This is a genomic window from Anaerospora sp. (assembly GCF_032013335.1).
Taxonomy (GTDB): Bacteria; Bacillota; Negativicutes; order Sporomusales; family DSM-15969; genus Anaerospora.
Map to the genome: position 1 here is coordinate 124,445 of NZ_DALZUO010000004.1, position 52,957 is coordinate 177,401.

Below are 52,957 nucleotides of genomic sequence, written 5' to 3' on the forward strand. Positions count from 1 at the left end.
TGCGCTTTTGCTACTCGCGTCTTGAGTAATCCTGAGAATAGTCCCGGCTCACTTTCACTGGGTGGCAGATATTGGCTTAAATTGACTTCACCGATTTTTTTAGCATGAGCAATATCGCCCTCAATGGATGTCACTTCATACCGGATGTTTTTATCTGTAAGAAATTGATCACCTACTCTTACACTCCAGCCGGTTATATAAACAGTCACACCATTTTCATCGACTATCGTAAAATATTTGCCGTCATTTTGTTCTTGCGCACAAGCAGCGCCTGCAAAAAGACTGAACAAAACAGTTAATAAAAGAGCGACTACTATGCGCTTATTCATTTTTTTCACCTTTGCTTTTCGCAGCCTTTTCGAGCTCACTTTCGCTGTTAGAAGAGGTTTTTTGCTTGCGATTTTCTGCTAATTCTTCACTAAACTCGTATAAGCCTTCCGGGCGGTTAGGACCGAGCACTGGCCCGCCTTGCAGCTTTTCCCTTGTTTCGCCCACTAATTCGGCAATCATAACCGCAACAATACCGGCAATGATTACGACATCAAAAGCACCAGCTCCACCAATATCGGTTCGTCCGGGAATTCCGGCATTCATTAACGTGATCATATGAACAATATCACTGAGTACAATACCCAATACGCCACCAATAAAAGCACTGCGACGAGAACGTCCCGCCAAGTAGGCAATTAAGCCTGCAGATAATCCATAAAGCAGCTTAGGATCTAAAAACATGTTTTCCGGCTCATAAGGCAGATAACGCGAGCCCAGCCATACGGCTGCAGCTACCAAAACAGCCGCCAAAATTGCCCGGACACGTTCTGCTGTTTCATCGGCTTTAGCAATCAGCCAAAGTGACAACAGTACGGGTAATAGCGCACCGCCTACATTAATACTTACTTCCACCGGGCTGCTCATGAGCGGAATGTCAACAAAACTCCCCACAACAATAGCTGCAATGAAAAGCAAGGCTTGTTTGTCTGTTAATCGCATTCTGTCTAAAATACGCTGGGCAATACCAAAATAAACTAGTACACCTACTACTAATAAAACAATCATTCCCACCGGCATACTCATAAGATTGTCACCTCTTAAATTCGTTAGGTTGCTACCTTTCTTGGTTTATCTTGCCCTGAGAAACAAAAATAATGCAAAAAGCATGGTTATTCAACCATGCTTTTTGCGAGTCGCATATTGTGTTGTATCAATTCTTCGATTCATAAGCCATTCACGGCTTAAGCCGGTAATCTGGAAAGGCACCGTCAGTAAATCCTTCGTTTCTTTCGCACCAACTAACATCATGTAACGCCTGCCGGTGTGAAGAAATTCATCAAACCATTCAGCAGCATGTGCGACTCCGTGTTCACTAATAATACGTAAGATAGGAGCAGCCATCGCTACCGCGCTGCCACCAAAAGCCATGGATTTTATCATATCCAGCGGAGTACGAACTCCTCCTGATACAATCAGTTGGACAGATGGCGGAAGAATAGATAGTACTTCTAACGCACTTATCGTTGTTGGTATTCCCCAACTCAGCAATTCATCCGGCAGCTGTGCCTGACTGCGGGCTGCTTCAATTGCCAGAAAGTTAGTTCCGCCCATACCGCCTACATCAATTGCTCTAATCCCGGTATCAGCAAGATCTGCTGCAGCTTCCCTGGCGATACCACAACCAACTTCTTTGACAAATACCGGTACATGAACTTCACTGACAATCCGGGCAATATTATCCAGATAACCGCGAAAATCACGGTCTCCTTCTGCCATAATAATTTCCTGAGCAGCATTTAAATGAATTTGAATGGCATCAGCACCAATCATATCAACGGCAATGCGGGCTTGCTCACTGCTGGCATGGGCACCCAGATTAGCAATGATGATTCCATCAGGGTTTTCGCGCCTGACGATTTGATAGGATTCCCAAACCGTGCTGTTTTCTAACGCGGAATACTGAGAACCTACTGCCATTGCCGATCCGGTCAATTTAGCAAACTGAGCCAGCTTGCAGTTAACCGCAGTCACATCTACCGCCCCACCGGTAATTGCATTAATTATAACAGGGTGAGTAAGAGTCAAGTCAGCCAAGGAGGTGGCAAGCGTAATATCCTCCCAGGCAATATTAGGCAGACTATTGTGGATGAGCGTAATATCGGCAAAACCGGTCGTACCAGGTCCGTCAGCCAATTGTAATGTTTGATGTATATGGTCTAATTTCCGGGATTGACGCAACCCTTTCAGCTCCTTACTGTTTACGACCGAACAAGTGGCCAAGCTTATCTCCAATAGTAGTCCCACTGCCCGACTGTATCCCTAAATAGTCCTGGTATTCAGCCCGCTCTGCTTCTTCCAGCGCTTTTACCAGACTGAGTGAGATACGTTTATTGTCTTTATCTATTCCAAGTATCTTAACGTTAATTTCCTGACCAGCCTGGACAACTTCTTCAGCCGTGGCTACTCGTCGATCTGCCAGTTCTGATAAATGGACCAATCCCTCTACTCCATTTGCGAGTTTGACAAAGGCCCCAAATTTTGTTGTTTTAACTACCGTGCCGGCTACGATTTGTCCTTCTGAAAAGCTTTTAATCTGTTCCAGCCAGGGATCCTGCTGAATTTGTTTCAAGCTTAGCGATATTTTTTTCAGTTGAGGATCAAGTTTCAAAACAAACACTTCAATTTTATCATCAATCTGCAAAATTTCTGACGGTGTTTTCACACGCTGCCATGCCAAATCAGAAATATGAATTAAACCTTCAACGCCACCGATGTCAACAAAAGCGCCAAAATCGACTAGCCTGCGCACTACGCCCGGAACTACATCACCTACTTTGAGCTTAGCAAAAATCGCTTGTTCTTTCTTTTGCTGTTCCTCTTGCAGAACTTTGCGGTGCGACAGAACAACCCGCTGCTTCTGCTCATCCAGTTCTATTGGTATCACTGTCAGTGTCTGTCCAATAAAACTGGCCAGATCATCAACAAACCGCAAAGCCGCCTGCGATGCCGGTATAAAACCGCGAATGCCATTGATCGAAACAACTAGCCCACCTTTGACAACTTCAGTCACTTTACACTCAAGTGTAGTTTCCTCTTTTGCAGCTGCTTCCAGCTTACTCCAGGTAATGATTTTATCGGCTTGTACTTTAGACAGGCGTACGGTATCATCTGCACTTTCGGTATCCAAGACATAAACATCAATTTCCTGATCTTTAGTTACAATTTCAGCTGCATTGGCCGGTACCGGATAAGCTAATTCACTTAATGCAATTATCCCCTCCGCTTTATAGCCAATATCAACGTAAACTTCATCCTGACGGACACTAACTATCTTCCCCTTAATGATACTGCCTTTTGTAAGCTGATTGACGGAATCGGTTAATGACTGATTAAACTGCTCCATTCGATGAACAACCTCCTCTATAATCCACTCTGGTGTAGAAGCGCCGGCTGAAATACCAACATGCACGGCGTTGCTAAACCATTCCGGTTTTAATTCGTCTGCTGTTTCAATATGATATACCGGACAGCCTGATTGCCGGCAAACCTCGGCTAATCTAGCAGTATTAGCACTGTTTTTGCCGCCTATAATCACCATGCTATCCATTTTCACGGCTAGTGCCGCAGCAGCTTGCTGGCGCAGATCAGTTGCCGTACAAATTGTTCTTTTAACCTGCATATCTGTGCATTTTTGTTTGACGATTGCCAGTATTTGTTCGAACAGCTCACCGGAGAATGTCGTCTGTACAACAACACCCAGGCGCTGCTGAAAGGGGAGCCGCTCGGCATCGTCTATTGACTCAACAATCACTGCCTGTTCATGAGTCCAGGAAACAATACTCTTTACTTCCGGATGATCCCGTTCACCTATTATAATAACAGGATACCCTTCTTTCATTAGCTCATAAGCAGCTTGCTGCGCTTTTTTCACATGGGGGCAGGTAGCATCGACTACTGTCAGATTTTTAGCTTCGGCATCCTGATAAATTTGTGGACCCACACCGTGAGAGCGTATAATGACAGTACCTTCAGCTATTTCATCAAGGTCCTTAGCCGGAGATACCCCTTTTTTTGCTAATTCGCTAACCATTTGAGGGTTATGTATGATTGGTCCTAACGTATGTGCCTTCCCACCTGAGTCAATACACCTTTCTACTGTTTCAATGGCGCGTTTTACCCCGTAGCAAAAGCCCCGATGTTCAGCCAAATGTATTTGCATAACGGGCCTCCTATTTCTCAATATGGTATGCTATTCGCTGACAAGCTTGTAATTCCTCTTAAATTGCACTAAAAAGGAGAGAAGCTCTGTGCTTCTCTCCCTATTCTGCTCAACTATTAGCTTGGTATATTAGGTTTTGTATCATTATATACACATACATGCTGAATTTCAGTATTCATTCCCTCAGGCTTATCTTTTTTCAGCAATTGGTTCCACGCTCTAAACGAATCAAGCAGCGTAATGATGACAAGCACAATTAATACGATGCTAACAGTACCGTTAATATTGCCTAACATGTCACCCCGCCGGTAGAACATCCCCACATTGAGAATGCCGGCTGTAATTACAGTTACTGCCAGAAATGCAAGCGGAGCTGCTGTTACCCAAGCATACGATTTTTTAGGAGCTACTTTCAGGATAATCGTCGTACCTAATGCTAAGGCGATAACTGACAGTAATTGATTGGCGACTCCAAACAGCGGCCAAATACTTGCTACGTCACCGCTGTAAAGCAAATATCCCCAGGCAAACGTAACAAGAGCGCTGGTAAAGAGAATTCCCGGCCACCAATTGGTCTGTTTTAACGGTGCATAGACATAGGTACCCAGTATATCCTGAAGAATGTAGCGTGCAACGCGGGTACCGGCATCAATTGTAGTCAAGATGAACAATGCTTCAAACATAATGGCAAACTGGTACCAGTAGCTCATCAGATGAGACATCCCGCCAATACTGGAAAAGATATGCGCCATGCCAACAGCTAAAGAAACGGCACCGCCCGGACGATGGGCTACATCCATACCGACGAGGGCTGAAAGCTGATTCAATTCAACGATTGGCATATTAAGTTTGGCAAAAGCTGCTGCAGGAGTATTAATTGCGAAGAAATCACCAGGCAGCAGCACAACAGCTGATATTAAAGCCATGACAGCAACAAAACCTTCTGTAAGCATTCCGCCATAGGCGATAAGCCTGGCCTGGCTTTCCAGTTCCAGCATTTTCGGTGTGGTTCCTGAGCTAATCAGAGAATGAAAACCGGAAATAGCACCACAGGCAATGGTAATAAAGACATAGGGCCACCAGGGTCCTGGAATAATCGGTCCTCCATTCATAAACTGTGTCATGTTGGCATTAACTGCCGGCTGAACGATAACAATGCCCAGCGCTAATGCAAGGACAGTTCCAATTTTCATATAAGAACTGAGATAGTCACGGGGAGCCAGCAATAACCATACTGGTAAAACGGCAGCCATAAACCCGTATAGCGGAAGAGCAATCGATAATTGTTCTTTTGTTAGCGTAAATATGCCTGCAAAAGAAGAATTCGGAATGTAATTCCCGGTTATAACAGCAAGCATTACGAGGATAAACCCGACGATGGAGCCTGAGCGAATTGAGCCGGGAGAAATTTTAAACATATAAAGACCAATGACAATTGCAATAGGAATCGTCATGAATATAGTATACACACCCCACGAATTCTTAAAGAGTGCATTTACTACTACTATTGCCAAGCCGGCAAGAGCAACAATAATAATAAATAATATAGACAGCGATGTGGTAATGCCTGTTAATGTACCTACTTCCCGACGGGCAATGACCGCCAGGGACTGACCATTATGCCGAACGGACGCAAAAAGGATAATAAAATCATGTACGGCTCCGGCAAAAACAGAGCCAAGCAAAATCCACACAAAACCAGGTCCCCAGCCATACTGGGCAGCTAATACCGGACCGACCAGCGGGCCTGCTCCGGCTATTGCCGCAAAGTGATGGCCAAATAAAACCCATTTATTCGTCGGAACAAATTCCCGGCCATCTTCACAACGATAAGCAGGCGTAGTATATGAATCATTAAGTGCCAGCACTTTTGCCGCGATAAAAGCTGAATAATACCGGTAGGCCAATAAGAATACACAGACTGCAGTGATAAGCAACCAAATTGAATTCACTTCATCGTCCCCTTTCGGTGATAATCTACTTAGCACTAAATACCACGACTAACATTTCACCTCTCTTTTAATATTTTTCATACTATTCTCACTTTTCAGTATATCTTTTTTCACTTAGATAAACAATATGCAAAATAAAAAACAGCGGCATTTCCATACCGCTGTTGGTCTTATTTCCCAGTCTAATTATTTATAATGGCGTTGATTATCTTTTAATAACGCATCAATCTCTTGCATAATGAGATTACTTAACTCGGCAATGTCCTCTTTTGTTGCTTTTCCCTTGGCAACAGGTATTGGTTTAGCAAAATGAACTTCAAAACGGGGAAACCAACACGTTGCACTCAGCACTTTATTTGTGCCAATGATAGCTGTCGGAATAACGGGGGCTCCGGTTTTAATTGCAATCATCGCTAAGCCCTGTTCGGGTTCACCTAACATTCCGTTTTTGCTGCGCGTTCCTTCCGGAAATAAGCCTAATATATTTCCGCCCTCTAACAAATTTATTGCGGTGCGAATTGCGTTGCGATCTGCTGCACCCCGCTTAACCGGGAATGCACCCAACGTACTAATAATACTCTTAAGCACTGCATTTTTGAATAACTCTTCTTTTGCCATAAAATGCATCTGCCGGGGAATTGCAGTACCAATAAGCGGAGGATCCCAATTGCTAATATGATTTGCGGCAATGATTGCAGCTCCACCAACGGGAATATTTTCAATTCCAACAATTCGCCAGCGAAAAAAAACAATGAAAACGAATCGAAATAATGCCCGAACGACGTTATACACTTCTACCCCTCTCCTCACATAGTCTAAGAATCTCGTTAACAGCGCCCTCAATGGATAACTTCGTTGTATCTAGTAAAATTGCATCTTTGGCCTGTACAAGAGGTGCAACTGCTCTTTCTGAGTCAGTTTTATCACGGCTGGCAATCTCCTCCTGTAACGCATTTAAGTCAACAAGAACTCCCTTGTCTCCTAATTCACGCCATCTTCTTCTGGCACGCTCATCAATCGATGCTGTTAAAAATATTTTCAGGTCTGCATTAGGCAAAACATGAGTGCCAATATCACGTCCGTCCATAACGACTCCGCCACTCTGCGCCATCTGCCGCTGCAAGGTAAGCATAGCAGTTCGCACTACGACCAGTTTAGCTACTTCAGAAACTACCCGGGAAACTTCAGGAAGCCGAATCTCTTCCGTTATATCCACCTGGTTAGCAGTAACCTGCATCTTGCCGTTGACGTACCGCAGCCCAATTTGAATGGTAGATACTATTTTTTGAATAGCATCAGCATCGCCAAAGTCAACATCGTGCTGCATAACTTGCCAGGTTACAGCCCGGTACATCGCTCCCGTATCAATATATGTATAGCCTAACCGCTGGGCAACAATCTGGGCGACAGTACTTTTCCCTGCACCAGCTGGTCCGTCGATCGCAATAATTAATTTTTTCATTCGGTCCTCCGGTTCTTCTAATATCCTTCAGTTAGATCTGTCTGTTTGACACATTTGCCAAAAGCCGCAGCTCATCCATTAAAGATGCAAAGCGTTTTGGCGTCAGTGACTGCGGTCCATCGGACAAGGCTTTAGCCGGGCAGGGATGTACTTCTATTACTAGTCCATCAGCTCCAGCCGCAATTGCAGCCTTGGACATCGGTCCTACCAGACTCCATTGGCCTGTCCCATGACTCGGATCAACAATGACGGGCAAATGGCTTAACTCTTTTGCAAGGGCCATTGCATTCAAGTCCAGAGTATTACGCGTATAGGGTTCAAAAGTACGTATACCCCGTTCACACAAAACAATTTGCGAATTGCCGCCTGCCAGTACGTATTCTGCAGCTAATAACCATTCTTCAATCGTTGATGCAGGTCCTCTTTTCAGCAAAACCGGTTTATTACTTTGTGCCACTTCTTTAAGAAGTGCAAAGTTTTGCATATTACGGGCACCAATCTGCAATATGTCAACTGATTGGCAAAAGACCTCCACTAAACGTGGATCAGTTACTTCCGAAACAACAGGTATATCCAATTCCCTGCTAACCGCCTGCAATATGCCAAGACCCTCCCGTTCCAGCCCCTGAAAGCTGTAAGGTGAGGTACGCGGCTTATAAGTACCTGCTCTTAAGATACATGCTCCGGCTTTTTTGACTGCAGCAGCAGTTTCGTATAGTTGTTCATAGCTCTCAATTGCACAAGGACCAGCAATGATAGGAATAGATGTACTGCCAAAGGCTGCGTTGCGTACGGAAATAACGCTTGTTTGAGCGCGAAATTGACGGCTGACAAGTTTATATGGAGTTGTAATGAAAAGAACGCTCTCAACCCCTGGCAAACCGTTAAAATGCTGCCTATTCTGCTGCAGCTCCTCACCCTCTGCTGTAATGATCGTCCGGTCAAAACATTCGATGATATGCCCTTCTATGCCTAAGCACCGGAGTTCCTCGATCACTTGCTTGATTTGTTGGTCTGTCGCAGCATGCATGACAATGATCATATAAATCCTTTCAACCCTGGCAACCAGGCATACTAAAATATTCCGTATTATTTCTTATATTCCTTTGCCAGGTACAGTTTTTACTTAAACTTAATTTTTCCAATTGTACCGATATTGTTTTTTGTTTCAATAACTAAACCATCAACCGGCGCAGCCATGCTGCCGCCAGAGACAGTGACCACAAACTGAGCAGGAGCTTTAAGCTCAGCACAGTCAATTTCAACATAATCGCCATCATAAACCGTTAAATTAACCTCACCACGCGAGAAATCACTCATTTTCTCCCCGTTAATTGTGGCGAAAGCGCGTGCATCACCAGCAGGCTTAATCATTCTAACAATCAAATTGCGGCTTTCACGGAAACTTGGTATTTGCTTACTTACTACCGTACGTTCTGAGATAGTTAGTGAATTACTTGCATACAGATTAGAATCAAGAGATACTTTCTCTCCTTCCAGCCTGTCCACTCTAGACAGGTAGTGACGTGCCTCTTCTTTAAACATAGCCATTTGGGTTAACAGCAACGTACAAACGCCTAATAAAACGAAACGAATTAGCCACTTTTCTCCCCATTCCGATCCTTTATGCATGTATTCACCTTCTTACTTATTGTTTAATTATTTCATTCCGAAGTTGCCTTGCCTGCAGCATAGCCGGTAGAAAAAGCAGCTTGCAGATTATAACCGCCGGTATAACCGTCAATATCAATTACTTCACCAGCGAAATAAAGATTTTTGACAAGCTTCGACTCCATTGTAGCAGGATTAATTTCCTTTGTACTCACTCCGCCTGCCGTAACAATAGCCTCGCTGACCGGCCGGGTCCGTGTAATAGTAAAAGCGAAATGTTGCAGCTGCTTTAACAACCTGGCCCGTTCTACTTTAGTAATTTGATTAACAAATTTATCAGGATCAAGAAAGGCTAAATCAATGACAACAGGGATCATTTTGGCGGGCAGCAGTTCATTGAGGCTGTTTTTTATCTGCTTGCGGCTAAACTTCTCCCAATCTCTTTGTATCCGCTTATCGAGCACCTCTTCACTTAAAGCCGGTTTGAGATTGATTTCCAGCGTCACTTCTTTTTTGCCTGCATTAAGGGCTTCGGCCACTACTTTACTCAAAGACAAAATAATGGGCCCTGATAAGCCATAATGGGTAAATAGCATTTCGCCAAAATCATCAGCTTGCTTTTTACCATCAGCAATAACAGTCGCAGTTACATTTTTGAGGGATAGCCCTTGCAATTCTTTTATCCAGTCTTCAGCAACTTCCAAAGGAACTAAAGATGGTTTAAGCGGAGTAATAGCATGTCCCAATTCCTTGGCCATTTTATATCCGTCTCCGCTTGAGCCTGTCCCCGGGTAGGATGCTCCGCCGGTGGCTAAAATGACAGCATCAGCTGGATACTGCTTTTGATCGGTAGTCACGCCTGTTACTTGACCGTCTTCGACGAGGATTTTTCTAACTGTCTGGTTAGTAAGGACTTCTACCTTTTTTTCAGCCAGTGCATCAACAAAAGCATCAATAACATCTTTTGCCTTATCACTAACCGGAAACACTCGCCCGCCCCGTTCAACTTTCGTCTTAACTCCCCAATGCTCAATAAATTCAACCATATCGGTATTGCTAAATTCCCGAAACGCACTATGTAAAAACCGTCCATTGCCGGGCATATTTTTTATCAATTGCTGCACGTCACAAGCATTTGTAATATTGCAGCGTCCCTTACCGGTAATCAGTACTTTGCGGCCCAGTGACGACATTTTTTCCAGCAGTATTACATGCCCGCCAGTTTCGGCAGCTTTAACTGCGGCCATCATACCTGCTGCACCGCCGCCTACAATAATTATATTTTTCATTTCATCACCTAATATCCTCATATGAATTGCATCTTTGTTAGTGCCTTGCCAAAGTTAAATCTTAGCTTAGCCAGCGTATCTTTTTCCGCACTGCTGCGTTGGCGTCGCCTTACATATTCCCGATATGCGCGGACTCCTCCGCCTTGCATTGCAAAAAAATCTACACTGTCTAATTCTAATTCACAACTTTGTCAAGACACTAGTATTCGCAGAAAAAGCCCTCATCTCCGGTGAGAATAAGGGCTTACAAGAAAAAGTTATTTTTTTAGGGCAATATTTCGCAGGTTCTCAACTTCCGCCGGTTCTAAGTGGCGATAAGCACCTCGCCGCAACCCAATTAGAGTCAAAAATGCAAACTTAATACGCTTCAATTGACGCACAGGGTGACCAATGGCTTCAAACATCCGGCGAACTTGACGGTTGCGCCCTTCAAAAATGACAATCTCAACGGTTGTAAGATCTTTTTCTCGCTCATAATCAATCGTATTTACTCTAGCTGGCGCTGTAAGCCCATCTTCCAGCTTAATACCGGTACGCAGGCGGTCAAGCTTTTCTTCCGGTGGCTTGCCGAGCACTTTAGCACGATATGTCTTAGCTATTTCATGGCTGGGATGGGTGAGCGCATGGGTAAGCTCTCCATCATTTGTCATAATCAGCAAGCCTTCCGTATTGTAGTCCAAACGGCCTACAGGATAAATTCGCTCTCTAATATCCGGGAACAAACTGGCAACAGTCTTCCGGCCCTCAGGGTCGTGCAGCGTCGTTACAATACCCCGGGGCTTATTCAGGAGAATATATACCGGTTTTTCACTGCGAATGAGTTTATTATCTACGGCAACCTTATCCCGGGTTGGTTCAACTTTCGTGCCTAGCTCTGTTACTACAACACCATTTACTTTAACCCGGCCAGCTTTAATTAATTCTTCAGAGTCTCTCCGGGAAGCAATTCCCGCCTGACTAATAACTTTCTGTAAACGTTCCGGCATACTGAATCCCCTAACTTTCAATTAATCACAAATAAATTCGGTAAAGTCAGTCTGTACTTTACAAGTTTTAACCCGTTTATTATCGCGGGTAAGCTTTTCACAACTACCACAAATTCCTTCACCACAACACATCGTGGTATTATTCGTTGCAGCCATCGGCAAGTTTACATCCACTGCCTGCATAGCAGCAATAAGAGCATAGTGTTGATCATCCGGTCCGGCGCTCACTACTAAATCAGGGCGCCGCTCTTCACTGGCAAAAATCTGACGCAATAATGGCAAACCGGTTTGGCGAAGGGAAGGAATAGAAATTACTTCAATACCGAGTTCCCGCAGCTCTGCTTCGATAAAAGCACGGCCAACTTTCCCTGGAGCTACCAGCGCAGTTACTTGGTTGCCATTGCTCACCAATGTTCGAGCAATAGGCATCGCCGGTGGTTGACCTAGTCCTCCAGCAACTAATATTACCTTACTGGATTTGGTATTGTCAATCCAGGGCTGCCCAAAAATTCCATTTGCATAAGGACCACGGACAATAATCTGCGAGCAAGTATCATCTGTTAGCAGCCGCACCGATTTGGGCCCAATCGCTTCAATAACAACCTGGACAAGAGTATCTTCTACTCCCATTATGCCCACGGGGAAGTAATAAAACTCAGGATCTCCTGCTCTGCGCATAAAAATAAACGATCCTGCTTTTTTAAGCCCTTGCGCTAATTCAGGAGTAACGTTGAACTCTAAGTGATACGTATGCTTTCCTATCTCTTTTTTTAGGGTCAACGGACTTTCTATTTCAATACGTACTTTCGTTTCCTCGCCTGGCAAATCCTGCTTTTTAGAATTCCATTGTTTTTCGTACAATATACATGATCCGGTCCAATTGCAATTGCATACCTGCTCACCCTTCAAGTGGCTGCAAAATACGCAGTGGTTGGTTTCTGCCAGCATACACGGGCAATACTCCGTATTAATATCAATACACCGGGAAGCAAATTTGCGAATCATACTTATCCCTCCTAAACCAAACACCGGTTATAGATATCGGTTAAGCCGGCACTTGCTACCCGCTCATGAATTTCTGTCCGGTTAATCGAGTAAAGTGCCTGCTGTCTCATTCGTTCAAAATAAACTGATCCGGAAAAAGTGTACCGCAGCCGCACTCCTTCAATCGTATTCATTTGTTCATGTACATAAGTAATGAAATCGCCGGTAGTCAACGACCGCGGCAGTTTAAGATATTGCATATCCAAGCAATGACGTACAGCATTATGGCCGGCAAGCAGACCCGTTACAACAGCTTCTGTGTGTCCGACAAGAATAGCTGCTTTCTCACCAGCACAAAAAAGGTTATCAATTCCTTCCACCTTAAGTGAATCATCACAAGGTGCAATTCCTAAATATCTGACCGAATTACCAATGCCGCCTGCATAAGGATCTTCATAGCGTGCTCTTTCCAGGCCGGGAATCGCCCGCAGCTCTTCCATCGGCATAAATGGTTTCATTAGCTTTGCATGGCCCGTATCCAGAAGAACTATATTCGACTCATATTCAGCTAACGCATATTGAGAGCAGGCTTTTTTTCCTAACCCTCCTGTTTTAATTAGACTCTCAGGCACCGGAATGACTGCAACCCCGTTTTCTTCCAGTTCTTCCCGAAGTTCTTTTGACAAAGAATCTTTATTTAACTTACAAGATCCGCTCATTGCTCCAAAAGTACCATCAGCCTTCTGTCCCATTATTTCTTTGATATCTGATTTGGCGGTAACGCTGACGCGCGGCCCAAAAGACGGGCATCTAATCACACACATTGAGCAGCCATTCCCATACTTTATGCAATTGCCCATAGGTCCTGCTGAACCAGTGGTATCAATAAAGACATCTCCTTGAATGATTTCATCTCCATCGATTACAATTGCCTGCAGCTGCTTGCCAAACTTCACGGTATTAATCACTCTGGTTTGAAAGTGTACTTCAATATTATAATTCTGCAAAACCTTACGCACTAAAGGCTCCATGGTGGTTACATCGTACAAAGACGCATGCTGGTGTCCGGGAAAATTAACTCCCTTGTGCCGGGTGTTGGCATCCATTGCAACAAATAAGTCACCTCCACCCATTGCAATCGCTTCTTCAGCCGCAGTAAACCGTCCGTTATTACGGAAAATCCCACCAACAAGCCCGGTTCCCAACAATAGATCCGTTCGTTCCAACAACGTTACACCGGCACCAGCCTTTGCGGCAGCAATAGCAGCCGCGCAGCCCGCCCAGCCACCACCGATAACAACTACCTTAACCATGGACTTCCCCCCACTTCACCTTGTTTTACACTGTACAGTGTATTCGAAGGCCTCTTAAGTGCCACTACCCGCCAAAAAAATAAGGCTGGTAACTATTGTTACCGACCTTACCAGGAGAAAACATAATGACAAATATATACAGAAAGCAGAAAACCGGCTAAGTCGCCCAGCAGTCCCACCATGACGGAGTAGCGGGGATTGCGAATACCAACCGCTCCAAAATACACCGTTAGAATATAGAAAGTCGTATCTGTACTTCCCAGTACTGTAGAAGCAATTTTCCCTGTTATGGAATCGGGACCATATGTATGTAATAATTCCGTGGTCAACCCTAGTGCGCCTGTACCTGATAAAGGGCGCATAATAGCGAGCGGCACTAATTCCGGTGGAACGCCAATATAATTCAGTAGGGGCGCCAGACTATTCACAAAAACATCCATCGCACCGGAAATCCGGAACACATTGACGGCAACCATCATCGCCACTAAAAAAGGCATAATCCGGATAGCCGTATGAAAGCCTTCACTAGCCCCTTCCACAAAAGCCTCATAAACCTTAACTCTTCTCAAAAAACCGACTATCGGAATAAGTAAGATTAAGAGCGGCACGATCCAAACCGATATACTGCCCAGCACTTCCATCACTTAAGGCCGCCTCCTTGCCGGTCTTTTCGTCAGCAGCTGACAAATTCGATCAACCCCCAACGCTATCAAAGTTGCTAATAAACTGACCACAAGTGTAGTGCCAACGATCTCTGTAGGATTAGTTGAACCTGCTGCTGACCTTATTGCAATAATGGTTGCCGGCACCAGGGTAAATCCAGTTGTACATAATGCCAATAATGTACACATACCGGCAGACGCTGTGTCCCTGTCATTATTTAACTTCTTTAATTCTTGCATTGCTTTAATTCCAAAAGGGGTTACAGCATTACCTAAACCCAGCATATTTGCACTCACCGTCATGGTAATAGCACCGATAGCCGGATGGTTTTTAGGAACTGAAGGAAACAGACAGCGAATAATCGGACCAATCAGCCAAGAAAAAAAAGTAACGATACCTGATTTTTCAGCTATCTTTAAAATTCCCAGCCATAGACACATTACCCCTATTAGCTTAAAAGACAGCGCAACTGCTCCTTCGGCAGCACTAATTGCGCTTTGTGTAATTAATTCAATGCGCCCACTCCAGCCGCCATAACAAATACCGCTGACTAAAAAAAACAGCCAAATCATATTAATCACTGCCAACCCCCCCTAAGAAGGTATGATAACAGTCAGTAGGCTAGAACGGGAGAAGGCTGTGAATTGTTAATTCACAGCCTTCTTATGCAAAATTACGAATGACGAAGGTAAAAAAATTCCACACTGACCCCCATAAAAATCCAAAGAGTGATTTCTTTTCAACCTGAGCAGCCGCAACCAGGTCAACGGAGGAAAACTCCTTTTCTTTATATAAAATTCTAACTTTGCCAATTTTTTGGCCTGGTATAATAGGCGCTTCAATCTTAGTTGGTGCATCAATGATCGTTTTAAACTCTTCTCGATCTGACTCAGAAACAGGAATACTAACATCCTCATTAATTATCAATTGAACACCCTGAGATTTCCCATTATTAACCTGAACAGTTTTGAGTACATCGCCCTTATTGAACATCGTCACTGTTTTAATCTGTTTTAATCCATATTCAAGCAGTGCCATTGAATCTTCCCACATATGATCGCTATCAAGAACAACCGTTATAATTTGCACATTATCACGCTTTGCTCCTGAAACCAAACAGCGTCCGGCGGCTTCTGTATAACCGGTTTTAACGCCATTGCCGCCCTCCATTAGCGTTAATATCTTATTTTCATTATATAGATCACGATCATGATCTTTCCCTGGCCAGGGAATTACTTTGTGTCTGGTACCTACAATTTGAGAAAATAGCGGATTCTTGTAACCATAGGCTGTAATTTTGGCCAGATCACGGGCAGTACTATAGTGGTTAGGGTCAGGTAACCCGCTTGAATTAACAAAGTTCGTGTTAGCAGCACCAATAGCATGTGCTTTTTCCGTCATTAACTTAGCGAAATTACCTACCGAGCCGGAAATATGTTCCGCCACGGCGACAGTAGCATCATTACCGGAAATTAGCATGATTCCATACAGCATATCCAGCATTTTCAGCTTTTCCCCTGGAGTTAACCAAAGTGAGGAGCCTTCCGTGCTTGCCGCATTTGCACTGGTTGTAATGGTATCTTCTATATTACCATGCTCCAGCGCGGTTATCAGTGTCATAATTTTTGTTGTACTGGCAGGATACCGCCTTTCATCGGCATTCTTTGCATATAGCACTTTGCCGGTGGACGCTTCAATAACGATTGCTGATTTAGCCGTCAAATCGGGCGGGCCTGCTGCCGCCAAGATAAAAGCAGGGCAAAATAAATTCATGAACAGGCATACTATTACTAATTTATATATTTTATGTACCATAAGCAATCCCTTTCTCATTTCTGAACATTAACTATTATATATGTGTTTTTCCCTCTCGTCAAAGCTTCCATACATGAGAAAAAGCTCTTCTGCACATACTAATGGCGATAATAAAAGGGAGGTGACAAAATTGGAAACATTAGATGTAAAAACAGCTTTACGGACCACCTTAACACAAAAGCAGGAGCTTGTGCGGGACTATCAAACATTTGCATCCCAAATAAACAATCCTGAAGTCTCCAAAATGTATCGTCATTTTGCTGAGTCAGAAGCTCTGCACGCAACTAAAATCAAGGAAACCCTTGATTCTATTCACTAAATAAACATTTCTATATGATATGTAAAAACCCGCACAGTCATGTGCGGGTTTTTAATGAAAAATTTTATTTACTGTGCCTGCGTTTCAGCCGTTTTCGCAAGTTCATCAAATTTATCCCCTTGACTTGTCTTCTTACAACCGCTTACCATTTGCTGCAGGCGGTCAAGGACCTGAGGAACCATATCTAATATGCGATCATAGAGAATATGACCTTCTACAGGAATGAAGCGTACTCCGCTGACAGAAGAACAAATCAGAAAACCAACTGGTTTTACACTAACACCTGCTCCACTGCCACCACCGAATGCTTGCTCCGGCATTTGGGCATCAGTTTCCTGTGTATCAAATTCCCCGCCGCCGCCGCCTGCTGCAAAGCCAAAGGTTACTCGCGAGATAGGGATTATGACAGTACCATCCGGCGTTTCTACTGCATCACCCACAATGGTATTGACGTCTACCATATCTTTAATACTTTCCATGGCAGTTTTCATGAGACCTTGAATCGGATGCTCAGCCATCTCCTGCAGCCCCCTTGTATTTAAAGTTTACTAATTTTAGACTAGCAATAATAACATGACCAACTGTCAGTCTGAATATACACAAGAAGTCAATATCAAAGCTTTTTTTTCCAAAGGAGGGAATGATTCGGATTTGTGGCTGCTGCAAAAAAGGAAGATGACTTTTTATCACTTTTACAGCCAAACCACTAACTGCCCAAAATGCTCCGACCATCATCCCTGTTTGTGCGGCATCTTCTGATCCATATGTAATTTTACATGTAAGCCTCTCACATTGAACCGTTTTAGCCATTTGATTAGCAAATGTATAATATAAATTGCGATAATGGCGAAATTTTTGCATAAGCACACGCCACTTTTTAGGATGTCGCAAATAAATATTCAACAGCCGACTCACAAAACGCCGCTCTCTTTTCGGATGAGTTTGCACTTTTTCACTTGGTGTATGCAATTCAGACTGCAGCCAGGGCAAACTGTTATTGCTTGTTACTTCAATCACCGGCACATGCAGCTTGTACACTAAAAAGCGACGCAGCAAATAAATATGAACCCACAGGTCATCATCAGAGGCCGAACGGCGGTACAGTATATTTATATGAATGTTAATACGGGAAAAAGCATAAGCAACAACAATACCAGCGAGAAAAATAGCGAACCAATTACTCATGCTGTCCCTCCTTCATATAAATTGACATTTTGTTATTTTTACCCACTATCTGGAAATTATACAAAAAAACAGCCCTTATTCGGGCTGTTTTACTTGCTGTTCTTCCATTACATTGAGATATCCTGCTAAATCAGGCAGGTCTTTCAATGTTTTTAAACCAAAACATTTTAAAAATTCGGTTGTTGTTCCATAGAGAATAGGACGGCCAATTGCATCTTTACGTCCTATCTCTTTTATGAGCTGCCGTTCTGTCAAAGTATTAACCACTCTGTCAACTTTTACACCGCGAATACTTTCCATTTCCTGTCGTGTTATCGGTTGCTTGAAGGCAATAATTGCCAAAGTCTCCAGAGCGGCTGCCGACAAGCGATTATCCTGAATTTCAGCTAGCTTTTCCACTGTTTCAGCTAACTGAGGCTTAGTACATAACTGATAGCCGCCCGCAACCGTCACAATCGTTAACCCCCGGTCATCGGTCGTCATCGCTTGCTGCATTTCAGCGATCATGGATTCCACATGTCCCTCAGGCACCTCTAATATTTGAGCCAGTTTGCTCGCTGGTACCGGATCACCACTCGCAAAAAGCAATGCCTCCAGGGGTCCCTTTAAATGTTGAAAAAACACATTTTATCACTCTCGCAACATAAGGTAAATAGGCGCAAATGGGGCTTCTTGTTTAATTACCACACGGCTTAAGCGGATTAATTCAAGCAAAGCCAGAAAAGCAGCAATCACTTCATTCTTAGTGCCAGTCCGTATGATAGTGTGGCCAAACTCCGTACGACCGCCCTTTTGCCTGAGGACATGAATAATGTCATACATTTTATCTTGTATGCTGATTTCTTCTCTGGCCACCAGCGCAAAATCATCGCCGGAACTTTCCCATACAGCAGTAAAGGCTCGCAGCAAGTCATCCAACTGTAATCCTTCCGGTAACGAAAAGGCTACCGGAAATTGCTGCGGCAAACGCGTAAATATTTGATCCCGCTGGCGTGCCAGATCTTCAAATAAGGAAGCAGCTTGCTTAAACTTACGGTATTCCAGCAGTTTATCTACTAATTCCTGCCGTGGGTCCTCCTCTTCCTCTGCCAATTCAAGAGGCTTGGGTGGTTTGGGCAGCAGCATACGGGATTTAATTTGCAGCAAAGTTGCTGCCATCACCAAAAAAGAGCTGGCAATTTCGACATTAAATTCTTCCAGTTGCTTTAAGTAACATAAATACTGTTCTGTAATAACTGCAATGGGAATATCATAAATATCGACTTGATGCTTTTCAATAAGATGCATGAGTAGGTCCAGCGGCCCCTCAAAAACTTCAAGTTTAACTTTATAGTCCGGCATACCTGTTACAGATGCATCGCCTCACGAACCTCGGCCATCGTGGCTGCTGCCACTGCCTGGGCCCGCTCAGCACCATAAACAAGAATTTCTTTTACACGACCGGGATTTGTTTCCAGTGTCTGACGGCGGGCATGATTATCAGCAAGAGCTGTAACCATATGCTCTGCCAGACGTTTCTTACAGTCTACGCAGCCAATTGCCGCACTTCGGCACTGAGCCCCAATTTCCTCTACTTCGCCAGGATTAAAAATCTTGTGAAAAGCAAAGACTGTACAAACATCCGGGTTCCCTAAGTCTGTCTTTTTTACCCTTTGCGGATCGGTAACCATCAAGCGCACACGGGCTCTCAATTCATCCGGGCTCGCTGCAAAGGGTATTTCATTGCCGTAAGATTTACTCATCTTGCGACCATCAATTCCCGGCAGGAGTTTCGCCTGACTTAATCTCGCCTGAGGCTCTGGAAAGATTTCAGTATACATATTATTAAAGCGCCGCACCATTTCACGGGCCAGCTCCAAATGTGGCAGTTGATCTTCCCCGACCGGTACGGTATCTGCCTTGTAGAGAAGAATGTCGGAGGTCATTAATACGGGATAGCCTAGAAATCCATAAGTATTCAGCTGACCGAGCTGCTGAAGCTTGTCCTTATAAGTGGGAACCCGCTCTAACCAACCCAAAGGTGTTATCATCGATAATAATAAGTGTAGTTCGGCATGCTCCTTTACATGAGATTGCACAAAAATAACATTTTTTTCCGGATCCAGTCCACCACTCAACCAGTCAAGTGCCATGTTTTGAATATTTTCAGGCAGTTTTTTGGTATCTTCATAGGATGAAGTCAATGCATGCAAGTCCACGATAGAAAAATAACACTCATATTCATGCTGCAAGCGCACCCAGTTTTCCAAGGCTCCAAAATAATTGCCTAAATGGAATTTACCTGAGGGCTGCATGCCGCTAAAAATGCGACCTTTTGTCATACTAATCTACTCCTTTTTAGAAAATCAGTCCAATAATAGCATTGATAAAATTTGATAAAGCGTATTCCAGAGGCCTGGTAACAATACCGATAACTCCAAGATATACCAGAGCCAGCAATATCCACGGACCATACGGCTCCAATCGCTCAAAAGCATACGACTGTCTTCCAGGCAGCAGGCTGGAAACCACTTTAGAACCATCTAATGGCGGCAGCGGCAATAAATTAAATACAGCAAAAACAATGTTATAGCTGTAGGTAAGCCACAAGATTTTGACCCATTCACCCTTAAATAAATCAAAAATAGACAGCAAGACAATAACGATAGCCGTCACTAATGCGAATAAAATATTAGAGACTGGCCCTGCAAGCGAAACAAGAATCGTCCCTCTTTTACCATCACGAAAATTACCGGGGTTGATTGGTACCGGCTTAGCCCAGCCAAATTTAAACAGCCACATCATGATTAATCCCATAGGATCAAGATGTGCTATCGGATTTAACGTTAGTCTGCCCAGAACGCGTGGCGTTGGATCACCTAAAGCAACTGCTGTTCGGGCATGAGCATATTCATGAATTGTCAGTGTAATCAAGAGCGCAGGAATACGAAATATCATATCTGGATCAAAACCTATCACGTATGTCTGTTCCTCCAAGCACATATTTTACCATAATCTTAATTATAATGGATTACACAGGTAAAAGCAAAAGCAAATCTCCTCTCAAGAATAAATACCGGAGAGCTGGCAAAAGCTAAGTTGAAAGGAGGCGATTTTTTGCTGCATCGCAAATTCCTGCCAGCAGTCACTATGGTCCTTGTTACAATCCTGATTAGTGGTTGTGGTGCATTCACCCCTGCACCTAAACCAGAAGTAGGTCCCACAGGTAAACCGGTTGAGTCCAAACCAAACCCTCCAGTAATGGAGCGATTCTTGTCACCACCTACACAATTGTATGATCTGGAAGCCACTGCAGGTGTGATCTTTGAAGGCTTTACCAGCGAAAAGTGGGATCAGGCCCAAAAAGGACTAACAACGCTTCATACAACCTGGCAGCAAGCCAAGCCGCTATTAGGTGAAAAAAAAGGGGTAAAAGAAGCAGATGAAGCAATTGCTAAGCTGACCGAAGCGATTGCTGCCAAAGAACTCACAAATTCCTATGAGAGTCTCGGCAAGTTTATGGGAAGTATTAGCGATATAGGAAAATCGTTTAAGCTCTCCCCTATCGCCGATATTGTAGCAGTAGGTAATGCAGCTCGCAATGTAAGTTTTTATTCTGATGACAAAAACTGGGGTAAAGCAGCTTCAAAAGTAAAAGAATTGCAAGGTACCTGGCAGCAGGTAAAGCCCAGCATGGAGCAAGTCGGCATTTTAGGTGAACTAACTAAAACTCATGCGGATATAAAGCAATTAACAGATGCTGTAAACGCAGAAAACAAAGCATCTGTTATAGAAAACCTGGCCAAGTTAAATGAAAGCATGGGGCAAATACGCCAGTTTTACTATGGCAGATAAAATGGCAACGGGCTCCTGCACCATCTGTGGATGCGGGAGCCCGTTGCTATTTTAGTCATCTTCTTCATTTTTGCTTCCTTGATCCTTCTTATTATGATTGATCTCCAAACGATCATTATCTTTCGGCCTCAAGGCTGCAGGACGAAGCAATTTACTAGGGATAGGTAAACGAAATAAGACACCCCTCATCGCTTTCAGATTTAGCGGAATAGCAGGCCATAAATACGATACGCCAAACGATTTCGTCATGCCAAAGATCAGCATAATTGCCGCTAATCCCCCTATCAAGCCCGGAAGTTTAAACAGCATGACCAAAGCAATCAATACGATACGAAAAAAGCGCATCGCTAAAGCCAATTCGACACTTGGCGTAGCAAAAGTTCCTACTACTGATACGGCGGTATAAAATATTGTTTCATTACCGAAAAGCCCCACCTTAGTGGCAAAATCACCTAGCATAAATGCCCCAATAAAGCCAAGTGCAGTTGATTGCGCGGCAGGAACATGAACCGTTGCCATACGTACCATTTCAACCCCGATTTCCGCCAGCAGGAATTGTAAGCCCAAAGGAATGATCCCGGTATCCTGCGGCCCGAGAAAGGCCAATGTCTCCGGCAATAATTGCCGCTGCAAAACCAGAGCAAGCCAAACAGGTGGCAAAAGCAAGGAAAACAGTACCGCTCCCAGACGGACCAAGCGTAAAAAGGTTCCGGTTATTACATTTTGCCGATATTCTTCAACATGCTGTACATGATGCCAAAATGTGGTTGGCAAAATCATAATATCCGGTGACGTATCAACAACCAGACATACATGTCCTTCCAATAGATGCACGGCAGCCACATCCGGCCGCTCTGTATAACGCACTTTAGGCAGCGGATTCCACTTGTTTCCGCCTACTATGAATTCCTCAATCGCTTTTTCTGCCATCGGAACGCCGTCAATATCAATATTATTCAGCCGTCTTTTCACAGTTTCGACTAGTTTTGGATTGGTAATATCTTTGATATAACATACTGCAATGTCGGTTTGCGACCGGATACCAACTTTGGTAATCTCACAGCGCAAATTAGGGTCGCGCAGCCGCCGCCGAATGAGCGCCGTATTAAAAACAATTGTTTCAACAAAAGAGTCCCGCGATCCACGGGTAACTTTTTCAATATTGGATTCTGACGGTGACCGCGATGGATAGGCTCGCGCATCAATCACCAATACCTGCTCAGCACCATCTACAAAGAATAACAGTTCCCCTGACAGCAGACTGGTCACTGCATCATTCATATTCTCAATCTGCTTTGTCTGAGTATGAATTGCTCTTGTATAAAATAATTTCTGCAATGTATTCATAGACAGTTCTGCCGCATCTGTAGCTACCATTTCCTTGAAGAGATCGGCAATTAGCAAATCATTGGTCATACCATTAATAGTAAATGATGCGGCACGCTTATGTCCAATGCGGAACTCCCGAAACATAACATCATAAGTCTCCCCGATCCCCAGGAGATCTTTTAAATAGTTAATATTCCGGTCAATATCTTTTTCAATCTTACGTCCTTCTGCCATAATGCACGCCACTCCGTTTTAAAACCTCTTCGATTGCTTTACGCGTTACCGGAGCTCCTTTATCAATACTATCAGCTTCTTTCATTTTTCCGATATCGCCGACTCCAATAATAAACGGTATTTCTACATCATTTAATACATCTACCGTATCTCCGTTTATCACCATTTCATCTTTATTTTTGTGTGATCCGATACGGCCATTTTTATCGACCGACGAGGTAACCAGCTTGCCATCACCACAAACACATGCATCTACCTTTACTCCTTGAATGCCTGTGGTATTAGATGCTACTGCCACAGCACCAAGAACTTGTACATCAGGGTGATTAGCAACATACTCCATGGCAGTCTCCCCCTGGGCCTTTCCTGGTTTTCCTCTGTCGTCAAACATGACTAATACAGGATCATAGGGTACACTTTTTAACAAGTGGACAATTTCTTCTCCCGAAATGGGTGTTGGATTTCCACCTGAAGCGGAGATACACCGCAAGCCTAATTCGCTGGCAATGCTTTCAACAGCATGCTGAGCACACCTGTCACCATCAGTAATTAAAACTACTTTAACTGGCTGTTGCATATCTTCACCTCATCATTTATTGGTATTGCCTTCATCAAGTAAATTACTGATTTTATTAGCAATTTTTTCACTATCGCTAATAACCTGCTTTAATTTTGTCAAACTGTTTTCCAGTTCATTTGCTAATTCGTACTGCGCTTGAGCTAATACCTGTGCGGCAGTTTGTACTGCTACAGCACCTTGCTGGTTTCCTGACTGTGATTGCTGCGATTGACTTTGCTGCTTATCTTGTTCCGGCATGGCTTTGGATTGGGAGCTATTTTGCAGCAATTGACTAAATAAGTCTTGTAATTGCTGTGATTCTATCGAAGTTGCTTGCTGTGATTGTTGCATGCCCGACTGATCCGATTGATCGGACTGCCCACCGCCCTGTTTTGTGGAAGTGCTTCTAGTTTGAGCAGTGGCAGTTTGATTACTATTTTTTTGATTCGTATTTTGCCCCTGATTCTGACCACTCTGCCGTTGTTTAAGCTGCTCGGTTATTTCCTGTAATAATGCAACAATTTTCTGATCATCCTGCCCGCCTGCTTCATTATTCTGGGAGCCTGCCTGCTCAAATCTTCCTTGAATTCGCCTGGCCATTGTACGTTCCTCCTTATTAAAAAAAGTGCCATATATTTACCAGAAAAGAAAGTATTGCGAGCCTGAGATTGATTACAGCAAAACTACTCTTAACTACCGCACAGGGATTAAAAAGGTTTACTGTCCGTTCCCTTTCAATTCCACCGATAGTTGCGCTTACCATATAGTTTACCAGTGGTCCGCTTAATACAATTAAGGCGTTTTTTAATACAGAATTCAAATTACTTACATCTGCTGTTCCAAACGCCCCCGCAGCAACAATTGTCTCAATATTGCCGTGTAAAAAGAGCGCCATTATGATTCTTCCCATATCATGAATAACGGCAGCGCCGAGTACAAAATGGGGATATCGCAATCCTACCAAACATATGGTCATAGCTAAACCGATTATATCAATTGCGAGCATGTGACACCCTATCCTTTAGGATTAAATAGCACTGCCATTGTGAAGCCAAAAACAACTGCAGCCATTACACCTACTGCCGTTGCTTTCAAAGCCCCGCTGAAGACCCCCAAAAATCCAACCTTATCAATTTCTTCGATTGTTCCTGAAACCAAAGCATGTCCAAAGCCGGGCAGCGGCACTACAGCGCCTGCTCCCGCCATGTCAACAAGCGGCTGGTAAAGGCCTAGACCGCTTAATACACCACCTAATACAACAAACAAAACTAATACATGTGCAGGAGTTAACGGAGTTAAATCCATTAATAATTGACCAACAACACATATTAATCCACCAATTAAAAATGCCATTACATACATTTGCATGTTGACACCGCCTTCATTGTTCAATTGATACTGCATGGGCAATACAGGGAATTGATTCTTTTTGCTGATACGAGGTAGGACTGTGCAAGCTACCTGTTCCAATTAGCAAAATCTTCTTTAAGTCGCCCTGCCTGAGCAGAGAATAAAGATAACTGGCAAATACAATTCCCGAGCTGGCACAGCCGCTAGCCCCTGAATGTGTATCTTGATCTTCCCGGTATATCATACAGCCGCAATCTTCATAATTAGCAGATACGTCTATACCCTTTTCTTGCATCATCGTAACGACCAGCTGTTTACCTACTTTTCCTAAATCACCTGTATAAATCATGTCGTAATAGTCAGGTGTCCGTCCGGTATCATTCAAATGCTTCCATAAGGTATCAACTGCCGCCGGTGCCATTGCCGGTCCCATAAGATTAGGGTCTTTAATGCCTAAATCTACAACACGTCCTATTGTAGCAGTCGTAACCCGTGGACCTTCTCCTTGAGCAGTTACTACCGCCGAACCGGAACCGGTCACTGTCCACTGCGCACCAGGAGGCCGTTGTACTCCCATTTCTGTTGGAAAACGGTATTGCCGCTCAGCCGCATCATGATGACTGGATACCGCTACTGCCACCTTCTCTGCGAAGCCACCGTCAATAAGCGTAGAACCCAGCAAGAGACTTTCTGCTAATGTCGAACAGGCTCCGTATAATCCGAGAAATGGGCGCCCCAATGACCGCATGGCAAAATGAGTTGCCATTAATTGATTTAATAAATCACCTGCTAGTATATAATCAACATTTTCCAACGTGCTATTGTCTTTTTCAACAGCCTTCCGAATGGCCCATTCGATCATATATGACTCGCACTTTTCCCAGCTTGCGTAGTTATGAATGTTATCCTCCATAACACAATCAAAAAAACCGTTGAGCAGACCGTTCCCTTCCATTGGTCCAACAATCGCAGCTGTGCTCGTAATGACAGGAGGTTGTTCAAACCGTATGCTTTGTGATCCTAATTTTTTCTTCATCATATACTCCTCAGTGCAATAACCAGTGTAGAAGTCCAATAATAAAGGCAGTCAACATCCCATAGACTAAAACAGGTCCGGCAATAACAAACATTTTTGCACCAATACCAAAAACGAACCCTTCCCGCTTAAATTCCATGGCCGGTGCAACTATCGAATTCGCAAATCCTGTAATGGGAACAATAGAACCTGCTCCTGCCCGCTTTCCCAATTCGTCATAAATACCCAAGCCGGTAAAAAAGGCTGACAAAAAAATAAGCACTGCTCCTGTTGCGCCGGCAGCATCTTTTTTAGCCAAGCCTAGCTCAATAAAATAATTCATAATAAATTGACCTAATGTACATATTAAACCGCCAACAACAAAGGCCCACAGAATATTCTTCACTATAGGCGGCTTCGGTGTAGCCTGATCTACTTTCTTCTGGAACTGTTTTTCCTGGTTTTCTTGTTTTTGATTGTCTGCCACTATTCCACCTCCCTCTTTATTTTTACCAATGCCTTAACAAAACATTCATTTCCATAATAAAGTAAAAGAGTGCCACAGGTGGCACTCTTTAAATAAATCTTAATTGTTAACGCTAAAGGCAACCTTTAAGTCTGCTTTGTATTCGGAAATACGACCATTATCGATATTGGCTGTAAAATTAGTCACCTCAACACCGAGAATATCATCCAGTGTTTTGGAAGCTTCCATTACAGCATTATCCACTGCGTCTGTCCAGTTGTGACGAGAAGTTCCTACTAGTTCAATAACTTTCACAACACCCATTATTATGCCTCCTTTTGTTTCGTGATTCGAACTCAGTCCTATTTTGCTCAATTACGCCACCGGTTATGCTACTTTAATCAGCTGCCAGACAATTAAATTATCGCTCCTGGGCAGCAATAAGACTTGCTTGGCACGAATGGGTGAACGTTTAGGGCTATCGCCTAAATACAGCCATGCTGCCGTACTGCCCACCAATGCGAGAATGGTTATAAACAAGAGCAAAATACATTTTTTTACTGCCATACTTTTCACCTCACTAGTACTTTGTCAGTTCTAAAACGGTAGGATAATGGCGAGGCTGTTTTTTGCAAACCAAGGCGGAGGATGGAGGCATACCGGACGTATGCTGACTGACGACAACGAAGGGTTGCCCAAAACAGACCGTCAGTATTCACTGGATTAGATCTGGCAAGGTACTATTATTATGCCCTGTTACTAAAAGAATAAGACCCCTTTACGGGGTCTCCATTAACTGACGAATAAGCTTTAAAGCCTGTTTTTCAATCCGGGATACCTGGACCTGAGAAACATTGATAATAGCTGCTATTTCAGCTTGTGTCTTATCTTCAAAGAATCTCAACTGAATCACCAATTGTTCTTTAACCGGCAATCTGCTCATGACTTCCTTTAACGCTAAGTTATCAAAAAAAGTATTATTAGGATCATCTGAACATTTAATTTGATCAAGTAAATGTATCGGGTCACCGTCATCGTGATAGGCCTGTTCATATAGAGAAGCCGTTGGCTGCATCGCCTCAAGTGCAGATACGATTTCCTGTGGAGCTAGGGCTAATTCTTTAGAAACCTCCATAATGGTCGGTTCACGGCCTAATACGCCCTGCAATTTCTCCTGCATGCGATGAACCTTATAGGCAAGCTCCTTCAGCGGACGACTAACCTTAACCGGATTGTCATCTCTCATAAACCGCTTGATTTCCCCCATAATCATCGGAACCGCATAAGTGGAAAATTTAACACAAAAGGTGTAATCAAACCGTTCTATTGCTTTTATCAGGCCAATACACCCTATTTGAAACAGATCATCCCACTCATATCCTCGGTTAGTAAACCGGTGAACAATACTACGTACTAAATTAATGTTATGCTCTACAATCTCTTCTTTCGCTTCTTTGTCACCTTGTTGCGCTCTTTTGATAAGTTCCCGTAGTTCTTCGTCACCTAGCATGACATCCCCACCTAATGCGAACTGTTGGATACAAAGTTTTTTACCAAGCGCACCTTGGTTCCTTGACCGACAGCCGATTCAATCTCTAATTGATCCATGAAAGATTCCATAAATACAAAGCCCAGCCCCATACGCTCTGGATCACTCGAGTAGGCTGGTTGGCGAGCCTGCTCAATGTCTGCAATACCATGTCCATAATCAACAATAATAAACTCTAGCTTGTCCTCGTATAAGTTCATCGTCACATCAACTTGTCCGCTGGTCTCTGCATATCCATGTATAACAGCATTGGAAACCGCTTCCGATATGGCGACTTTGATATCCTCAATCTCACTTAGGGTTAAATCCAGCTGTGCCGCAAAAGAAGCCGCTGTAACACGAGCGATTCCGACATTTTCCCCAAGACTGGGAAAAGACATTTTCAAGTGATTTTTCATTCCCATATTGTCCTCCTAAAAGCGGCTTAACGCTTCAGTTTCGGTATCGCAAAGGCCGATGATTCGAAACAGGCCGGATAATTCCAAGATGCGAACTACTTGCGGCTGCACATGAGCTGCCATCATTTGCCCGCCTGCTATGCTAATACGTTTATAGCGGCCTAAAATAACGCCTAAGCCGGAACTATCAATAAACGAAACATTCTCCAGATTTAAAAGAATATTCCTAACGCCGCTCGCATCGAGTGCATCATCGACTTGACGGCGGAATTCATCCGCGCCATGCATATCAAATTCACCTTCAATACGAACTAGCAAAACACCTTGCTTCATATCTGTAACTAACTTCAAACTCATCCCTCCTAAACTAACATAATGTGCATATTCTGTATAAGGAAAATTTTTCCTGCTAATTTCGGCAGAAAAATAGCGAGAGAATTAAAAATCCTCTCGCTCCTTCTACTTTTAACGCGATATTGAGAATAAATTCGATATCATCGATTGAAAGATTTGAAAAAAGCCTGCTTTAGGAATGCTTTTTTCTGCTATAAGATCAACTTTTCCTAATTCTTTACCGTCTCTTGTTACAATCAACTCACCATATTTTTCGCCTTCAGTAACAGGCGCATTTACAGTCGAATCGCTAATTACTTTCTTTTGAATATCTTTATTTTGACCTTTACCAATCAGTAATACTAAATCTTCAGCTGCAACAAGCTGAATTTCTTTTTCAGCACCTTTGTTGATTTTTAGCCGTTCAACAACGGCATTTTTATCAACGATTGGCAGGGCCGCATAATTTGCATAGCCCCAGTCAAGCAGCTTCATACTTTCCCGCAAATGAGAACGAGGCTCAGGAGTTGCAAAAACAACGGAAATTAAGCGAAGGCCATCTCGTTTTGCCGTGCCTACGAAGCAATATTTTGCCTCTTCAGTCCAGCCTGTTTTTAACCCATCTGCCCCTTTATACCACCATAACAATTTGTTTGTATTGACAAGCCAGTTCTTCCCATCGCGCAGCCAATACTCTTTAATTGCACATAACTCCATATACAACGGATGTCTGACGGCTTCTTTGGCAATCAACGCCACGTCATAAGCACTCATAAAATGATTTGCCGCTGGCAATCCATTCACGTTTGCGTAATGGGTATTCTTTAAATTAAGAGTCTCCGCTTTTTTATTCATGGCATCAACAGCAGCCTGCTCACTACCATAAATATGTTCCATAAGAGCGACTGCGGCATCATTGGCACTTACTACCGCAATAGCTGTCAACATTTCCCTGACAGTCATTTTTTCCCCTGGCTCCAGCCAAATCTGAGATCCGCCTTGACGCCAGGAATTCTCACTGGTATACACATCATCTGTTAGTTTAATCCGGCCTTGCTCAACTGCTTCCACTGCTAATAGCAGTGTCATAATTTTAGTTACACTAGCAGGTGGCAATGGTTTGTGTGGATCCTTTTCATAGAGAACAGTACCATTACCATCCATTAGTACTGCTGATTGGGCGGTCGTATCCAATTGTGCCGGTGCTTTCGGTCCCGCAGCCAACACAAATGAATTTCCGGTAATGGAAATAAGCAATGCTAAAAGCACGATACAACTAATGCGGCGCAGCTGGCTCATTTATTAAACACCCCTTTCGAACATTTATTAAATAGTTTTTCCGCCGCAAATTGACCTTACACTGGTAATTACATCAAATAAAAAAAACAGCCTTTTTCTGGCTGTTTTTTATTTAAACGTATTAGCTTGATATCCATTCCGATCAACAATCCCCAAAACTAATGCCGGCGGCTGTACTGCTTCATCACCTATCGTGATTGCCATTTCAATTACATGTTGAGTTCTGTCTAACTTTTCCATGCTATTACTATATAGAGAGGCAATCGGCTGAGACTTATCCACATAATCACCAATCCGGCAATGGAGCATAATTCCTGCCGCCAAATCAATGGTATCGCCCTTTTTTTCCCGGCCTGCACCAAGAAGCATGGCATTATACCCAATTTGATCTGCATAGATATTTTGAACATAGCCCGCGCGGGAGCTCGTAATAACTCGATTACACTTTGCTTGAGGCAATCGCGATGGCTGTTGCACAATTTGTGCATCCCCGCCTTGTGCCGTAATGAAATCCGTAAATTTCAGCAGAGCTTGACCATTTTGCAATAACTCATTCAATACAGCTTTTCCTGTTGGCACATCAGTGACTTTTCCACCTAATACCAGCATATATGACCCTAAAACCAAACATGCATCCCGCAATGACGCCGGTCCATTACCACTAAGTACATCAATAGCTTCCTGAATCTCCAGGCTATTACCAACGGCTTGCCCCAGCGGTTGATCCATGTTAGTTAATACCGCCATCGTTTCTCTGCCGACCAATTCTCCAATTTTGACCATTGCTTCAGCAAGTAAAATTGCCTGATTTAAGTCTTTCATAAAGGCGCCACGGCCCACTTTAACATCAAGTACAATTTTATCTGCACCGGCAGCAATTTTCTTACTCATGATCGATGATGCAATCAGCGGTATACTCTCAATGGTAGCAGTAACATCCCGCAATGCATATAGTTTTCCGTCAGCAGGTGCAATATCACCGGATTGTCCTGTTATTGCTATATTATGCTGCCGTAAGCAGGTAATAAACTGCTTTTGCGTCAAAGTAGCACAAAAACCTGGTATTGATTCCAATTTATCAATTGTTCCGCCAGTGAAACCCAGCCCTCGACCCGACATTTTTGCTACCGGCACACCTGCAGCTGCCACCAGCGGTGCCAGCACTAAAGTTGTCGTATCTGCTACACCGCCAGTACTATGCTTATCCACTTTAATGCCGCTAACACCAGTCAAATCGACCGTATTTCCAGATTGCACCATTGCCAGCGTTAATGCAGCAGTTTCCTCACTATTCATGCCTCGCAAAAAAATAGCCATTAACCAGGCTGAAATTTGGTAATCAGGAATTTCTTCCTGTTGATACGCGCGTATTAGATAGTTAATTTCCTGATCCGTTAATGTATAGCCATCTCGCTTTTTCGTGATTATATCTAACGCTCGCATTCCATCACCTCACCAGCTTGTGCAAAAAGCTGCGACCATAATCAAGCTTAGCAATAGAGAAATTATCAGCAATTGTTTGTCCTACATCAGCAAAAGTTTCACGGATTCCCAATTCGCCGCCTGGGCAGTTATGATAATAAACCAGCAATGGTACATATTCACGGGTGTGATCACTTCCGGCAAACGTAGGGTCACAACCATGATCGGCCGTAATGATCAGAAGATCCCTAACCTGCAAAGAGTCGATTAGCAAAGCAAGCTGCCCATCCAGCCTTTCCAGTGCACGTCCATAGCCTACAACATCATTACGATGACCATACGTACTGTCAAATTCAACTAAATTTGCCATAATCAGGCCTGAACCGGTATTTGATCGCACCAAATCCAAGAGGATACTCATTCCATCATCATTTGATTTACTCGAAAATGAACGGGTAATACCGCGATGAGCATAAATATCCGATATTTTACCAATACCAATAACGGCAAAGCCATCTTTTTTTAGCGTATCAAGCACAGTGTCACCATTTGGCTCCAAACTATAATCATGGCGATTGGCCGTACGGGTAAAATTACCGGGAACACCAATGAACGGCCGAGCAATAATCCTGCCTACAGCATGTTCACCGACACACACCTGCTCGCGGGCGATCCGGCACATTTCATATAAATCTTGCAGAGGAATAATATCCTCGTGTGCAGCTATCTGAAAAACACTGTCTGCCGATGTATATACAATCGGATAACCGGTTGCCATATGTTCAGCACCAAGCTCAGCAATAATTTCAGTGCCTGATGCAACTTTATTCCCTAGTACCGGACGGTTAATCAGGCGAACAAACTTGCTTATCACTTCTTCGGGAAATGCATTTGGATAGACTGGAAATGGTGTAAAAATTGGCTGCCCCGCCAACTCCCAGTGCCCGCTGGTAGTATCTTTAGCATGAGATTTTTCTGCCATTTTACCGTAGAATCCGGTTTGTGTTACAGGCTTTAATCCCTCTATCGGGGCCACTGCGCCAAGTCCTAATTTGTTCATTACAGGCAAAAAAAGCCCGCCTAATGAGCGAGCAATATTTCCTAAGGTATTTGCGCCGGCATCGCCATATTGATCAGCATCCGGCAAAGCACCAATACCTACACTATCCATAACAAGGACAATTACTCTTTGAAACATCGTAAGCCGCCGCTCCTTGTCTATAGTTGTATTTAATTTCATTATGCGCGTGGATGAGCTTTATCATACACTTCTTTTAAGCGATTTTTTGTGACATGCGTGTAAATCTGCGTGGTCGATATGTCGGCATGGCCTAGCATTTCTTGTACAGAGCGAAGATCCGCTCCATTTTCCAATAAATGCGTAGCAAAAGAATGACGCAGAGTATGGGGCGTAATTTCTCTAAGAATATTTGCTTCCTGGGCATATTTTTTGATAATTTTCCAAAAGCCCTGGCGAGTTAGCCGATTCCCATGATGATTGACAAATAATGCCGATTCTTCATATGTACGAACAAGCTTAGAACGTCCTTTATTAATGTATTCCTGAACACATTTAGCAGCGATGGAACCTAATGGAACAATGCGTTCCTTAGCTCCCTTACCAAAGCATTTTATGTAGCCCATGTCCAGATTTACATCAGAAATATTTAACGATATTAATTCCGACACACGTATCCCGGTGGCATAGAGTAATTCCAGCATAGCTTTATCACGCAGCCCCGCTGGGAGAAAAGCATTAGGCTGTTTGAGTAATTCTTCAACCTCAGCGATAGTGAGAATCTTAGGCAGCTTTTTCTCTAGCTTAGGTGATTCTAAATTGGCAGCCGGATCTTTCTCTAAGTACCGCTCGCGAACCAAATACTGATAAAAAGATTTTATGGCCGCTAAATTTCGTGAAATGGTTGATACAGCCCTGCCCTTAGTCTGCAGGTTGTTCAAATAGGTAAGAATGGTATTACGACTAGAGTCCTTAAGAATATCCATCTGACTATTTTGCAAGTACGATTGAAACTGGCGTAAATCCCGGCCATAAGACTCAAGCGTATTCTGCGCTAAACCGCGCTCTACTGCAAGGTAGTTAATAAATTGACTAACGTAACTTTCCATTTCTTTCTACCCACCCTTTTTTATCACCAAATTCCGGTTTACATCACAGGTGTCGTATGTGGGTCTTATTCCACATAAAATTTCAATTTCCTTTGTTTGCCTGTCGAAAAGTACTCTTTTTTTGTTAACTGCCAATTATTTTGGTGGAAATTAACAGTTGAACTCTCAGTGGCTTTTCTAATAAGTGCTGATCGGGTGACTTTTGATCCATTTTTTGCGTGTCCCAAAAAAGGTTAAATAATTTTGGCAAGATATACAGCAAAATTAGCGCCAGCAGTATGATCCGGCTTATTACCTTTGCCTTTTTAATTAACGTTCGAACTGAAACTATTGCAACCATATTCCCACTTCCTATTTGGCTTAACTTCATAACATATTTATTCACCAATTATCCTGTTTATTCCATAATACCGGGAAAAATACAAAAGACTTGGCTTTCGCCAAGTCCATCATTATCCATATCCGACTTCTATTCTTTCATTAATAGCCCTGCCAAAGCTTTCATAAAGACCGGCGAAATTACTACTTCAATAAATCCAGCGAGCAACATAAACACGAGACTGCCCCCACAGAAAAGAGTGTAACTAATGGTCTGATAAAACAAACTTGTTTTACGCGCCCGTTGTCTTACCAGCAGAAGAGAAAATGAAATAGCAGACACACCGGCGGCAAGTAAAGCAGGCATTGCAAAGAAGTTATGTGGCAAGACGGAAACTAAAGAGAAGACTAGTCCTTTCATGATATACTCGTTCACTAAAAACCCTACAGTAAACCCAATAATAAAACCCCGTGTAAAAATAATAAACAATATAAATGGTATACCGATTACCGTAAATCCGAGAACCCAGATAAGCCCTATGGTCTTGGCATTATTGAATAAAACACTGTTCAGCAGCTTGGCATCCTGTATATTTTCAGATCCTGTACTCAGCCCCTGAAAAAATACGTGCAAGTAGCTTAGCAATTCTGTTTTTTGCTCATCCGGTAATGTCTTTACAGCTAAAGAGCCTGCAACAACGCCAATAATAAAAATGAGAATCATGAAAAAATAAGCAACAATATTTGCCTTTATATAGCCAGTAATATGTTGCCGTAAATACCCGAGCATGCGTGTTCCTCCCCGCTATAGCCTGTTACCAATCTATGCCGGTTCAGATATCACTATGCCTTATTTGTCCACTTTATTTATGACCTTTCCATAAACCCCGCCGCCGCCCGACTGAATGATAGCAGTACCAGAGCGGGCAGATAGGATTCCATCCGCAATTCTATCCCCAACTGCTTGTCTGAGGTCCGCTGCATTTGCACGATGAAGCACGTTCATTTCCGTACCAAACAAATCCAAGAGCTTCCCCATGCCCTTTTTCCCTAGACCGGAAATAAACTCCAAAGGCACCTGATAATAATAAGGGGCTCGGTGAGCAGGATGAATAGGTGCAGCATAATCCGCAATATCGTTAATGCGGTCGAGTACGCCTGTAACTACCTTGTTGCTTCCGCAGTTCACACATACCCCGGCAGACACGATCTTTTCCGTTTGCTCTGTGTGACCGCATTTCTCACATAAAGTGCGATGATATTTACCCAATCTTGGATTCAAGCCGTAATTAGCAATCACTTCTCTCCCCCGTTGCCTTCGCATAGCCTGGTGAATCTCCTGGAAATTAGCCTGTTCAACTGAGAATAAAGTATACTCCCGTGCAATCTTATCCAAGGAATGGGCATCTGAGTTTGTAAGAAACGTGTAAGAAGACAATTCTCCTATTCGATCAGCTAAATCACTGTCAGCACTTAAGCCTAATTCCACAGCTGACAGCTTACGCATGTTTTTTTCCGTTAATAATGCACGAATCCGCCGCGCGCAAACGCCATACATGCTCTTATAGGGAGTAAAAATATGGGCAGGTACAATCATCGCTTCAAACGACACCGCAATATCAATCAATTGGTTAAGCGGCATATGAGCATTTTGAGCACTCAAATTTATATTTTTAATAAACTGACTCATATAGTTTGATAATCGGCGCATCGCTGCGATATCCGGTAAAAATAACAACGTATGAGCCATACCGCCCTGGGGCTCAATCGTTTCAATTTCGGTGCCCAGCAAAACGGTAAGTGATTGCTTGTATTGATAGCCGCCCCCAGGCAGTTCCTGCAGTAATCCCTCTGCAAGCAAGCTATTTAAGTCTTCAAGTACAAGCGGTGACATAGCATCTACAATTCCCACAACGTCCATACCTTTTTGCCACAATGAATGTTCGCAAATATTGCGGACAGTAAGTCGGCGGGAAGTGGGAATTTTTATCCATTTCCCGCCTTCAGTTGCACCGACATGAATATGTAGATCCGCAAAACAGTACTTCATTCTCAAACTCCTGCCAATAAAAGCCCTGTAATGGTTTTGTTATCACATATAGAGCCATCTGCTATCAACCTGCGCACCTGAGCTTTCGTAAATGTTGCAATATGCAAAAACTCATCTTCGTCCAAATGCTGCTCCGTAGGAGTCAGTGCTTCAGCCAGATAAATATGAATAATCTCATCGGAAAAGCCCGGAGTAGTGTAAACGGACGCAAGTTTATGCAGGCGCTGGCACTGATACCCGATCTCTTCTTCTAATTCACGGGCGGCACAACTTTCCGGCTTCTCTCCTTTATCCAGTTTACCAGCCGGTATTTCAAGCAGAATTTTACCGGCAGCATGACGATACTGGCTTACCATAACAATGCTCCCATCCTCTAAAACCGGCACTATTGCAACTGCTCCCGGATGTTCTACCACCTCGCGGACAGCTTCCTTACCGTTGGGTAATAAGACCGTATCGCGACGAACATTAATAATCTTGCCATTGTATAATTGCTCCGACCGTATTTGGTGTTCAAGTAACGTATTCATAAAATCCTCCTGAATATATCATCATAAGTCACATATACATCTTAATAAGGGAGGGATGTACAATGGTGATTTATGTAGATGGCGGCCTATTCTTTTCCGGTAAAGTAAAAGATCTGCAGGCTCTTTTATCTCAGCTGCAGCAAGAGCAGACTACACTTGCTCAGTTGATTAAACAAAATATGCATTAAGCCGAATAACCTCCTAGTTTCTCAATCCATCCATGGATAGTGCGTATATCTCTTCAAAACAAATACAGGTACTGGTAAATCTGCCATGGACAAGCTTTCTGGTACTACTACCGCCCGTACTGGTACTTGTAGCTGCCGCGCTGCTTCTTCCGTTATTTCGAGCCCCTTCAGCACCTGGAGCAGATTCGTCTCATCAGCCAAATTTGTATTGCTGATCAAGCCGCTTACGGTAAGCTGAGATGCTTGTTGAATGCGCCTGACTGCCTCTACAATCCCTTCTGACGTGCTGGTAAAGGGGCGGCAGGTATTAACAACAAGTAAGGCCTCATACCCTACAGCAGCCAACTGGGAGCTGATTTGCCCTAATGCAATGGAAGATTCGCCGCCGCCAACATCCATAACGACCTGCATAGATGTATCATATAGCGCAGGAAACAAATTCTGCGGCAAAACAGGTAAATCTGCATGAGCTAATCTTCCTTCGGGAGCAATAACACGGATTCCTTGGGCTTCAAGTAAAGAACGGTTTTCTCTTGTACGAAAGTAAGGCTTAATGATATCAATATCCACAATTGCAGTAGAATAACCGTTATCCTTTAAGTACAATGCGTAATTTACAGCCAGTTCTGTTTTCCCACTGCCAAATTCGCCAACAAGAATAGTAACTCTTGCATTGGATAATAATTGTTGTGTATTCTTCATCACTATCTCCCTATTGATAAAGCTTAGCAGCTTCCTCGCCCCTGAGTACGCGGAGTGTTCCTTCTACCAGCGCCTGAAGCTCATCTTCCCCTGGATAAATCAGTACTTGGGCAATAAATTGTACTCTCTTCGTAATCCATTCTACCAGCAGCTTCGAATGGGCAAGTCCGCCAGTAAGTACAATAGCATCTACGCCCCCGTTAACAACAGTAGCCATCGCACCTATTTCTTTCGCCACCTGATAGGCCATTGCTTCATAAATAAGAGCTGCTTGTTCATCACCTGAATGAATGCGCTGCTCAATCTCGCGTCCGTCATTCGTTCCTAAATGAGCGACCAGCCCGGAGCCACCATTTATTTTTTTCTTCAATTGTTCCCATGTATATTGACCGGAATAGCACATTTTAACTAAATCACCTGTCGGCAAAGAACCGGCTCGCTCAGGAGAAAATGGTCCAGATTCATTGGGATTGGCAACATCTATCATTTGCCCCTGCTGTTGAATACCTACCGAAATTCCGCCGCCTAAATGGACTAACAACAACGTTAACTTGTTATACTCCCGTCCCAGATCATTCGCAACACGATGAGCAACTGCTTTTAAATTAAGAGCATGAAACAAGCTGCGTCGTTTTATTTCAGGAAATCCGCTTATTCTCGCTAATGGCCGCAGTTCATCAACACTTACAGGGTCAACAATAAATGCCGGAATGCCAACTTGATCAGCAATAGCACGGGCAAGCAATCCACCCAGATTAGAAGCGTGTTCTGTCTGAATACCGATACGCAGATCTTCGCACATAACGTCGTTCACCGAATACGTGCCGCTGTCCAGCGCCTTTAAAGGACCGCCCCGTCCGACTACGGCATGCAGTTCCTTTAGCTCCGCTCCATGCTGTACTAATGCTTGTTTGATCATTCCAAGCCGGAATTCATATTGGTCATTAATTCGGACAAAGTTCTGTAATTCTTCGTTACTATGACGAATTACAGCCTCGAACTGACAGTTTTCATTTTTATATAGAGCAATCTTCGTGGAAGTTGACCCTGGGTTAATTGCTAATACTACATATTCTTTAGCCATATTATCCCTCCTCCGTCTTTGTAAATGGTATTCATTGTTTTTGCAGGAAAATCCTGCTGAGATAAACATTGGGATTATATGCGCTAAAAATTTGATACTCGGCAATAAAAAATAAAATCCGGACAAAGGTCCGGATTTTACAATTTACTTGGAAGTATGACTTTCGACATCGGAGGCACCATTTTGTCTAAGGATTTGAGCTGCTTGCTGAACCTTAGATGCATCCGAGCGAATCACAGCTAATATATTACCTTGTGCTACACTTTGTTCATATTTTTGGCTTGTCTCAGCAGGAATGCCCCAATCGATCAAGCCACCGGCAATACTTCCCGCTACAGCACCACTCAGAGCAGCTGCTATAGGCCCGGCTGCAATGATGGGACCAATTCCCGGGATGGCCAGTGCACCGGCGCCTACAAGCAAACCGCCAATACCACCAAGGGTTCCACCTGTTAAAGCCCCATCCGTGATATCATCTTCATACGTTTTGGAACCACTCTTATTTTGACCTTTAGAGATAATATTAATTTCTTCTGTATTAAAACCCTGGCTGCGCAACTGTCTTACTGCTTTTTCAGCACTGTCCCTGTCCGCAAATACTCCGATAACCGCTTTGACTCCCGCACCTGCATTGGATTGGCTTGCATTTGCAGAGGCATTTTGAGTACTTGCTGTAGCCGAATCATTTTGCTGAGTGCCCGAATAGCTGCTAGTAATGACTGCATTCGCTTGATTTGTTTCATTATTCTGTTGCATAGATTTTTATTCCCCCTAACATTAAAAACTAATGTTAGTCTGTCCCCGGCAGCAATTAATATTCACTCTCCCGGCGATCACGGCGATATGCACTATACATCTTATCATAGGCATTGTTTAAATCGACAATAATCACCTCATCGCCAATACGCTTAATTGCAGTCCAGGGAATAGTGGAATGACGACTTTCACTGAAAAAACTAAACACACTGCTTTTGCCGGGTAGTGCAAGTGACTGAATTCTGCCAGTATTGTCATCAAACATTAATTCACACTCATCTACTACTCCTAATCGTGATCCGTCACCAAGATTAATCACTTCTTTACCTGCTAAATCGCTTAAACGCATTTCTTTGCTTCACCTGCTTTTCTTATTTATTCATCAACCGAAAGAAGAAAGGCTGTATAATTGCCAGCCCCATAGATAGTAATGCGAGCGGATCAAGCGCAATGGTATAAAGCGTTACTTTTCCCGGCAAATCAATTTTTAAAAAAGAAATTAACATGACTATGGATAAGTAAAGACCACCGGCTGTAGCAACCAGTTCCTGAACGGCTAATGCCAGTGGAGAGGCTTTAGGCGTTACTTCTTCTAATGAATTGCGGTGTCTAGCGACACGCAGCCAGAGCGATAGTGACGTTAGGGCTAAAAATAAGAGCAATGCCACTATAGTGATCATGGACATCCCTCCGTACTTACTTATTCAATAGATATGCCTGTAAAAAAAATATATGTATATAATACAAGAAAAACCTGTCTTATGCTGCCCTTTTGGCAACACAAGACAGGTCTTTTTCTCATCTTTCACGCTATTTCCCTGTGCTTCCCATTCCACCAGTTCGAATTGCCTGCGCATGATCAGCATCTACTTGCAGGTATTTCACAAATATACCTTGCGCAATGCGCATGTTCTTTTCCAGTTTAACAGCGGTTTGGGCATGATTCATAATCGCAATCATAATATGACCTTCATTATCACTATTATTATAATAATCGGCATCAATAATGCCCTGTCCGTTAATCAGTGAAAGTTGATGTTTAATTGCTATGCTTGACCGGATATGAATACCCAAATATTCATCTTCTCGCATATATGCTTTCAACCCTGTGGGCACAAGTGTCACGCTTCCTGCTTTCAACATTATATCTTCAGCAGCGGCTATATCATACCCTGCGCTGAATGCTGTTTTACGTTCGGGCAATGAAACGTGAGTAAAACCGGAAACCCGTTCAAATCCGCGATTTCTTTTCTCCATATTCTCTCCTAAAAGGTAATATCTGAAGGCAGTACTTTCTCATCAACAGGCCCTAATGCCGTAAAACAAAAAGTCTCTGGACGGAATAACTGCTCCGTGATACTCTGTATCGTTGGTACTGTCACCTGTTCAATTTTTTCTACTACTTCATCTAAAGTGATAAACTTTCCTAACGTTATTTCCATCTTACCAATACGCGACATTCTACTGCTCGAGCTTTCTAGCCCCAACAACAAGCTGCCTTTAATTTGCTCTTTAGCCCTTGTCAATTCTTTTTCAGTAATTCCAGCTTTCTTTAATTTGCTAATCTCGGCAAGAATTAATTGAATTACCTGTTCCGTATTAGCCGGTCTCGTACCGGCATAAACAGTAAGAAGCCCCGCATCACTGTAATTTGTCTGATAGGAATAAACAGAATAAGCTAAACCCCGTTCTTCCCGAATGGATTGAAAAAGCCTGGAGCTGATTCCTCCGCCCAAAATATTGTTTAAAATATGAACCGGATAAATCTCCGGAGCATTTTGGGCTACACTGACAGTGCCTAAACACAGATTAACCTGCTCGGTATCCTTTGCCTGGAAGATGCGTGTTGGAGTTAACAGTGGCACCGGGTGGACAACAGCAGCTTTTTTTCTTGCTAACTTACTAAAAAAACGGTCAGTCAGTTCCACTAAAAGCTCGTGGGAAAGATTACCCGCCGCAGCTACTACCATATTATCGGGAGTATAGAAATCATGATAATAATCCAATACCAAGGAACGATCAAATGCAGAAATGGATTCAGCTGTACCTAAAATATTTCTCCCCAATGCATGACCTGACCAGTTGCGGTCTAGATGAATATCATGTACCAATTCATCCGGTGAATCTTCATACATCTTAACTTCTTCCAGTACAACTTCTCTTTCTCTAGCAATATCCTCAGGATCAAAACGGGAATTAATAAGCATATCGCTTAAGATATCAATTGCCAGCTCCATATGTGTATCAACCACTTTTATATAGTAACAGGTATATTCTTTAGCAGTGAAAGCATTTAATTGCCCACCAACTTCATCCACTACTTCAGCAATATCTTTGGCAGATCGACTGGTCGTTCCTTTAAATAAGAGATGTTCGATAAAATGGGAAATACCGTGATTATGTTGTTGTTCACTACGTGATCCGGTCCCGACCCACACACCTAATGTTACAGATTTTACATAAGGAATGGCTTCTGAAACGACCCGGATACCATTGGGCAATACTGATTTTTGATACATGTTATACTCCTTTTTGCTATATGATACTTACATTTCTGCTGTAAGCTAAGAAATCCTTCTAATAAGTAACAAAAAACACTGCTATCAGATTACTGCACTAGTCTAGTATATTCAACCAAATAAAAATATAACAGAGACCAAACGGCCCCTGTTATATTTTCAGTAAAACATGCTTAAATGCTATTTAAAATATGCAGCAAGTCCTTCCACAATGCCTTGAGCCATTTGATTACGATAGGTATCTTGCTGCAGGCGGGCAGCTTCCGCCGAATTTGTTACAAAGCCCATTTCCACTAAAATGCTTGGCATTGAAGCATTTCGCAATACATAGAACGTAGCTGGGGAAGTACCTTTATCGACGGCACCTGTTCGCTTAATAACACTGCTTTGCACCGCTGAGGCCAAATCACTCGAATTACCGCTAGGATAAAAAGTCATAGCTCCGGCAATTGACGAGTCAGGATTACTATTAGAATGAACACTGACAAATAGATCGGCATTATTGGCTTGAGCCATATCCAGGCGAGCCTGAAGTTCTTCGCCCAATGAGCTTCCTTCTGATGCAACAGTAGTATCTGAACTACGCGTCATAACTACTTTTGCACCTGCCTGTACCAGTTTATCACGCATTTTCAAACCAACAGCCAAATTGTTATCAGCTTCGCGTGTATCATTGGCTACTGCCCCTGGGTTACTGCCTCCATGGCCCGGGTCAACAACAATGGTTTTTCCCCGCAGAACTCCCAAGTCCTGATTTGAGCCTGGATCAGGCAAAGGATTTACCTTACCCGGAGTAGAATCACTTTTCCCGCCAAAAATATTAAAGATTGGGCCTAATATCTTATCAAAAAGCAACCCAAAAATATTGTTAAAGAAACCCCCATCTGCAGCTGTGTTGCCAGAAGATGACGCCATGGTTGATGTGGCCAGACTTCCCATTAGTTCATCCAAAGCAGCTGCATGAGAAACTTGCGTCGGAATTACTATGGAAATTGCCATAAACACCAACATTACAATCGCAAGAACTTTTTTATTATCCACCATTGCAACCTCCTGACACTGAACTTTTCATTTCATTATTTTTTAATGTGAAGCTTATCTTTAAAGACTTGCCAGTATCCTGGATCTTCTTCACCTAATTTCCATATAGCAACTCCAGCTATATCATAGCGGTTTACGAGATCAAGTTTGTATTTTAAGCTTTCCTGATTCTCAAACCAAACCTGATGTTCTACGCCATCGGCATCCCGATATGCAAAGTGCGGTGATTTAGACTGTTCGTCCCACTTTATTTCAGCATTATATTGCTTTGCCAGATCCATTAAGGTGCCATATTCCAGCGAATTGATCCCCTTAGTAGACCAATCATAGCCATAAGCAGCAATTCCCAGATAAAGTTTATTTTTCGGGATTGATTTTAGAGCGTAAGCGAGGTTTTTCTCTACCCACTCAATACCGGCAATCGGGCCAGCCTTACTCCACATCCCATGATTATCATAGGTCATAATCATAATCTTATCGGCAAATTGGGATAGTTGGGCGTAATCGTATGCAAGAGCAACGTCATTCGATTCATCCTGCTTAGGAAAGACGTCGATCGTAACCAGATACCCCTGTGGTTTTAGCCGGTTAGAAAGTTCTTTCATAAATGCAGTTAAATTGTCCCGGTCTTCTGCCGGAACCATTTCAAAATCAATATTCACTCCGTCCAGCTTATATTGCTTTATATATTCCTCTAAATTGACAATCGCTTTTGTACGTACATCGGGATTGGACAAAAGCATGTGGATCGGTACCTGACCATTCGCTTCTTTTGCATTATTCACAAGCAATAAAGCTGACACATTATTTTTTTTAGCAAAATCGACAACTGACGCGTGGTCATCACCACCACGATTCGTCAATGCTCCATCACTTTGTAATGTCGCCCAAAAGGGAGCAATAGTTCCAATTGCATCTGCATTTGCTTTCAAAGAATTAAAGGATGAAGTATCCTTCCCCCACCATTCAGCATAAAATCCAACAATCTCTTTGCCTTGCTTGGGAGTAACGACTTCGCCTCCATTGTTATTCGGGACTCCGGGGATCATATTGGCTAGTTTACCGAAGAGATTATCCATCAACACTCCAATTAAACCAACAAAACTTTGTCCACCGGATCCACTAGTTTGTCCCATTAAATCTTGCAAAGAAAAAGCGTAGGCTGGAGCAGCAGGTACCATAGCTGTCATTACTATGACTGCTACGAGCAACCAAGAAAGTTGTTTTTTATAGTCGCGCACAGCAAACTCCTTCCTACTGCATAAACATTATGTCAACATGTTAACATAAACAAGCAAATATAGCAATAAAAAAAATAGACATATGTATGCCTATTTATGTTAATTCAGTATATCACTTACAGTTGTTATCGTATAACCTTTTGCCTTTAATTCTTTAATTAGCTCTGGTAATGCCTTTGCTGTAGGATCGGTCGGATGCATTAATATGATTGCACCGTTATGAATCTTCTTTAGCACTCTATTTTTCAGAACTTCTACCGGAGGCCGCTGCCAGTCAATCGTATCGATGCTCCACATAATCGTTGTATACCCCAGATCAGCTGCCGCAGCTAAGACATTATCGTTATATTCACCATAAGGTGGAGCATATAGGGTAGTTTTTATATTGGTAGTTTCGTGGACTAATACTTCAGTACGGGTAATTTGTTCTTGATTTTGCTGCTTAGTCAGATTATTAGGATGGGGATGGCTATACGTATGATTTCCCAGTTCATGCCCACGGCTGGCAATATCCTTCAGCAAGTCAGGATAACGCTTCGCCCAGCTCCCGCCAATAAAGAAAGTAATTTTACTATTTTCTTTATCCAGCGTATTAAGCATATCCGGTAAAAACTCCTCCCCCCAAAAAACATTACAGGCAAAAGCGATTTTAGGATTATTTGTGTTTCCCTGGGATATGGGCTGTGGCTTAACAGGCGGCAGCAACTCACCTAAATAAGGCTGAAGCATACCTGCCAACATAGCAACAGTAAGAAAAATGCCAGTTGCAAAAAAAACATACCATTGCGGAAAGCGTCGAATCATGATCAGACGCATACCATCACCTCTGGGCAACGTATTTTTACTAGTATATTAACGATTACCCTCTTTCATGAAAATAAAAAAAACATAAACCAAAAGGTTTATGTTTTAAAGATTATTCCACTTCGCGCGGCGGCTCATCTTTCAGCAGTTCTTTCCGGGATAAATTAACTCTGCCTTGACGGTCGATTTCCGTGACTTTAACCATTATCTCGTCGCCAACTTTTACGACATCTTCAACCTTTGCAACCCGCTCACGAGCAAGCTGAGAAATATGAACAAGGCCTTCCTTGCCTGGAATGATTTCAACAAAAGCTCCGAAATTCATCAAGCGCGTTACCTTACCTAAATAAATCGCACCCAATTCTACATCGCGGGTAAGATTTTGGATAATACGAACGGCTTTCTGGCCTGCTTCTCTGTCGATGGCAGCAATGAAAACTTTACCATCATCTTCAATATCAATTGTTACACCAGTTTCATCAATAATTTTCTTGATGGTTTTACCACCTGGTCCAATAACATCGCGAATCTTATCAGGATCAATTTCCATCGTAATGATTCGTGGTGCAAAGGGTGATAATTCCTCGCGCGGTTGACGTATTGCAGATAACATTTTACCAAGGATATGTTCTCTGCCAAGGCGTGCCTGCTCTAATGCATCTGTTAATATTTCTTTAGTAAGACCAGCTATTTTAATATCCATTTGAATAGCTGTAATCCCTTTTTCTGTTCCGGCAACTTTAAAGTCCATATCTCCCAGAGCATCTTCCATTCCCTGTATATCTGTTAATATGGTATAATACTCGCCATCTTTAACTAATCCCATTGCCACACCAGATACTGGGGCTTTAATAGGAACACCTGCATCCATTAACGAAAGTGTACTGCCACAAACGCTGCCCATTGAGCTTGAACCATTTGATTCAAGAACCTCGGAAACAAGTCTGATTGTGTACGGGAATTCAGTCTCTGAAGGAAGTACAGGGACTAAAGCACGTTCAGCCAATGCACCGTGTCCGATTTCGCGTCTGCCGGGGCCACGGGAAGGTCTGGTTTCGCCAACACTGAAGGATGGGAAATTATAATGATGCATGTAACGCTTGGACTCTTCCACTCCCAGGCCATCAAGAATTTGTTCGTCACCAATGGCTCCCAGCGTTGTCACTGTCAGAACCTGGGTTTGTCCACGCGTAAATAAACCAGAACCGTGTGTACGCGCCAGTAATCCAACTTCACAGCTTACAGGACGAACTTCATCTACTTTGCGGCCGTCGGGGCGGATTTTATCGACAGTAATCATTTTGCGAACAGTTTCTTTTACTATTTTTTGCAGACAATTGCTGACATCTTTTGCATTCTCAGGAAAGAGAGTGGCGAAATGAGCTGCTGCCTCTACTTTAAGTTGTTTGATTTGTTCTTCTCTTGCTAACTTATCCGGGTTAGTTACAGCAATTCGCATTCTTTCCGTAGCATAGCCCCGAACAGCTTCATCAATATCTGCAGGTATTTTATAAAGTTTTAGTTCACGTTTAGCTTTACCAACCTGTGCAACAATCTCATCTTGAAAAGCAACAATTTGTTTAATCACGTCGTGACCAAAGGTAATTGCTTCCAGGATAACTGCTTCCGACAATTCACTTGCTCCAGCCTCAACCATTAGTACGGCGTCACGAGTACCGGCAATTACTAAATTCAGTTCACTTTTTGCTTGTTCTTCAATTGTCGGATTAACGATCAATTCTCCAGCTATGCGACCAACTCTTACTCCCGCAATAGGACCGTTGAAAGGAATATCGGATATAGAAAGCGCGCATGACGCGCCAATCATTGCTGGAATCTCAGGCGAATTATTTTGATCTACCGACAAAACGGTTGCAACAACTTGTACATCATTACGAAACCCGTCGGCAAATAAGGGGCGAATAGGGCGGTCAATTAAGCGGCCTGAAAGGATGGCGGCTTCGCTCGGACGTCCTTCCCGTTTTATAAAGCCACCGGGAATTTTTCCTACTGAGTATAAACGTTCTTCATAATCAACAGTTAATGGGAAAAAATCAATTCCCTCTCTTGGTTCAGCTGACGCTGTAGCTGTTACTATTACTGCGGTATCACCATATCGAACCAGTACCGCACCACCGGCTTGCTTAGCTAATTTACCAGTCTCAATGACTAATGGTCTGCCTGACAATAGCATTTGAAAAGTATGCATTCAGGTCTTCCTCCTCTTAAACGCTGTTCTTTTTCTACCAAAGTTTAACACTTCGACATTTTTTTTAGTATTCCCTTTTTTCTTTTTGTCTAACCCCGAAAAATAAATAGAAAAGCGGGAATATCCCGCTTTTCCATTATTTTCTGAGATTCAATTTTTCAAGAATGGTACGATAACGATTTAAATCGTTGTCACGAAGATAGTTTAATAAACCTCTACGTTGACCAACCATTTTCAAAAGACCACGACGAGAGTGATGATCTTTCTTATGTTCTTTCAAATGCTCTGTCAAGTAATTAATACGTTCAGTCAAAATTGCAATTTGCACTTCTGGCGATCCAGTATCACTTTCATGAACACGATACTGTTCAATCAACATTTGCTTTTTTTCTGGTGTAAGCATAACGGCACCTCCTTTTCTTGTATCCCTATAGCCAAGACGATCGTCGGAGTGTCGATGATCCTCGCTACAGTTCATGTCAGATGCTATTCGCATCTTCATACTTTATCTATTTTATCATAAGGAATACTTACTGTAAAGTTTCTTATCGCTTTTATTTCAGATTTAGAAAAAGCGCTGTGCATCATTGATATCGAGGATTATCTGTTCCTTTAACGCTTCCGCTCCCGCAAATCGTATCTCACCTCGAAGACGGGATAGAAAGGATACTCGTACTTCTTTATTGTATAAATCACCATTAAAGTTTAGTATGAACACTTCCAGCCTGCGGATTTGCCCGTTAAAGGTAGGGTTTACACCGACATTCGCCACACCATTAAGCCAAGTGGTGCCTATTTTAATTTGTACAGCATATACACCATCTGCCGGTATTACCATGCCTGGAGGTATCGGCAGGTTTGCCGTAGGATATCCAAGCAGTCTCCCCCGCTGGTCACCATTTATTACTTTGCCATCCATTGTAAATGGTCGTCCAAGCAGTTTTGCGGCCTGCTGCACATCCCCGCCTGCAATCAACTGCCTAATGAGTGTACTGCTAACCAGAGATCCCTCAACTAAAACTGCCTCAGGTACCTGAACATCAAAATGATAGGCAATTCCCGCTTTTCTCAAGATCTCAGGTGTCCCCTTTCCCTGAAAGCCAAAAGTATAATTAGGGCCTACCACTACATGAGCAGGGCGAAAATTTCGCATCAATAACTGAATGAATTCAGCAGGCATAAGCTGTAAGAATTTTGCATCAAAAGGTATGGACATCAAAATATCGACTCCCATACCTGCAATAATCTCAACCTTCTCTTCTTCCGGCATGATAAAAGGTGGACACCGTTCAGGATCAATTATGCTTAGAGGATGATTGCTAAAGGTAAACACCACACTGGTACCGGATGACCGTTCAGCTAGTTGTACCGCCTGTCCAATTATTTGTTGATGTCCGGCGTGGACACCGTCAAAGGTTCCCAAAGCTATGGCAATATTCTCATGCTTGCTTATATCTGCGAGTTCCGTAAACAGCTCCATACCATTCTCCTCACATACCTAGATGATATTAGAATAAGGACAAAATCTTCACTGGTTTTAACAGTGAGGAGGTACTGTCATACTGTCCAATTCCAACTAAACGTTCTTGCGTATCATAAAGCCTTACTAAAGAACTTGGGCAAGTTTGAGTAAAAACTGCTTTCCCTTGCTGAAGGTCCTTACATTCTGATGGACTGAGCTTAACTAGCGGCAAATGTGCAACAGCAAAATCAAGAGGTAATACGATCGCTTCTTTTTTATTGCTGATCTCTTCAATAGAAACAGCTTGCTCCAGCGTAAAATCCCCAACTTTGGTACGAACCAAAAAGCTCATGACTGCAGGACAGCCAATCTTCCTGCCGATATCTTGGCAAAGTGAACGAATATACGTGCCTTTTGAACAGTCTACATCAAGCAACAGTGTTGACTGCCTGACTTCCAGTATGCGTATGTCGTGAATATGCACCTGACGGGCTTTGGGTTCGACAGCAATACCAGCGCGGGCTAACTCATACAATTTTTTCCCATCAACCTTTATTGCAGAATATACCGGCGGGATTTGCGTAATAGCTCCAATAAAAGTCGCCAGCACTTCTTCAAGTCGCTGGCGGGCAGGTAATTCACACGGACCGGTCTGCGTTACTTTACCGGTATCGTCACCGGTGTCAGTTTCAAAACCAAAAGTAACTTCTACTCGGTAACTTTTTGCAGCCTCTGTCGAATACTCGATCAGACGAGTGGCAGAGCCTAAAAATACCGGTAATACACCTGCAGCAGCTGGGTCGAGAGTTCCAGCATGACCTACTTTCTTCATAGCAAAAACCCGCCGTATATAGGATACTGCATCATGAGATGTCATGCCTGGCGGTTTTAATATATTGATTATACCATTCATTGCATCACCTGATTTGAGCAATAGCAACAGGCAATACTTGTTCTATCGCATTTTCCAAAGTATCATGAATGGTGCAGCCGGCAGCGCGAATATGTCCGCCTCCACCAAAAGTAAGGGCAACTTGACTCACATCTGCCCGATGCGACCGGAAACTAATTCTAACAGTCCGCTCATCAATCGCTCTAAATAAGATTGCTATTTCTACGCCCTCAATCGAGCGGGCATAGTTGATAAAGCCTTCTGTGTTTTCATCGGGATCATTGAGTAAGTCAGGTAAAATTGTCATAATGGCAATTTTACCTTCATAATGAGTCTCAATCGTTTGTAATACTTTCGTCAACGTGATAAGGTTTGCAATTGACCGCTGTTCCAAGGCCTCAGATATAACTTGAGGCTGCGCTCCGGCATCAACCAAATCTGCTGCGTAGTGCAAGGTAGACGCCGTGGTATTTGCATACCGAAAGAAGCCGCAGTCTGTTGCTATTGCCGTATACAGGCAAGTACCAATATCTGCCGTTACCTTAGACTTCATTAGGTTCAACAACGCAAGAATAATTTCTCCCGTTGCTGCTGCTTTGCTGTCAATATAGTAATAATCAGCGAATCTCGTATTCGAGATGTGATGATCAAGGTTAAGGATCGGCGCCTTAACCGTATTCTGTACTTTTCCGATTCGCTCAATATCACTTGCATCCAGGACTACGAGCAAATCTGTAGTAAACCGGTCATTATCGACCGGTTTACTAATTTTTTTCCAATTAGGTAAAAAATGATACGTTGCAGGAACAACATCATCAAGCAACATATATACTTTTTTACCATCTGCCTGCAGTGCCTCATATAGAGCCAGCATGGAGCCCAGCGAGTCTCCATCGGGATGTACGTGTGCAGTTAGTACGATTGTGTTTGCACTATGCAGCATTTCAGCCACTTGCGGCAATGATATCTCCATGGCTATTGATCCTCTTCCTGCTTGAGTTTATCCAATAGCGTTTGAATATGAACGCTATGATCAAGCGATTCATCCAATTGCAGCAGCAATTCCGGAGAATGCCGGATTTTCAAGCGCTTTCCAACCTCAGCCCGGATAAAGCCCAGCGCTTTTTGTAATCCCTGCCAGGTTTCTTCTTTTTGTTCTTTGCTTCCAAATAAGCTTAAATATACTTTTGCCTGACGCAAATCCCCCGTAGCTTCCACCCTGGTAACCGTTACAAAACCAATACGTGGATCTTTAAGGTCAGTCAGAATCATTTTACTTACTTCTTGCTTAATAAATTCCTGTACTTTTTCCAGTCGCAGCTGACCCATTATAACCCCTCCGCTTTTGCACTAAGTACCTGGCTTAACCACTTCCATAGCGAATGCTTCAATGATATCTCCCTCTTTTATGTCGCGGAATTTTTCAATCGATAAGCCGCATTCATAGCCAGTGGCAACTTCTTTTACATCATCTTTGAAACGGCGTAAAGCATCGATCTTACCTTCATGCACTACTATACCATTGCGTATAAGGCGTACTTGCGACGAATTGGTAATTTTGCCTTCCAGAACATAGGAGCCGGCAACAACAGCTTTAGGAATGGAAATAACTTTACGTACTTCCAGCCGCCCTTGAATCACTTCTTTATACTCTGGAGCAAGCATACCTGTCATAGCTGCTTCTACATCATTAATTGCCTCGTAAATAACACGGTATGTCTTAAGATCAACTTTTTCACTTTCAGCCGCTTTACGTGCATTAGCATCAGGGCGAACATTAAAGCCCATGATTAATGCATTTGATGCAGATGCAAGCATGACGTCTGACTCATTAATCGCACCAACGCCTGCATGAATAATGTTTACCCGTACTTCTTTATTCTTTAATGCCATTAAAGACTGGCGCAGCGCTTCAATTGAACCCTGCACATCCGCCTTAATGACGATATTTAAATCTTTTAACGTACCGTCTTGAATTTGCTTAAAGATATCATCCAAGGTAACTTTCTGCGTTTGCGACATATCGTCAGTCCGCTTTTTAGCTATGCGTTTTTCAGCTACTGCCCGGGCTATTTTTTCATCAGTTACATTTAGTATATCCCCAGCTTGAGGAACATCAGACAAGCCCAAAACTTCAACAGGCATTGAAGGCTCAGCTTTTTTGACCTTTTCCCCTCTGTCATTGACCATAGCGCGCACTTTGCCGTGAGCAGTACCGGCGATTATCGTATCACCAATACGCAACGTACCTTTTTGGACTAACACAGTTGCCACCGGCCCGCGGCCCTTATCCAGCTGTGCCTCAATAATTGTTCCGAGAGCATTACGGTTCGGATTTGCTTTTAACTCTTGCATTTCTGCTACCAAAAGAATCATTTCAAGCAATTCGCTCAAACCAGTCTTTTGTTGGGCAGAAACAGGGGCCATAATCGTATCGCCGCCCCATTCCTCAGAGATCAGACCATGCTCAGACAACTGCTGTTTGACACGATCCGGATTTGCTCCAGGACGGTCCATTTTATTAACTGCTACAATGATAGGAACATTAGCAGATTTAGCATGGTTAATTGCTTCTATCGTCTGCGGCATTACGCCGTCATCAGCGGCAACAACCAATATGGCAATATCTGTTACTTTAGCTCCCCGGGCCCTCATAGCAGTGAATGCTTCATGGCCGGGAGTATCAAGAAAGACTATTTTCTTATTCTTATAATTAACTTGATACGCGCCAATGTGCTGGGTGATTCCGCCCGCTTCCTGGGAAGTAACACTTGTCTGGCGGATAGCGTCCAATAATGATGTCTTGCCGTGATCTACGTGTCCCATAATGGTAACCACAGGAGGACGTAAAACCAATGTTTCAGGATCATCCTCAATTTCGGCAATTTCTGTCGGATCTTCTTCCGGTGGCAATTCTTCAACCGTAATGCCAAAATCTTCAGCTAAAATAGTGGCAGTATCGATATCCACTTCCTGATTAATAGTGGCCATCACGCCAAGAGCCATCAGCTTTTTAATAATCTCGCTGACTTCACGCCCCATTTTTCCGGACAATTCTTTAACGGTAAGCGATCCACCAAGCTTGATTACTTTTGGTTTTGCTGGCTGCACAGGCTGAGAAGCAGCATTTTGCTGACGATTTTGCTGGTTATGCCGCCCTTGATCTTTACCACGATTTCTATTCTGGTTATTCTGCTGACCATATTGAGGTCTGCCTTTTTGCTGCGGACCCTGTTGAGACCTCGGTGGCTGCTGCCCGGCTGACCGATTACCAGTTGAATTTGAACGCTGTTGATTGCTTCCCGATTGCTGCTGGAAAGGCGGTCTATTCTGCCCTTGCGGTTGCATAGGACGCTGCTGGTTCATTCCCTGTCCCTGCTGCTGATATGGCGGTCTGTTGTTATTAAAATTATTCTGCCCTTGCGGCTGCATAGGACGCTGTTGGTTCATTCCCTGT

Annotated in this window: 61 protein-coding genes (1 of these 61 only partly in view); 3 read left to right on the forward strand and 58 right to left on the reverse strand. The window is 43.2% G+C overall.

Annotation, left to right across the window (positions count from 1 at the left end; all coding sequences use genetic code 11):
- The 16 genes from spoIIP to RTR76_RS05525 all read right to left on the reverse strand — a co-directional run.
- Nucleotides 1-329 carry the start of a stage II sporulation protein P gene (spoIIP, locus tag RTR76_RS05450; RefSeq protein WP_312517569.1) on the reverse strand. The gene continues 847 nt to the left of window position 1, outside the view, so the window shows 329 of its 1,176 coding nt (coding positions 1-329); the start codon lies at nt 327-329; its stop codon lies off the left edge, out of view.
- On the reverse strand, nt 322-1,074 hold the full coding sequence (locus tag RTR76_RS05455; protein ID WP_312517573.1) for a DUF1614 domain-containing protein: 753 nt from the start codon (nt 1,072-1,074) through the stop codon (nt 322-324). The genes spoIIP and RTR76_RS05455 overlap by 8 nt, the downstream gene beginning before the upstream one ends.
- A 90-nt stretch (nt 1,075-1,164) precedes the next feature.
- The gene (gene fni / locus RTR76_RS05460; RefSeq protein WP_312517576.1) at nt 1,165-2,229 is read right to left on the reverse strand and encodes a type 2 isopentenyl-diphosphate Delta-isomerase; all 1,065 of its coding nucleotides are present in this window, start codon (nt 2,227-2,229) and stop codon (nt 1,165-1,167) included.
- A 13-nt stretch (nt 2,230-2,242) separates the two neighbouring features.
- Nucleotides 2,243-4,210: a bifunctional 4-hydroxy-3-methylbut-2-enyl diphosphate reductase/30S ribosomal protein S1 gene (locus tag RTR76_RS05465; RefSeq protein ID WP_312517579.1), complete on the reverse strand. Its 1,968-nt coding sequence runs from the start codon at nt 4,208-4,210 to the stop codon at nt 2,243-2,245.
- A gap of 116 nt (nt 4,211-4,326) precedes the next feature.
- Nucleotides 4,327-6,162, reverse strand: a complete 1,836-nt coding sequence (locus RTR76_RS05470) for a carbon starvation protein A (RefSeq protein ID WP_312517581.1) — start codon at nt 6,160-6,162, stop codon at nt 4,327-4,329.
- A 186-nt stretch (nt 6,163-6,348) separates the two neighbouring features.
- Nucleotides 6,349-6,954, reverse strand: coding sequence for a lysophospholipid acyltransferase family protein (locus RTR76_RS05475; RefSeq protein WP_312517584.1), 606 nt, complete (start codon nt 6,952-6,954; stop codon nt 6,349-6,351).
- On the reverse strand, nt 6,947-7,624 hold the full coding sequence (gene cmk, locus RTR76_RS05480; protein WP_312517587.1) for a (d)CMP kinase: 678 nt from the start codon (nt 7,622-7,624) through the stop codon (nt 6,947-6,949). The genes RTR76_RS05475 and cmk overlap by 8 nt, the downstream gene beginning before the upstream one ends.
- 31 nt (nt 7,625-7,655) lie before the next feature.
- Nucleotides 7,656-8,666, reverse strand: coding sequence for a 3-deoxy-7-phosphoheptulonate synthase (gene aroF, locus RTR76_RS05485; protein WP_312517589.1), 1,011 nt, complete (start codon nt 8,664-8,666; stop codon nt 7,656-7,658).
- 80 nt (nt 8,667-8,746) lie between these two features.
- A complete protein-coding gene (locus RTR76_RS05490) occupies nt 8,747-9,256 on the reverse strand; it encodes a hypothetical protein (RefSeq protein WP_312517592.1) in 510 nt (169 codons plus the stop codon).
- A gap of 32 nt (nt 9,257-9,288) precedes the next feature.
- Nucleotides 9,289-10,524, reverse strand: coding sequence for an NAD(P)/FAD-dependent oxidoreductase (locus tag RTR76_RS05495; RefSeq protein ID WP_312517594.1), 1,236 nt, complete (start codon nt 10,522-10,524; stop codon nt 9,289-9,291).
- Nucleotides 10,525-10,781: 257 nt separating this feature from the next.
- Nucleotides 10,782-11,510, reverse strand: a complete 729-nt coding sequence (locus RTR76_RS05500) for a pseudouridine synthase (RefSeq protein ID WP_312517597.1) — start codon at nt 11,508-11,510, stop codon at nt 10,782-10,784.
- 21 nt (nt 11,511-11,531) lie between these two features.
- The gene (locus RTR76_RS05505; RefSeq protein ID WP_312517600.1) at nt 11,532-12,515 is read right to left on the reverse strand and encodes a hypothetical protein; all 984 of its coding nucleotides are present in this window, start codon (nt 12,513-12,515) and stop codon (nt 11,532-11,534) included.
- An 11-nt stretch (nt 12,516-12,526) separates the two neighbouring features.
- A complete protein-coding gene (locus RTR76_RS05510; RefSeq protein ID WP_312517602.1) occupies nt 12,527-13,807 on the reverse strand; it encodes an FAD-dependent oxidoreductase in 1,281 nt (426 codons plus the stop codon).
- A 107-nt stretch (nt 13,808-13,914) separates the two neighbouring features.
- A complete protein-coding gene (locus RTR76_RS05515; protein WP_312517824.1) occupies nt 13,915-14,448 on the reverse strand; it encodes a spore maturation protein in 534 nt (177 codons plus the stop codon).
- 3 nt (nt 14,449-14,451) lie between these two features.
- Nucleotides 14,452-15,042 (reverse strand): nucleoside recognition domain-containing protein, encoded by a 591-nt coding sequence (locus RTR76_RS05520; RefSeq protein ID WP_312517827.1) that lies wholly within the window; start codon nt 15,040-15,042, stop codon nt 14,452-14,454.
- A 91-nt stretch (nt 15,043-15,133) separates the two neighbouring features.
- Nucleotides 15,134-16,285, reverse strand: coding sequence for a D-alanyl-D-alanine carboxypeptidase family protein (locus RTR76_RS05525; RefSeq protein WP_312517605.1), 1,152 nt, complete (start codon nt 16,283-16,285; stop codon nt 15,134-15,136).
- A gap of 121 nt (nt 16,286-16,406) precedes the next feature.
- On the opposite strand from RTR76_RS05525, the gene RTR76_RS05530 reads away from it, so the two are divergent.
- Entirely contained in the window at nt 16,407-16,604 is a 198-nt protein-coding gene (locus tag RTR76_RS05530; protein ID WP_312517607.1) for a rubrerythrin family protein, read from the forward strand.
- Nucleotides 16,605-16,672: 68 nt separating this feature from the next.
- Here RTR76_RS05530 and ytfJ read toward each other — a convergent pair whose 3' ends face one another.
- From ytfJ to RTR76_RS05560, 6 genes are all read right to left on the reverse strand, one after another.
- The gene (ytfJ, locus tag RTR76_RS05535; protein ID WP_312517609.1) at nt 16,673-17,122 is read right to left on the reverse strand and encodes a GerW family sporulation protein; all 450 of its coding nucleotides are present in this window, start codon (nt 17,120-17,122) and stop codon (nt 16,673-16,675) included.
- The gene (locus RTR76_RS05540; RefSeq protein WP_312517611.1) at nt 17,115-17,789 is read right to left on the reverse strand and encodes a DUF2953 domain-containing protein; all 675 of its coding nucleotides are present in this window, start codon (nt 17,787-17,789) and stop codon (nt 17,115-17,117) included. Before RTR76_RS05540 ends, ytfJ begins: the two co-directional genes overlap by 8 nt.
- Nucleotides 17,790-17,864: 75 nt before the next feature.
- The gene (scpB, locus tag RTR76_RS05545; RefSeq protein WP_312517613.1) at nt 17,865-18,413 is read right to left on the reverse strand and encodes an SMC-Scp complex subunit ScpB; all 549 of its coding nucleotides are present in this window, start codon (nt 18,411-18,413) and stop codon (nt 17,865-17,867) included.
- 6 nt (nt 18,414-18,419) lie between these two features.
- Complete coding sequence (locus RTR76_RS05550) at nt 18,420-19,130, reverse strand: segregation/condensation protein A (RefSeq protein ID WP_312517615.1); 711 nt, start codon at nt 19,128-19,130, stop codon at nt 18,420-18,422.
- Nucleotides 19,131-19,135: 5 nt separating this feature from the next.
- Nucleotides 19,136-20,110 carry a tryptophan--tRNA ligase gene (gene trpS / locus RTR76_RS05555; protein ID WP_312517617.1) on the reverse strand — a complete coding sequence of 325 codons (975 nt, stop codon included), beginning with the start codon at nt 20,108-20,110 and terminating at the stop codon, nt 19,136-19,138.
- A gap of 16 nt (nt 20,111-20,126) precedes the next feature.
- On the reverse strand, nt 20,127-20,747 hold the full coding sequence (locus tag RTR76_RS05560) for a site-2 protease family protein (protein WP_312517620.1): 621 nt from the start codon (nt 20,745-20,747) through the stop codon (nt 20,127-20,129).
- Between the two features lie 138 nt (nt 20,748-20,885).
- Between RTR76_RS05560 and RTR76_RS05565 the strand changes: the two genes are divergently transcribed.
- Nucleotides 20,886-21,623, forward strand: coding sequence for a hypothetical protein (locus RTR76_RS05565; RefSeq protein WP_312517622.1), 738 nt, complete (start codon nt 20,886-20,888; stop codon nt 21,621-21,623).
- A gap of 51 nt (nt 21,624-21,674) precedes the next feature.
- On the opposite strand, the gene RTR76_RS05570 is transcribed toward RTR76_RS05565, so the two are convergent.
- From RTR76_RS05570 to RTR76_RS05660, 19 genes are all read right to left on the reverse strand, one after another.
- A complete protein-coding gene (locus RTR76_RS05570; protein WP_312517625.1) occupies nt 21,675-23,186 on the reverse strand; it encodes a spore germination protein in 1,512 nt (503 codons plus the stop codon).
- Nucleotides 23,170-23,763: a stage V sporulation protein AE gene (locus RTR76_RS05575; RefSeq protein WP_312517628.1), complete on the reverse strand. Its 594-nt coding sequence runs from the start codon at nt 23,761-23,763 to the stop codon at nt 23,170-23,172. The genes RTR76_RS05570 and RTR76_RS05575 overlap by 17 nt, the downstream gene beginning before the upstream one ends.
- A gap of 12 nt (nt 23,764-23,775) precedes the next feature.
- Entirely contained in the window at nt 23,776-24,345 is a 570-nt protein-coding gene (locus RTR76_RS05580) for a hypothetical protein (protein ID WP_312517631.1), read from the reverse strand.
- A gap of 16 nt (nt 24,346-24,361) precedes the next feature.
- Complete coding sequence (locus RTR76_RS05585) at nt 24,362-24,751, reverse strand: hypothetical protein (RefSeq protein ID WP_312517633.1); 390 nt, start codon at nt 24,749-24,751, stop codon at nt 24,362-24,364.
- Nucleotides 24,752-24,759: 8 nt separating this feature from the next.
- Entirely contained in the window at nt 24,760-25,113 is a 354-nt protein-coding gene (gene spoVAE / locus RTR76_RS05590; protein WP_312517636.1) for a stage V sporulation protein AE, read from the reverse strand.
- 13 nt (nt 25,114-25,126) lie between these two features.
- On the reverse strand, nt 25,127-26,134 hold the full coding sequence (gene spoVAD, locus RTR76_RS05595; protein ID WP_312517639.1) for a stage V sporulation protein AD: 1,008 nt from the start codon (nt 26,132-26,134) through the stop codon (nt 25,127-25,129).
- Between the two features lie 7 nt (nt 26,135-26,141).
- Nucleotides 26,142-26,597: a stage V sporulation protein AC gene (gene spoVAC, locus RTR76_RS05600; protein WP_312517642.1), complete on the reverse strand. Its 456-nt coding sequence runs from the start codon at nt 26,595-26,597 to the stop codon at nt 26,142-26,144.
- 99 nt (nt 26,598-26,696) lie between these two features.
- Nucleotides 26,697-26,900 (reverse strand): dodecin family protein, encoded by a 204-nt coding sequence (locus RTR76_RS05605; RefSeq protein ID WP_132074400.1) that lies wholly within the window; start codon nt 26,898-26,900, stop codon nt 26,697-26,699.
- A 63-nt stretch (nt 26,901-26,963) separates the two neighbouring features.
- Entirely contained in the window at nt 26,964-27,143 is a 180-nt protein-coding gene (locus RTR76_RS05610; RefSeq protein WP_312517645.1) for a hypothetical protein, read from the reverse strand.
- Between the two features lie 211 nt (nt 27,144-27,354).
- A complete protein-coding gene (gene sigF / locus RTR76_RS05615) occupies nt 27,355-28,086 on the reverse strand; it encodes an RNA polymerase sporulation sigma factor SigF (protein ID WP_312517647.1) in 732 nt (243 codons plus the stop codon).
- 11 nt (nt 28,087-28,097) lie between these two features.
- On the reverse strand, nt 28,098-28,529 hold the full coding sequence (gene spoIIAB, locus RTR76_RS05620) for an anti-sigma F factor (RefSeq protein WP_312517649.1): 432 nt from the start codon (nt 28,527-28,529) through the stop codon (nt 28,098-28,100).
- A 9-nt stretch (nt 28,530-28,538) separates the two neighbouring features.
- Nucleotides 28,539-28,874: an anti-sigma F factor antagonist gene (gene spoIIAA, locus RTR76_RS05625; RefSeq protein WP_312517651.1), complete on the reverse strand. Its 336-nt coding sequence runs from the start codon at nt 28,872-28,874 to the stop codon at nt 28,539-28,541.
- 114 nt (nt 28,875-28,988) lie between these two features.
- Complete coding sequence (locus RTR76_RS05630; RefSeq protein WP_312517654.1) at nt 28,989-30,155, reverse strand: D-alanyl-D-alanine carboxypeptidase family protein; 1,167 nt, start codon at nt 30,153-30,155, stop codon at nt 28,989-28,991.
- A 108-nt stretch (nt 30,156-30,263) separates the two neighbouring features.
- Nucleotides 30,264-31,598: a pyrimidine-nucleoside phosphorylase gene (locus RTR76_RS05635; protein WP_312517656.1), complete on the reverse strand. Its 1,335-nt coding sequence runs from the start codon at nt 31,596-31,598 to the stop codon at nt 30,264-30,266.
- A gap of 4 nt (nt 31,599-31,602) precedes the next feature.
- Nucleotides 31,603-32,775: a phosphopentomutase gene (locus tag RTR76_RS05640; RefSeq protein WP_312517659.1), complete on the reverse strand. Its 1,173-nt coding sequence runs from the start codon at nt 32,773-32,775 to the stop codon at nt 31,603-31,605.
- 41 nt (nt 32,776-32,816) lie between these two features.
- On the reverse strand, nt 32,817-33,704 hold the full coding sequence (gene xerD, locus RTR76_RS05645; RefSeq protein WP_312517662.1) for a site-specific tyrosine recombinase XerD: 888 nt from the start codon (nt 33,702-33,704) through the stop codon (nt 32,817-32,819).
- Nucleotides 33,705-34,173: 469 nt separating this feature from the next.
- The gene (gene spoIIM / locus RTR76_RS05650; protein ID WP_312517665.1) at nt 34,174-34,812 is read right to left on the reverse strand and encodes a stage II sporulation protein M; all 639 of its coding nucleotides are present in this window, start codon (nt 34,810-34,812) and stop codon (nt 34,174-34,176) included.
- 60 nt (nt 34,813-34,872) lie between these two features.
- On the reverse strand, nt 34,873-36,072 hold the full coding sequence (locus tag RTR76_RS05655; RefSeq protein WP_312517668.1) for an endonuclease Q family protein: 1,200 nt from the start codon (nt 36,070-36,072) through the stop codon (nt 34,873-34,875).
- A gap of 2 nt (nt 36,073-36,074) precedes the next feature.
- Nucleotides 36,075-36,602, reverse strand: a complete 528-nt coding sequence (locus RTR76_RS05660; RefSeq protein ID WP_312517671.1) for an NUDIX hydrolase — start codon at nt 36,600-36,602, stop codon at nt 36,075-36,077.
- 62 nt (nt 36,603-36,664) lie between these two features.
- Here RTR76_RS05660 and RTR76_RS05665 point away from each other — a divergent pair, with 62 nt between their 5' ends.
- Nucleotides 36,665-36,790 carry a hypothetical protein gene (locus RTR76_RS05665; RefSeq protein WP_312517674.1) on the forward strand — a complete coding sequence of 42 codons (126 nt, stop codon included), beginning with the start codon at nt 36,665-36,667 and terminating at the stop codon, nt 36,788-36,790.
- 21 nt (nt 36,791-36,811) lie between these two features.
- Here the strand turns inward: RTR76_RS05665 and RTR76_RS05670 are convergent, their stop codons facing one another.
- The 17 genes from RTR76_RS05670 to infB form a co-directional block, all read right to left on the reverse strand.
- Nucleotides 36,812-37,492, reverse strand: a complete 681-nt coding sequence (locus RTR76_RS05670; protein ID WP_312517675.1) for a zeta toxin family protein — start codon at nt 37,490-37,492, stop codon at nt 36,812-36,814.
- A 10-nt stretch (nt 37,493-37,502) separates the two neighbouring features.
- Nucleotides 37,503-38,576 carry a butyrate kinase gene (buk, locus tag RTR76_RS05675; protein WP_312517678.1) on the reverse strand — a complete coding sequence of 358 codons (1,074 nt, stop codon included), beginning with the start codon at nt 38,574-38,576 and terminating at the stop codon, nt 37,503-37,505.
- 144 nt (nt 38,577-38,720) lie between these two features.
- The gene (locus RTR76_RS05680; protein ID WP_312517680.1) at nt 38,721-39,332 is read right to left on the reverse strand and encodes a general stress protein; all 612 of its coding nucleotides are present in this window, start codon (nt 39,330-39,332) and stop codon (nt 38,721-38,723) included.
- 55 nt (nt 39,333-39,387) lie between these two features.
- Entirely contained in the window at nt 39,388-39,681 is a 294-nt protein-coding gene (locus RTR76_RS05685; RefSeq protein WP_312517683.1) for a YlmC/YmxH family sporulation protein, read from the reverse strand.
- Between the two features lie 22 nt (nt 39,682-39,703).
- Nucleotides 39,704-40,012 carry a hypothetical protein gene (locus RTR76_RS05690; RefSeq protein ID WP_312517688.1) on the reverse strand — a complete coding sequence of 103 codons (309 nt, stop codon included), beginning with the start codon at nt 40,010-40,012 and terminating at the stop codon, nt 39,704-39,706.
- 130 nt (nt 40,013-40,142) lie between these two features.
- Nucleotides 40,143-40,589 (reverse strand): dUTP diphosphatase, encoded by a 447-nt coding sequence (gene dut / locus RTR76_RS05695; protein ID WP_312517691.1) that lies wholly within the window; start codon nt 40,587-40,589, stop codon nt 40,143-40,145.
- 8 nt (nt 40,590-40,597) lie between these two features.
- Entirely contained in the window at nt 40,598-41,851 is a 1,254-nt protein-coding gene (locus RTR76_RS05700; RefSeq protein WP_312517694.1) for a pitrilysin family protein, read from the reverse strand.
- Between the two features lie 180 nt (nt 41,852-42,031).
- Nucleotides 42,032-42,895, reverse strand: a complete 864-nt coding sequence (locus RTR76_RS05705) for an N-acetylmuramoyl-L-alanine amidase (protein ID WP_312517697.1) — start codon at nt 42,893-42,895, stop codon at nt 42,032-42,034.
- A gap of 32 nt (nt 42,896-42,927) precedes the next feature.
- Nucleotides 42,928-44,133: a glycosyl hydrolase family 18 protein gene (locus RTR76_RS05710; protein WP_312517700.1), complete on the reverse strand. Its 1,206-nt coding sequence runs from the start codon at nt 44,131-44,133 to the stop codon at nt 42,928-42,930.
- Between the two features lie 99 nt (nt 44,134-44,232).
- The gene (locus RTR76_RS05715) at nt 44,233-44,949 is read right to left on the reverse strand and encodes a polysaccharide deacetylase family protein (RefSeq protein WP_312517703.1); all 717 of its coding nucleotides are present in this window, start codon (nt 44,947-44,949) and stop codon (nt 44,233-44,235) included.
- A 100-nt stretch (nt 44,950-45,049) separates the two neighbouring features.
- On the reverse strand, nt 45,050-47,146 hold the full coding sequence (locus tag RTR76_RS05720; RefSeq protein ID WP_312517705.1) for a polyribonucleotide nucleotidyltransferase: 2,097 nt from the start codon (nt 47,144-47,146) through the stop codon (nt 45,050-45,052).
- Nucleotides 47,147-47,282: 136 nt separating this feature from the next.
- On the reverse strand, nt 47,283-47,549 hold the full coding sequence (rpsO, locus tag RTR76_RS05725; protein WP_312517708.1) for a 30S ribosomal protein S15: 267 nt from the start codon (nt 47,547-47,549) through the stop codon (nt 47,283-47,285).
- Nucleotides 47,550-47,711: 162 nt separating this feature from the next.
- Nucleotides 47,712-48,626: a bifunctional riboflavin kinase/FAD synthetase gene (locus RTR76_RS05730; protein WP_312517711.1), complete on the reverse strand. Its 915-nt coding sequence runs from the start codon at nt 48,624-48,626 to the stop codon at nt 47,712-47,714.
- 28 nt (nt 48,627-48,654) lie between these two features.
- Nucleotides 48,655-49,521, reverse strand: a complete 867-nt coding sequence (truB, locus tag RTR76_RS05735; protein ID WP_312517714.1) for a tRNA pseudouridine(55) synthase TruB — start codon at nt 49,519-49,521, stop codon at nt 48,655-48,657.
- A 4-nt stretch (nt 49,522-49,525) separates the two neighbouring features.
- A complete protein-coding gene (locus RTR76_RS05740) occupies nt 49,526-50,473 on the reverse strand; it encodes a bifunctional oligoribonuclease/PAP phosphatase NrnA (protein WP_312517717.1) in 948 nt (315 codons plus the stop codon).
- A gap of 2 nt (nt 50,474-50,475) precedes the next feature.
- The gene (gene rbfA, locus RTR76_RS05745; protein ID WP_312517719.1) at nt 50,476-50,829 is read right to left on the reverse strand and encodes a 30S ribosome-binding factor RbfA; all 354 of its coding nucleotides are present in this window, start codon (nt 50,827-50,829) and stop codon (nt 50,476-50,478) included.
- A 21-nt stretch (nt 50,830-50,850) separates the two neighbouring features.
- On the reverse strand, nt 50,851-52,950 hold the full coding sequence (gene infB, locus RTR76_RS05750) for a translation initiation factor IF-2 (RefSeq protein WP_396144319.1): 2,100 nt from the start codon (nt 52,948-52,950) through the stop codon (nt 50,851-50,853).
- Between the last annotated feature and the right edge of the window lie 7 nt (nt 52,951-52,957).

Bases quoted from the DNA above. Each gene is read 5' to 3' on its own strand.
- RTR76_RS05455 (WP_312517573.1), bottom strand. From the start codon at position 1,074: ATGAGTATGCCGGTGGGAATGATTGTTTTATTAGTAGTAGGTGTACTA.
- RTR76_RS05465 (WP_312517579.1), bottom strand. From the start codon at position 4,210: ATGCAAATACATTTGGCTGAACATCGGGGCTTTTGCTACGGGGTAAAA.
- cmk (WP_312517587.1), bottom strand. From the start codon at position 7,624: ATGAAAAAATTAATTATTGCGATCGACGGACCAGCTGGTGCAGGGAAA.
- aroF (WP_312517589.1), bottom strand. From the start codon at position 8,666: ATGATCATTGTCATGCATGCTGCGACAGACCAACAAATCAAGCAAGTG.
- RTR76_RS05490 (WP_312517592.1), bottom strand. From the start codon at position 9,256: ATGCATAAAGGATCGGAATGGGGAGAAAAGTGGCTAATTCGTTTCGTT.
- RTR76_RS05495 (WP_312517594.1), bottom strand. From the start codon at position 10,524: ATGAAAAATATAATTATTGTAGGCGGCGGTGCAGCAGGTATGATGGCC.
- RTR76_RS05500 (WP_312517597.1), bottom strand. From the start codon at position 11,510: ATGCCGGAACGTTTACAGAAAGTTATTAGTCAGGCGGGAATTGCTTCC.
- RTR76_RS05505 (WP_312517600.1), bottom strand. From the start codon at position 12,515: ATGATTCGCAAATTTGCTTCCCGGTGTATTGATATTAATACGGAGTAT.
- RTR76_RS05510 (WP_312517602.1), bottom strand. From the start codon at position 13,807: ATGGTTAAGGTAGTTGTTATCGGTGGTGGCTGGGCGGGCTGCGCGGCT.
- RTR76_RS05515 (WP_312517824.1), bottom strand. From the start codon at position 14,448: ATGGAAGTGCTGGGCAGTATATCGGTTTGGATCGTGCCGCTCTTAATC.
- RTR76_RS05520 (WP_312517827.1), bottom strand. From the start codon at position 15,042: ATGATTTGGCTGTTTTTTTTAGTCAGCGGTATTTGTTATGGCGGCTGG.
- RTR76_RS05525 (WP_312517605.1), bottom strand. From the start codon at position 16,285: ATGGTACATAAAATATATAAATTAGTAATAGTATGCCTGTTCATGAAT.
- ytfJ (WP_312517609.1), bottom strand. From the start codon at position 17,122: ATGGCTGAGCATCCGATTCAAGGTCTCATGAAAACTGCCATGGAAAGT.
- RTR76_RS05540 (WP_312517611.1), bottom strand. From the start codon at position 17,789: ATGAGTAATTGGTTCGCTATTTTTCTCGCTGGTATTGTTGTTGCTTAT.
- RTR76_RS05550 (WP_312517615.1), bottom strand. From the start codon at position 19,130: ATGCCGGACTATAAAGTTAAACTTGAAGTTTTTGAGGGGCCGCTGGAC.
- trpS (WP_312517617.1), bottom strand. From the start codon at position 20,110: ATGACAAAAGGTCGCATTTTTAGCGGCATGCAGCCCTCAGGTAAATTC.
- RTR76_RS05570 (WP_312517625.1), bottom strand. From the start codon at position 23,186: ATGGCAGAAGGACGTAAGATTGAAAAAGATATTGACCGGAATATTAAC.
- RTR76_RS05575 (WP_312517628.1), bottom strand. From the start codon at position 23,763: ATGCAACAGCCAGTTAAAGTAGTTTTAATTACTGATGGTGACAGGTGT.
- RTR76_RS05580 (WP_312517631.1), bottom strand. From the start codon at position 24,345: ATGGCCAGGCGAATTCAAGGAAGATTTGAGCAGGCAGGCTCCCAGAAT.
- RTR76_RS05585 (WP_312517633.1), bottom strand. From the start codon at position 24,751: ATGCTCGCAATTGATATAATCGGTTTAGCTATGACCATATGTTTGGTA.
- spoVAE (WP_312517636.1), bottom strand. From the start codon at position 25,113: ATGCAAATGTATGTAATGGCATTTTTAATTGGTGGATTAATATGTGTT.
- spoVAD (WP_312517639.1), bottom strand. From the start codon at position 26,134: ATGATGAAGAAAAAATTAGGATCACAAAGCATACGGTTTGAACAACCT.
- RTR76_RS05605 (WP_132074400.1), bottom strand. From the start codon at position 26,900: ATGGGTGTTGTGAAAGTTATTGAACTAGTAGGAACTTCTCGTCACAAC.
- RTR76_RS05610 (WP_312517645.1), bottom strand. From the start codon at position 27,143: ATGGCAGTAAAAAAATGTATTTTGCTCTTGTTTATAACCATTCTCGCA.
- sigF (WP_312517647.1), bottom strand. From the start codon at position 28,086: ATGCTAGGTGACGAAGAACTACGGGAACTTATCAAAAGAGCGCAACAA.
- spoIIAB (WP_312517649.1), bottom strand. From the start codon at position 28,529: ATGGGAATGAAAAATCACTTGAAAATGTCTTTTCCCAGTCTTGGGGAA.
- RTR76_RS05630 (WP_312517654.1), bottom strand. From the start codon at position 30,155: ATGAGCCAGCTGCGCCGCATTAGTTGTATCGTGCTTTTAGCATTGCTT.
- RTR76_RS05635 (WP_312517656.1), bottom strand. From the start codon at position 31,598: ATGCGAGCGTTAGATATAATCACGAAAAAGCGAGATGGCTATACATTA.
- RTR76_RS05640 (WP_312517659.1), bottom strand. From the start codon at position 32,775: ATGTTTCAAAGAGTAATTGTCCTTGTTATGGATAGTGTAGGTATTGGT.
- xerD (WP_312517662.1), bottom strand. From the start codon at position 33,704: ATGGAAAGTTACGTTAGTCAATTTATTAACTACCTTGCAGTAGAGCGC.
- spoIIM (WP_312517665.1), bottom strand. From the start codon at position 34,812: ATGCTCGGGTATTTACGGCAACATATTACTGGCTATATAAAGGCAAAT.
- RTR76_RS05655 (WP_312517668.1), bottom strand. From the start codon at position 36,072: ATGAAGTACTGTTTTGCGGATCTACATATTCATGTCGGTGCAACTGAA.
- RTR76_RS05660 (WP_312517671.1), bottom strand. From the start codon at position 36,602: ATGAATACGTTACTTGAACACCAAATACGGTCGGAGCAATTATACAAT.
- RTR76_RS05665 (WP_312517674.1), top strand. From the start codon at position 36,665: ATGGTGATTTATGTAGATGGCGGCCTATTCTTTTCCGGTAAAGTAAAA.
- RTR76_RS05670 (WP_312517675.1), bottom strand. From the start codon at position 37,492: ATGAAGAATACACAACAATTATTATCCAATGCAAGAGTTACTATTCTT.
- buk (WP_312517678.1), bottom strand. From the start codon at position 38,576: ATGGCTAAAGAATATGTAGTATTAGCAATTAACCCAGGGTCAACTTCC.
- RTR76_RS05680 (WP_312517680.1), bottom strand. From the start codon at position 39,332: ATGCAACAGAATAATGAAACAAATCAAGCGAATGCAGTCATTACTAGC.
- RTR76_RS05685 (WP_312517683.1), bottom strand. From the start codon at position 39,681: ATGCGTTTAAGCGATTTAGCAGGTAAAGAAGTGATTAATCTTGGTGAC.
- RTR76_RS05690 (WP_312517688.1), bottom strand. From the start codon at position 40,012: ATGATCACTATAGTGGCATTGCTCTTATTTTTAGCCCTAACGTCACTA.
- dut (WP_312517691.1), bottom strand. From the start codon at position 40,589: ATGGAGAAAAGAAATCGCGGATTTGAACGGGTTTCCGGTTTTACTCAC.
- RTR76_RS05700 (WP_312517694.1), bottom strand. From the start codon at position 41,851: ATGTATCAAAAATCAGTATTGCCCAATGGTATCCGGGTCGTTTCAGAA.
- RTR76_RS05705 (WP_312517697.1), bottom strand. From the start codon at position 42,895: ATGGTGGATAATAAAAAAGTTCTTGCGATTGTAATGTTGGTGTTTATG.
- RTR76_RS05715 (WP_312517703.1), bottom strand. From the start codon at position 44,949: ATGCGTCTGATCATGATTCGACGCTTTCCGCAATGGTATGTTTTTTTT.
- RTR76_RS05720 (WP_312517705.1), bottom strand. From the start codon at position 47,146: ATGCATACTTTTCAAATGCTATTGTCAGGCAGACCATTAGTCATTGAG.
- rpsO (WP_312517708.1), bottom strand. From the start codon at position 47,549: ATGCTTACACCAGAAAAAAAGCAAATGTTGATTGAACAGTATCGTGTT.
- RTR76_RS05730 (WP_312517711.1), bottom strand. From the start codon at position 48,626: ATGGAGCTGTTTACGGAACTCGCAGATATAAGCAAGCATGAGAATATT.
- truB (WP_312517714.1), bottom strand. From the start codon at position 49,521: ATGAATGGTATAATCAATATATTAAAACCGCCAGGCATGACATCTCAT.
- RTR76_RS05740 (WP_312517717.1), bottom strand. From the start codon at position 50,473: ATGGAGATATCATTGCCGCAAGTGGCTGAAATGCTGCATAGTGCAAAC.
- rbfA (WP_312517719.1), bottom strand. From the start codon at position 50,829: ATGGGTCAGCTGCGACTGGAAAAAGTACAGGAATTTATTAAGCAAGAA.
- infB (WP_396144319.1), bottom strand. From the start codon at position 52,950: ATGAACCAACAGCGTCCTATGCAGCCGCAAGGGCAGAATAATTTTAAT.